The sequence below is a fragment of the Rhodococcus sp. F64268 genome (genome assembly GCF_023015605.1).
Classification (GTDB): domain Bacteria; phylum Actinomycetota; class Actinomycetes; order Mycobacteriales; family Mycobacteriaceae; genus Rhodococcus.
Genome location: NZ_JALKAI010000006.1, coordinates 115,343 through 172,381 on the forward strand (window position 1 = coordinate 115,343; position 57,039 = coordinate 172,381).

The 57,039-nt window shown below is 65.5% G+C and carries 55 protein-coding genes, 2 tRNA genes and 1 pseudogene (2 of these 58 only partly in view); 31 read left to right on the forward strand and 27 right to left on the reverse strand.

What is annotated here, in order from left to right; all coding sequences use genetic code 11:
• From MWU77_RS16530 to MWU77_RS16540, 3 genes are all read right to left on the reverse strand, one after another.
• Positions 1–779, reverse strand: partial view of a DUF1542 domain-containing protein gene (locus MWU77_RS16530; RefSeq protein WP_247274264.1) — the 5' portion only. Its footprint begins 1 nt before the window's first position; the window shows 779 of its 780 coding nt (coding positions 1–779); the start codon lies at positions 777–779; its stop codon straddles the left edge of the window (only 2 of its three bases are visible, at positions 1–2).
• Between the two features lie 53 nt (positions 780–832).
• Entirely contained in the window at positions 833–1,999 is a 1,167-nt protein-coding gene (locus MWU77_RS24980) for a WS/DGAT domain-containing protein (protein ID WP_247274265.1), read from the reverse strand.
• A gap of 136 nt (positions 2,000–2,135) precedes the next feature.
• Positions 2,136–2,209, reverse strand: a tRNA-Gly gene (locus tag MWU77_RS16540).
• Between the two features lie 163 nt (positions 2,210–2,372).
• Between MWU77_RS16540 and MWU77_RS16545 the strand changes: the two genes are divergently transcribed.
• The 5 genes from MWU77_RS16545 (at position 2,373) to clpX (ending at position 6,860) form a co-directional block, all read left to right on the forward strand.
• Positions 2,373–2,449, forward strand: a tRNA-Pro gene (locus MWU77_RS16545).
• 68 nt (positions 2,450–2,517) lie between these two features.
• Positions 2,518–3,906: a trigger factor gene (gene tig, locus MWU77_RS16550; RefSeq protein ID WP_247274266.1), complete on the forward strand. Its 1,389-nt coding sequence runs from the start codon at positions 2,518–2,520 to the stop codon at positions 3,904–3,906.
• A 110-nt stretch (positions 3,907–4,016) separates the two neighbouring features.
• On the forward strand, positions 4,017–4,643 hold the full coding sequence (locus tag MWU77_RS16555; RefSeq protein ID WP_169688572.1) for an ATP-dependent Clp protease proteolytic subunit: 627 nt from the start codon (positions 4,017–4,019) through the stop codon (positions 4,641–4,643).
• A 49-nt stretch (positions 4,644–4,692) separates the two neighbouring features.
• Entirely contained in the window at positions 4,693–5,355 is a 663-nt protein-coding gene (locus MWU77_RS16560; protein WP_054716287.1) for an ATP-dependent Clp protease proteolytic subunit, read from the forward strand.
• A 227-nt stretch (positions 5,356–5,582) separates the two neighbouring features.
• Complete coding sequence (clpX, locus tag MWU77_RS16565; RefSeq protein WP_169688573.1) at positions 5,583–6,860, forward strand: ATP-dependent Clp protease ATP-binding subunit ClpX; 1,278 nt, start codon at positions 5,583–5,585, stop codon at positions 6,858–6,860.
• 69 nt (positions 6,861–6,929) lie between these two features.
• Here clpX and MWU77_RS16570 read toward each other — a convergent pair whose 3' ends face one another.
• Positions 6,930–7,673: an SDR family NAD(P)-dependent oxidoreductase gene (locus MWU77_RS16570; RefSeq protein WP_169688574.1), complete on the reverse strand. Its 744-nt coding sequence runs from the start codon at positions 7,671–7,673 to the stop codon at positions 6,930–6,932.
• Positions 7,674–7,697: 24 nt separating this feature from the next.
• Positions 7,698–8,621, reverse strand: coding sequence for a 3-oxoacyl-ACP reductase (locus MWU77_RS16575; RefSeq protein ID WP_169688575.1), 924 nt, complete (start codon positions 8,619–8,621; stop codon positions 7,698–7,700).
• 226 nt (positions 8,622–8,847) lie between these two features.
• On the opposite strand from MWU77_RS16575, the gene MWU77_RS16580 reads away from it, so the two are divergent.
• From MWU77_RS16580 to MWU77_RS16605, 6 genes are all read left to right on the forward strand, one after another.
• Positions 8,848–9,453: a TetR family transcriptional regulator gene (locus MWU77_RS16580; RefSeq protein ID WP_169688576.1), complete on the forward strand. Its 606-nt coding sequence runs from the start codon at positions 8,848–8,850 to the stop codon at positions 9,451–9,453.
• A gap of 146 nt (positions 9,454–9,599) precedes the next feature.
• Positions 9,600–10,763 carry a steroid 3-ketoacyl-CoA thiolase gene (locus MWU77_RS16585; protein WP_169688577.1) on the forward strand — a complete coding sequence of 388 codons (1,164 nt, stop codon included), beginning with the start codon at positions 9,600–9,602 and terminating at the stop codon, positions 10,761–10,763.
• A gap of 68 nt (positions 10,764–10,831) precedes the next feature.
• Positions 10,832–13,021, forward strand: a complete 2,190-nt coding sequence (locus MWU77_RS16590; protein ID WP_169688578.1) for an acyl-CoA dehydrogenase — start codon at positions 10,832–10,834, stop codon at positions 13,019–13,021.
• 10 nt (positions 13,022–13,031) lie between these two features.
• Positions 13,032–13,901, forward strand: a complete 870-nt coding sequence (locus tag MWU77_RS16595) for a MaoC/PaaZ C-terminal domain-containing protein (RefSeq protein WP_169688579.1) — start codon at positions 13,032–13,034, stop codon at positions 13,899–13,901.
• The gene (locus MWU77_RS16600) at positions 13,898–14,554 is read left to right on the forward strand and encodes a PaaI family thioesterase (protein ID WP_247274267.1); all 657 of its coding nucleotides are present in this window, start codon (positions 13,898–13,900) and stop codon (positions 14,552–14,554) included. Before MWU77_RS16595 ends, MWU77_RS16600 begins: the two co-directional genes overlap by 4 nt.
• 83 nt (positions 14,555–14,637) lie before the next feature.
• Entirely contained in the window at positions 14,638–15,426 is a 789-nt protein-coding gene (locus MWU77_RS16605) for an SDR family NAD(P)-dependent oxidoreductase (protein WP_247274268.1), read from the forward strand.
• A gap of 36 nt (positions 15,427–15,462) precedes the next feature.
• Here the strand turns inward: MWU77_RS16605 and MWU77_RS16610 are convergent, their stop codons facing one another.
• Positions 15,463–16,104, reverse strand: a complete 642-nt coding sequence (locus MWU77_RS16610; RefSeq protein ID WP_247274269.1) for a TetR/AcrR family transcriptional regulator — start codon at positions 16,102–16,104, stop codon at positions 15,463–15,465.
• Positions 16,105–16,165: 61 nt separating this feature from the next.
• Here MWU77_RS16610 and MWU77_RS16615 point away from each other — a divergent pair, with 61 nt between their 5' ends.
• Positions 16,166–17,350 (forward strand): S9 family peptidase, encoded by a 1,185-nt coding sequence (locus tag MWU77_RS16615; RefSeq protein ID WP_247274270.1) that lies wholly within the window; start codon positions 16,166–16,168, stop codon positions 17,348–17,350.
• A gap of 16 nt (positions 17,351–17,366) precedes the next feature.
• On the opposite strand, the gene fdhD is transcribed toward MWU77_RS16615, so the two are convergent.
• Complete coding sequence (gene fdhD, locus MWU77_RS16620) at positions 17,367–18,179, reverse strand: formate dehydrogenase accessory sulfurtransferase FdhD (protein ID WP_169688584.1); 813 nt, start codon at positions 18,177–18,179, stop codon at positions 17,367–17,369.
• Positions 18,167–18,379: pseudogene (locus tag MWU77_RS16625) on the reverse strand (hypothetical protein); the annotation flags it as partial. The gene fdhD and the pseudogene MWU77_RS16625, both read right to left, overlap by 13 nt.
• 617 nt (positions 18,380–18,996) lie before the next feature.
• Here MWU77_RS16625 and MWU77_RS16630 point away from each other — a divergent pair.
• Both MWU77_RS16630 and MWU77_RS16635 read left to right on the forward strand, forming a co-directional pair.
• On the forward strand, positions 18,997–19,602 hold the full coding sequence (locus MWU77_RS16630) for a GNAT family N-acetyltransferase (protein ID WP_169688585.1): 606 nt from the start codon (positions 18,997–18,999) through the stop codon (positions 19,600–19,602).
• A gap of 110 nt (positions 19,603–19,712) precedes the next feature.
• The gene (locus MWU77_RS16635) at positions 19,713–20,444 is read left to right on the forward strand and encodes a class I SAM-dependent methyltransferase (RefSeq protein WP_240959260.1); all 732 of its coding nucleotides are present in this window, start codon (positions 19,713–19,715) and stop codon (positions 20,442–20,444) included.
• Positions 20,445–20,485: 41 nt separating this feature from the next.
• On the opposite strand, the gene MWU77_RS16640 is transcribed toward MWU77_RS16635, so the two are convergent.
• The 3 genes from MWU77_RS16640 to MWU77_RS16650 all read right to left on the reverse strand — a co-directional run bounded on the left by MWU77_RS16640 (position 20,486) and on the right by MWU77_RS16650 (position 23,214).
• Positions 20,486–21,481, reverse strand: coding sequence for an iron-containing redox enzyme family protein (locus tag MWU77_RS16640; RefSeq protein ID WP_169688587.1), 996 nt, complete (start codon positions 21,479–21,481; stop codon positions 20,486–20,488).
• A 139-nt stretch (positions 21,482–21,620) separates the two neighbouring features.
• Positions 21,621–21,806 carry a hypothetical protein gene (locus MWU77_RS16645; RefSeq protein ID WP_169688588.1) on the reverse strand — a complete coding sequence of 62 codons (186 nt, stop codon included), beginning with the start codon at positions 21,804–21,806 and terminating at the stop codon, positions 21,621–21,623.
• Positions 21,807–21,834: 28 nt separating this feature from the next.
• Positions 21,835–23,214 (reverse strand): rhodanese-like domain-containing protein, encoded by a 1,380-nt coding sequence (locus tag MWU77_RS16650; RefSeq protein ID WP_169688894.1) that lies wholly within the window; start codon positions 23,212–23,214, stop codon positions 21,835–21,837.
• Positions 23,215–23,338: 124 nt separating this feature from the next.
• Here MWU77_RS16650 and MWU77_RS16655 point away from each other — a divergent pair, with 124 nt between their 5' ends.
• The 4 genes from MWU77_RS16655 to MWU77_RS16670 all read left to right on the forward strand — a co-directional run bounded on the left by MWU77_RS16655 (position 23,339) and on the right by MWU77_RS16670 (position 25,629).
• Positions 23,339–23,938 carry a rhodanese-like domain-containing protein gene (locus tag MWU77_RS16655; protein ID WP_169688589.1) on the forward strand — a complete coding sequence of 200 codons (600 nt, stop codon included), beginning with the start codon at positions 23,339–23,341 and terminating at the stop codon, positions 23,936–23,938.
• A gap of 2 nt (positions 23,939–23,940) precedes the next feature.
• Positions 23,941–24,819, forward strand: coding sequence for a sulfite exporter TauE/SafE family protein (locus MWU77_RS16660; protein ID WP_169688590.1), 879 nt, complete (start codon positions 23,941–23,943; stop codon positions 24,817–24,819).
• A 68-nt stretch (positions 24,820–24,887) separates the two neighbouring features.
• Positions 24,888–25,157 carry a metal-sensitive transcriptional regulator gene (locus tag MWU77_RS16665; protein ID WP_169688591.1) on the forward strand — a complete coding sequence of 90 codons (270 nt, stop codon included), beginning with the start codon at positions 24,888–24,890 and terminating at the stop codon, positions 25,155–25,157.
• Positions 25,158–25,218: 61 nt separating this feature from the next.
• A complete protein-coding gene (locus MWU77_RS16670) occupies positions 25,219–25,629 on the forward strand; it encodes a DUF302 domain-containing protein (protein ID WP_169688592.1) in 411 nt (136 codons plus the stop codon).
• A 236-nt stretch (positions 25,630–25,865) separates the two neighbouring features.
• On the opposite strand, the gene MWU77_RS16675 is transcribed toward MWU77_RS16670, so the two are convergent.
• The 8 genes from MWU77_RS16675 to MWU77_RS16710 form a co-directional block, all read right to left on the reverse strand.
• Positions 25,866–26,873, reverse strand: coding sequence for a hypothetical protein (locus tag MWU77_RS16675; protein WP_247274271.1), 1,008 nt, complete (start codon positions 26,871–26,873; stop codon positions 25,866–25,868).
• Complete coding sequence (locus tag MWU77_RS16680) at positions 26,863–27,333, reverse strand: hypothetical protein (RefSeq protein WP_247274272.1); 471 nt, start codon at positions 27,331–27,333, stop codon at positions 26,863–26,865. The genes MWU77_RS16675 and MWU77_RS16680 overlap by 11 nt, the downstream gene beginning before the upstream one ends.
• Positions 27,334–27,368: 35 nt before the next feature.
• Positions 27,369–28,322 carry a hypothetical protein gene (locus tag MWU77_RS16685; protein WP_247274273.1) on the reverse strand — a complete coding sequence of 318 codons (954 nt, stop codon included), beginning with the start codon at positions 28,320–28,322 and terminating at the stop codon, positions 27,369–27,371.
• A gap of 15 nt (positions 28,323–28,337) precedes the next feature.
• On the reverse strand, positions 28,338–29,408 hold the full coding sequence (locus MWU77_RS16690; protein WP_247274274.1) for a hypothetical protein: 1,071 nt from the start codon (positions 29,406–29,408) through the stop codon (positions 28,338–28,340).
• Positions 29,409–29,412: 4 nt separating this feature from the next.
• A complete protein-coding gene (locus tag MWU77_RS16695; protein WP_247274275.1) occupies positions 29,413–29,703 on the reverse strand; it encodes a hypothetical protein in 291 nt (96 codons plus the stop codon).
• Positions 29,700–30,020, reverse strand: coding sequence for an SAV_915 family protein (locus tag MWU77_RS16700; protein ID WP_247274276.1), 321 nt, complete (start codon positions 30,018–30,020; stop codon positions 29,700–29,702). The genes MWU77_RS16695 and MWU77_RS16700 overlap by 4 nt, the downstream gene beginning before the upstream one ends.
• A gap of 158 nt (positions 30,021–30,178) precedes the next feature.
• Complete coding sequence (thiD, locus tag MWU77_RS16705; RefSeq protein ID WP_247274277.1) at positions 30,179–30,970, reverse strand: bifunctional hydroxymethylpyrimidine kinase/phosphomethylpyrimidine kinase; 792 nt, start codon at positions 30,968–30,970, stop codon at positions 30,179–30,181.
• 124 nt (positions 30,971–31,094) lie between these two features.
• On the reverse strand, positions 31,095–31,394 hold the full coding sequence (locus tag MWU77_RS16710) for a hypothetical protein (RefSeq protein ID WP_247274278.1): 300 nt from the start codon (positions 31,392–31,394) through the stop codon (positions 31,095–31,097).
• Between the two features lie 142 nt (positions 31,395–31,536).
• Between MWU77_RS16710 and MWU77_RS16715 the strand changes: the two genes are divergently transcribed.
• The 11 genes from MWU77_RS16715 to proB all read left to right on the forward strand — a co-directional run bounded on the left by MWU77_RS16715 (position 31,537) and on the right by proB (position 46,408).
• On the forward strand, positions 31,537–33,528 hold the full coding sequence (locus MWU77_RS16715; RefSeq protein WP_247274279.1) for an alpha/beta fold hydrolase: 1,992 nt from the start codon (positions 31,537–31,539) through the stop codon (positions 33,526–33,528).
• Positions 33,525–34,115: a DUF2231 domain-containing protein gene (locus MWU77_RS16720; RefSeq protein ID WP_247274280.1), complete on the forward strand. Its 591-nt coding sequence runs from the start codon at positions 33,525–33,527 to the stop codon at positions 34,113–34,115. The genes MWU77_RS16715 and MWU77_RS16720 overlap by 4 nt, the downstream gene beginning before the upstream one ends.
• 44 nt (positions 34,116–34,159) lie before the next feature.
• Entirely contained in the window at positions 34,160–36,832 is a 2,673-nt protein-coding gene (locus MWU77_RS16725) for a valine--tRNA ligase (protein WP_247274321.1), read from the forward strand.
• A complete protein-coding gene (locus MWU77_RS16730) occupies positions 36,829–38,268 on the forward strand; it encodes a folylpolyglutamate synthase/dihydrofolate synthase family protein (protein ID WP_247274281.1) in 1,440 nt (479 codons plus the stop codon). Before MWU77_RS16725 ends, MWU77_RS16730 begins: the two co-directional genes overlap by 4 nt.
• Before the next feature lie 125 nt (positions 38,269–38,393).
• Complete coding sequence (locus MWU77_RS16735; RefSeq protein WP_169688895.1) at positions 38,394–38,723, forward strand: DUF4233 domain-containing protein; 330 nt, start codon at positions 38,394–38,396, stop codon at positions 38,721–38,723.
• Between the two features lie 17 nt (positions 38,724–38,740).
• Positions 38,741–39,160: a nucleoside-diphosphate kinase gene (ndk, locus tag MWU77_RS16740; protein WP_169688606.1), complete on the forward strand. Its 420-nt coding sequence runs from the start codon at positions 38,741–38,743 to the stop codon at positions 39,158–39,160.
• A 387-nt stretch (positions 39,161–39,547) separates the two neighbouring features.
• Positions 39,548–42,868 carry a translation initiation factor IF-2 N-terminal domain-containing protein gene (locus MWU77_RS16745; RefSeq protein WP_247274282.1) on the forward strand — a complete coding sequence of 1,107 codons (3,321 nt, stop codon included), beginning with the start codon at positions 39,548–39,550 and terminating at the stop codon, positions 42,866–42,868.
• A 224-nt stretch (positions 42,869–43,092) separates the two neighbouring features.
• Entirely contained in the window at positions 43,093–43,404 is a 312-nt protein-coding gene (gene rplU, locus MWU77_RS16750; RefSeq protein WP_169688608.1) for a 50S ribosomal protein L21, read from the forward strand.
• A gap of 36 nt (positions 43,405–43,440) precedes the next feature.
• Positions 43,441–43,704 (forward strand): 50S ribosomal protein L27, encoded by a 264-nt coding sequence (rpmA, locus tag MWU77_RS16755; protein WP_247274283.1) that lies wholly within the window; start codon positions 43,441–43,443, stop codon positions 43,702–43,704.
• Positions 43,705–43,839: 135 nt separating this feature from the next.
• Positions 43,840–45,294, forward strand: coding sequence for a GTPase ObgE (obgE, locus tag MWU77_RS16760; RefSeq protein ID WP_169688610.1), 1,455 nt, complete (start codon positions 43,840–43,842; stop codon positions 45,292–45,294).
• A gap of 13 nt (positions 45,295–45,307) precedes the next feature.
• The gene (gene proB / locus MWU77_RS16765; protein ID WP_169688611.1) at positions 45,308–46,408 is read left to right on the forward strand and encodes a glutamate 5-kinase; all 1,101 of its coding nucleotides are present in this window, start codon (positions 45,308–45,310) and stop codon (positions 46,406–46,408) included.
• Here the strand turns inward: proB and MWU77_RS16770 are convergent.
• Complete coding sequence (locus MWU77_RS16770; protein WP_247274284.1) at positions 46,405–47,316, reverse strand: LysR family transcriptional regulator; 912 nt, start codon at positions 47,314–47,316, stop codon at positions 46,405–46,407. The genes proB and MWU77_RS16770 overlap by 4 nt on opposite strands.
• A 70-nt stretch (positions 47,317–47,386) precedes the next feature.
• Between MWU77_RS16770 and dapA the strand changes: the two genes are divergently transcribed.
• Positions 47,387–48,301 carry a 4-hydroxy-tetrahydrodipicolinate synthase gene (gene dapA, locus MWU77_RS16775; protein ID WP_169688613.1) on the forward strand — a complete coding sequence of 305 codons (915 nt, stop codon included), beginning with the start codon at positions 47,387–47,389 and terminating at the stop codon, positions 48,299–48,301.
• Between the two features lie 115 nt (positions 48,302–48,416).
• Here the strand turns inward: dapA and MWU77_RS16780 are convergent, their stop codons facing one another.
• The gene (locus MWU77_RS16780; protein ID WP_247274285.1) at positions 48,417–49,259 is read right to left on the reverse strand and encodes a Sir2 family NAD-dependent protein deacetylase; all 843 of its coding nucleotides are present in this window, start codon (positions 49,257–49,259) and stop codon (positions 48,417–48,419) included.
• Between the two features lie 24 nt (positions 49,260–49,283).
• Entirely contained in the window at positions 49,284–50,822 is a 1,539-nt protein-coding gene (locus MWU77_RS16785; protein ID WP_169688615.1) for an ATP-dependent DNA ligase, read from the reverse strand.
• A gap of 107 nt (positions 50,823–50,929) precedes the next feature.
• Here MWU77_RS16785 and ligD point away from each other — a divergent pair, with 107 nt between their 5' ends.
• Complete coding sequence (gene ligD, locus MWU77_RS16790) at positions 50,930–51,895, forward strand: non-homologous end-joining DNA ligase (protein WP_169688616.1); 966 nt, start codon at positions 50,930–50,932, stop codon at positions 51,893–51,895.
• On the opposite strand, the gene MWU77_RS16795 is transcribed toward ligD, so the two are convergent.
• The 5 genes from MWU77_RS16795 to MWU77_RS16815 form a co-directional block, all read right to left on the reverse strand.
• Entirely contained in the window at positions 51,889–52,827 is a 939-nt protein-coding gene (locus MWU77_RS16795; RefSeq protein WP_169688617.1) for a D-isomer specific 2-hydroxyacid dehydrogenase family protein, read from the reverse strand. The two genes, ligD and MWU77_RS16795, sit on opposite strands and share 7 nt — an antisense overlap.
• A gap of 63 nt (positions 52,828–52,890) precedes the next feature.
• Positions 52,891–53,292 carry an ectoine synthase gene (locus MWU77_RS16800; protein WP_169688618.1) on the reverse strand — a complete coding sequence of 134 codons (402 nt, stop codon included), beginning with the start codon at positions 53,290–53,292 and terminating at the stop codon, positions 52,891–52,893.
• A 43-nt stretch (positions 53,293–53,335) separates the two neighbouring features.
• A complete protein-coding gene (ectB, locus tag MWU77_RS16805; RefSeq protein WP_169688619.1) occupies positions 53,336–54,619 on the reverse strand; it encodes a diaminobutyrate--2-oxoglutarate transaminase in 1,284 nt (427 codons plus the stop codon).
• Positions 54,620–54,685: 66 nt separating this feature from the next.
• A complete protein-coding gene (gene ectA, locus MWU77_RS16810) occupies positions 54,686–55,204 on the reverse strand; it encodes a diaminobutyrate acetyltransferase (RefSeq protein WP_169688620.1) in 519 nt (172 codons plus the stop codon).
• A gap of 142 nt (positions 55,205–55,346) precedes the next feature.
• A protein-coding gene (locus tag MWU77_RS16815) for a RecQ family ATP-dependent DNA helicase (protein WP_247274286.1) crosses the window boundary here: on the reverse strand, positions 55,347–57,039 show its 3' portion. Its footprint extends 410 nt past the window's final position; the window shows 1,693 of its 2,103 coding nt (coding positions 411–2,103); its start codon lies beyond the right edge, outside the window; it ends in the stop codon at positions 55,347–55,349.

Here is a 57,039-nt window from a genome sequence, read left to right on the forward strand (position 1 = left end):
CAGAACCCGTCGAACCCGAAGTCGCCGAATCCGCCGTCGCCGCCACCGACATCACCGATCCCGCCGTCGGAACCGCCTCCGTCGAAACCGCTGCCGTCGTCGCCGACGTGATCGCCCGCGACGCCGTCCGAACCGTCCGCCGCTCCACTCTCGAACTCCTGCGCACCGTACGGCACTCCCGCCATGCCCGTGAACAACGACGAGAACAGCAGCATCGACCCGACGCCCCACGCACCCGCGACGAGCGCAGGCTTCCACCACGGCTCGGAGTACCATCCCGCCGGAACCGGACGGCCCGCGACACGGCCACCCGGGTAGTAGTTCGGAGTGCGCGCTGACGGCGATGGTGACGCTGCCACCTGGCGGCCCTCGAACTCGACCTGCCGGTCCTCCGTCACGGCACCAGCAGACTTCTGGCCGTCCAGCGTGGGGATCTCGGGCCCGGGGTCCATGTCCATCGCGATGCGTGCGGCGCGAATGTAGTACAGACCCTCGAGCGCGGTCTGTTTCGCCAGGCGCGCTTGGACGGGGGACCGGGCCTGGTCGATCTGCGAACCGGCCGCTGTGTAGCGCTCGGCGGCGTCGGCGAGTGCCTGACGGGACGCGTCGTCGGTGCCGGTGAGGTTGTAGACCTGGCCTCCGAGCCGTTCGATGGCCTGTCGGGCCTCGGCTTTGGCGTCGTCGAGGTTGCCGGCGGCCTGGCGAGTGGTGGATTTCTGTGAGCGTGCCACGAAGTACACGACTACTGCCACAACGGCGAGGATCAGCAGGAGTTCCACGGTGAGTCCCTACGACGAGGTCTTCCGGTCTGCGCTCCAGCGTACCGATTCGGTCAGCTGTCGAGGACGGTCCGCAGACCCGTGCGCAGGCATTCGTCGAACACGGTGCGGTCGGGCACCGCGGCGGGGTCGACAGTGAGGCCGACACAACACATGTCCAGGTACGACATCAGGGTTGCGTTGATCGCAGACCCCAGGGTGCGGCCGAAACCGTAGTACCGCGCGATGCCGGCGCCCGCCACGAACAGGGGGGTCGCCGAACCGGGGACCGTGCAGGTCAGCACATCGTCGTGACCGAACATCCGCGTACTGGGAAGTGCGTTCGGGTCGTCGGGCATGCCCGCGGTCACACGGTCGATGCGCTGCATCAAGGCGACTGGTCCGTCCTCGATCTCGGTGCCGCCGAGGCTGACCTGAGCGGGTTCCTCGGATCCGGCGCCAGGGGTCGCGGCGAACGGATCGTCCGCGGGGGAGCCGTGCACGTGCCGATACGACGCGTATCCGAGCAACACAGCGGCTGCGACACCACTTTCGAGTCCGCAACCGGCGCGCTTCGCTGCGGCGTGCATCTCGCCGCGGGGGATGTCGAGGGTATGAAGTCGGTGCGGGCCGCTCGTCGGATAGGCATGGTGCGGGAGTGGTTGCGAAGCCGGTGCGACGATTGCTTTCACCAGGTCGGTGGTGCTGCCCACGAGAAGTTCGGTCGACGAGCGAATCGCTTCCGCAGTGTGTTCCGACATGCTGCGCAGCCACGTCCATACCGAGCCGTGGTGTTCGCGGCCGTTCTGCCCGGGTGCACCGTGTCCGCCCCGTTCGGGACGAACGATGCTGATCACGAGTGCAGCCTGGCCACCGGTCAGACCGTCCACGAGCGTGAGGCCCCAGCTCGCACGATGGCTCTCCATGGTCTCGGGGACGGTGGGCGTCAGCGCCAGCACGTCCGGAAAGCCGGCGGTGCCGGTCAGCGATATCCGGTCGAGGTGCCACGGTGTGTCGTCGTGATCAGCGCTGCGGCGGGTGACCTCGAGTCCGATGGGAACCTCGACCACCCGGTGCCGGAACGCCGCTGCTTCCAGATTCCCGGGCGCGAGCATCGCGGTGACACGATCCCATTCCGGCACGGCGTCGAGGAGCACTGCTGCGACGACGGACGACCGCGAGGCGGCGGCGGCCTCCGCCGCGCCGGACCTCATCGACGTGCGGTCGGGTGTCGCGCTCACACTGGCGACGCTCTCACAGCGGACGGGTGTTCGGTCTCGGATTCGAGTCGGCTTCGAGGGATCGAGTCGAAACGGTGATCCGGGCGGTGCAGAAACGAGAACCGCCCGAGATCTCGACGAGATCCGGGCGGTTCGCTGGAGGGGATGACGGGAATCGAACCCGCGTAGCCAGTTTGGAAGACTGGGGCTCTACCATTGAGCTACATCCCCGTGCCTGTGGCTTCGTCGGTGCTCACCGGGTAGTTTTCCGGTGTTCTCCGGCGTTTGCCGCTTGCAGGATGAGACTGTACCGAACCCGGCTTTGGAATTCATAATCGGGGGGCCGTAGGATTCAGTCCGGCCCCCGGCGCCATGGCGGGAGCACTAGGTACGACGGGATGTGGCGCAGCTTGGTAGCGCATCCGCTTTGGGAGCGGAGGGTCGCAGGTTCGAATCCTGTCATCCCGACCAGATCGAACAGCGTCAGGGCGCTCAGTAGTGAGAACGAACGACCGACAAGAGCACGACAAGAAGGAGTCATGTCCGTGAAGAGCACCGTCGAGCAGCTGAGCCCGACGCGAGTCCGTATCAACGTTGAGGTGCCCTTCGAGGAGCTCCAGCCTGATTTCGACCGCGCCTTCAAGTCCCTCGCAGGTCAGGTGCGGATCCCCGGGTTCCGTCCCGGCAAGGCCCCGCGCAAGATTCTCGAGGCTCGCGTCGGTCGCGGTGCGGTGCTCGAGCAGGTCGTCAACGACGCGATCCAGTCGCGCTACTCCGAGGCAGTGACCACGAACGAGGTCAAGGCGATCGGTCAGCCGGAGATCGACATCACGAAGCTCGAGGACAACGTCGAACTCGTCTTCGCTGCGGAGGTCGACGTACGCCCCGAGGTCACCCTCCCCGACTTCTCCGAGATCGCGGTCACCGTCGATCCCGTCGAGATCTCCGACGAGGACATCGAAGAGCAGTTGCTGTCGCTGCGGCAGCGTTTCGGCACTCTGACCGGTGTCGAGCGCGCTGTGCAGGACGGCGACTTCGTCTCGATCGACCTGTCTGCCACTGTCGACGGCGAAGAGGTCACTGAGGCTGCCACCGAGGGGCTGTCCCACGAGGTCGGCTCCGGCCAGCTCATCGAGGGCCTCGACGAGGCCATCGTCGGTCTCGAGGCCGGCGGGTCGAAGGAGTTCACCTCCACGCTCGTCGCAGGTGAGTACGCGGGCAAGGAAGCCGTCGTCACCGTCAAGGTGAACACGGTCAAGGAGCGCGAACTTCCGGCTGAGGACGACGAGTTCGCCCAGCTCGCGAGCGAGTTCGACACCCTCGACGAACTGAAGGCAGACCTGCGTGAGCGTGTCGGCCGCGTCAAGCAGGTCGAGCAGGCAGGTCAGATCCGCGACAAGGTGCTCGAAGAACTCCTCGAGAAGGTCGAGGTGCCGCTGCCCGAGGCCGTCGTCCAGGCCGAGATCGACAGTGCACTGCACGACGCGATCCACGAGCTCGACCACGACGAGGCCGAGCTCGACAAGCTGCTCGAGGCCCAGGGTTCGAGCCGCGAAGAGTTCGACAAGGAAGCTCGCGAGTCCGCAGAGCGGTCCGTCAAGACCCAGCTGCTTCTCGATGCGATCGCCGAGTCGGAGAACACGACGGTCGAGCAGGAAGAGCTCACCGAGCGGATCTTCTTCCAGGCACAGCGCTACGGCATTCCGCCGGAGCAGTTCATCCAGCAGATCAGCCAGGCCAACCAGCTCGGCGCGATCTTCGCGGACGTTCGTCGCGGCAAGGCTCTCGGCACCGTCGTCGACCGTGTCGCGGTCACCGACACCACCGGCGCGACCGTCGACACCTCCGAGCTCTTCGGTGGCCCGAAGGCCGACTCGGATGAAGCTGCCGAGGACGCCGAGGCGGCCGAGGAGAAGGCATCCGAGTAATCGGATCTTTTCCGCTTTGAGCGAAGAAGGGCGGCACCGGGCATCCGGTGCCGCCCTGTTTCGTTACTGTCAATGACAGCAATCCACGATTGACGAGAAGGCAGGTACCCGTGACTCCTCAGAATCCGGCGACATCCATCGGCCCGACGATGACCTCGGCCACCGCTGGGCTGAACCTCAGCGACTCGGTGTACGAACGCCTGCTCCGCGAGCGCATCATCTTCCTCGGCACCCAGGTCGACGACGACATCGCCAACAAGCTCTGTGCACAGATCCTGTTGCTGTCGGCGGAAGACCCTACCCGCGACATCTCGCTGTACATCAACTCCCCGGGTGGTTCGGTCACCTCGGGTATGGCGATCTACGACACGATGAAGTTCGTGGAGTGCGATGTGGCGACCTTTGCGATGGGGCTGGCTGCGTCGATGGGGCAGTTCCTCCTCTCGGCAGGCACCAAGGGCAAGCGTTACGCTCTGCCGCACGCGCGGATCATGATGCACCAGCCGTCCGCCGGTATCGGTGGTACTGCCAGCGATATCGCCATCATGGCCGAGCAGTTCGCACACACCAAGCGTGAGATGGCCGAGCTGATCGCCGAGCACACCGGGCAGACCGTCGAGCAGATCACCCTCGACTCGGACCGCGACCGCTGGTTCACGGCACAGCAGGCACTCGAATACGGCTTCGTCGACCACGTCGTCGCGCGGGCCCAGCAGGCCGGCGGCACGTCGAGCTAGTCCCCGAGGCCCCGACCCGCTCCACGTCCCACACTTTCTTGGAGAAGCGATGACCAACATGTTCGATCCGCGCCAACTCGGCGGCCAGGCCCCGAATTCACCGGCGAGCCGTTACATCCTCCCGTCGTTCATCGAGCACTCGAGCTACGGCGTCAAGGAATCCAACCCGTACAACAAGCTCTTCGAAGAGCGCATCATCTTCCTGGGCGTTCAGGTCGACGACGCGTCCGCGAACGATGTCATGGCTCAGCTGCTCGTGCTCGAGTCGCTCGATCCCGACCGCGACATCACCATGTACATCAATTCACCCGGTGGTTCGTTCACGTCGCTGATGGCGATCTACGACACCATGCAGTACGTCCGCGCCGACATCACCACCGTGTGCCTCGGCCAGGCGGCCTCGGCGGCAGCTGTGCTGCTCGCGGCAGGTACCCCGGGTAAGCGCCTTGCGCTGCCGAACGCCCGCGTGCTCATCCACCAGCCGGCCACCGGCGGCATCCAGGGTCAGGTCTCGGACCTGGAGATCCAGGCCGCTGAGATCGAGCGTATGCGCCGCTTGATGGAGACGACGCTGGCCAAGCACACCGGTAAGGATCCCGAACAGATTCGCAAGGACACCGATCGGGACAAGATCCTCACCGCTGCCGAGGCGGTCGAGTACGGTCTGATCGACAACGTGCTCGAGTACCGCAAGTTGTCTGCTCAGGCATAGTCACGCCCGGCCCGGTCGAACCTCCGAGTGTGTTCGACCGGGCCGTTGTGCAGGGTGTGAGCTGCGCCGCTGTCGGCGCGCACAAATCTGACCGGAAACGCGGAGAACCTGTCGACCCGCGTACCGAAGTCCGGGTACGGTCGATCAAAGGGCCCGCTCCCCGGGCCGGCGTTCGTCGACGGACACGGGATCGGTTGCACGCACACGAGGAAGTAGGGACCTGACAGATGGCACGTATCGGTGACGGCGGGGATCTGCTCAAGTGCTCGTTCTGCGGAAAGAGCCAGAAGCAGGTCAAGAAGCTCATTGCGGGCCCCGGGGTCTACATCTGCGACGAGTGCATCGACCTCTGCAACGAGATCATCGAAGAGGAACTCGCCGAAACGAGCGAGGTCAAGCTCGACGAACTGCCCAAGCCGGCCGAAATCCGGGAATTCCTCGACAATTATGTGATCGGCCAGGATTCTGCAAAGAGGTCGCTTGCGGTGGCCGTCTACAACCATTACAAGCGCATCCAGGCCGGCGACAAGACGCGCGACTCACGCGGTGAGTCGGTCGAACTCGCCAAGTCGAATATTCTTCTGCTCGGACCCACGGGCTGTGGCAAGACCTACCTCGCCCAAACTCTCGCGAAGATGCTCAACGTGCCGTTCGCGATCGCCGATGCCACCGCTCTCACGGAGGCCGGATATGTCGGTGAGGACGTCGAGAACATCCTCCTCAAACTGATTCAGGCCGCCGACTACGACGTCAAGCGCGCCGAGACCGGCATCATCTACATCGACGAGGTCGACAAGATTGCGCGCAAGAGCGAGAATCCGTCGATCACTCGCGATGTGTCGGGCGAGGGTGTCCAGCAGGCGCTGCTGAAGATCCTCGAGGGTACGCAGGCGTCGGTGCCACCGCAGGGCGGCCGGAAGCATCCGCACCAGGAGTTCATCCAGATCGACACCACGAATGTGCTGTTCATCGTGGCCGGTGCTTTTGCGGGTCTCGAGCGCATTGTTTCCGATCGCGTCGGCAAGCGGGGCATCGGTTTCGGCGCCGAGGTGCGGTCGAAGGCCGAGATCGACACCACCGATCACTTCGCCGATGTCATGCCGGAAGATCTGATCAAGTTCGGGCTCATTCCCGAGTTCATCGGTCGCCTGCCGATTGTCGCGTCGGTGACCAATCTCGACAAGGACTCGCTCGTCGAGATTCTGTCGGAGCCGAAGAACGCACTCGTCAAGCAGTACGTGCGTCTGTTCGAGATGGACGGGGTGGAACTCGATTTCACCAGGGACGGGCTCGAGGCCGTCGCCGACCAGGCGATTCTGCGCGGTACCGGTGCCCGCGGGCTCCGTGCGATCATCGAAGAAGTCCTGCTGCCGGTGATGTACGACATCCCGAGCCGCGATGACGTCGAGAAGGTTGTCATCACCGCAGAAACCGTGACCGACAACGTGCTCCCGACGATCGTGCCACGCAAGCCCGACCGCGAACGCCGCGACAAGAGCGCCTGAGTCCGACCACACGACTCGGCCCCGGCAGGAAATCCTGCCGGGGCCGAGTCGTGTGAGCTGCCGAACCGATCAGCGCAGTTTGATGCTGCCGCCGTCGACCATCAGTGTTTGGCCGGTCATGTACGAAGCGTCGTCGCTGGCAAGGAACACTGCGACACGCCCGATATCGGATTCCGGATCTCCGAACCGGTGCAGCGGCGTCTTGGCGAGCAGGACGTCCTCGACGCCCGGATTCGCCTCGATGTACGCCTGCACACCTTCGGTCAAGGCCAGCGGCGAGATGAGATTGACGTTGATGTTGTCGGAGGCCCACTCGTTGGCAGCAACCCGGCTGATCCCGCGGATCGCTTCCTTCGCCGCGGCGTACGAGGCCTGCGTGACGTTACCGTCGATGCCGGCTCCGGACGCAAAGTTGATCACCGAACCCTGATTCGCAGCGAGTTCTGCGTGTGCGGCCTGCATGAGCCAGAGGGTCGGATAGAAGCCCGTGCCGAAGGACAGGTCGAACATTTCCTGCGTGGTCTCGAGCAGCGGTGCCTGGCGCGACACGTGCGCGTTGTTGACGAGGACGTCGACCTTCCCGAATGCTTGAATCGCGGCATCGACAATCGTTGCGGCGCTGTTTTTCTGGGAAATGTCTGCGTTGATGAACTTTCCCGCGCCGTCGAGTTCGGCCTCGAGGTCGGTGCCCTTGACTTCGTCGATGTCGACGAAGAGGACGTGAGCACCCTCCTTGGTGAATGCTCGGACGATACCGCGACCGATACCGCCGGCTCCGCCGGTGACGATCGCGACTTTCCCTGCAAGTCTCATGCCGTGCTCCTTCGAGTGACGTGATCAGTCGACTGCGAGTGCGGCCTTCTCCAGTTCCGCAATGCTGTAGGCAGCGTACGTCTCGTACTGGCCGCGACCGGTGAAGTACGACGACAGCTGCTCGTCGAGTTCTTCGACAGTGAAAGCGGAACCTGCGGCGTCGAAACGATTTTCGAGCTTCGGGGAGGCCATGAGTGCGACCATCTTGCCGTACACCACGAACACCTGGCCGTTGATCTCGTGCGAGGCGGGTGAGGCCAGGTATGACACGAGCGTGCCGACGCGCTCGGGTGCGAGTGGGTCGAGACCGGTGTTCGCAGCGTCTGCCTCGCCGAATGCCTCGGCGGTCATGGCCGTCCGGGCGCGCGGGCAGATCGCGTTCGCGGTGACGCCGTAGCGGGAGAGTCCCTGTGCGGTGGACAGCGTCAGGGCGGTGATGCCCGCCTTGGCGGCCGAGTAGTTGGGCTGTCCGGCGGAGCCGAACAGGAACGCTTCCGATGAGGTGTTGATGATGCGGCCGTACACGGGGTCACCGGTCTCCTTGCTGGCTGCGCGCCAGTGGACCGCGGCAGCGTGGGAGGTCGCGGCGTGGCCCTTGAGGTGCACGCGAATTACGTCGTCCCAATCGGATTCGGTGAGGTTGAAGATCATTTTGTCGCGAATGATGCCGGCATTGTTGACGAGGATGTCGAACGAGCCGAACGCCTTGACGGACTCCTCGATGAGGCGGCCACCGAGCGACCAGTCGGAGACGTCACCGGTCACGGCGATCGCCTGTCCGCCTGCCGCAATGATCTCTTCCGCGACTGCGTGTGCTGCGTCGCCCATGTCGTTGACGACGACCGCGGCACCGGCTGTGGCCAGTGCGAGCGCCTCGGAGCGGCCGAGGCCGGCTCCGGCGCCCGTGACCACTGCCGCGCGTCCGGCCAGGCTGACAGATTCACCCATGGAGAGTCTCCCGTGTTCGGTCGGTTCGGCTCCTCGGAATCGGCTCCGAACCAAAATTAGTATTCATTCTAGTTTGAGTGCGGTGGGTTCGGCGCGTGGATGTTGTCCCGCTGTGCGGGAGTGGGTTGACCGGGCGAGGCGGATCCTGCTGACCAGGACGGAAGCGCTCGAGCGGTGTTGCCCGATCTACTGTCGGCCGTCGACCGGGCAAAGGAAGAGGTGAGGAATGCCCAGGCTCTCAGAGGCTCGTGATGCGGCCGAGCCGAGTTCGATGGAACAGCGTGCGCGGCACGGGCGGATCCTGAAGGCGGCTGCCCAGCTCGGTGCGGAGAAAGAACTCGAACGTGTCCAGATGCAGGAGGTTGCGAGGCTGGCCGGCGTCGCGATAGGCACGCTCTACCGCTACTTCCCGTCGAAGACCCACCTGTTCGTTGCGGTCATGGTCGACCAGATCGACCGGATGGGCGCCCAGCTCTCGAGGCGTGCGCACGCCGCGATGGCGCCTTCGGAGGCGGTGTGCGATGCGCTGCTGCAGGCGACGCGCGCACTGTTGCGTACGCCGCGGCTCGCGACGGCCATGATTCAGTCGGCCGCGATGTCGAACGCGGCCACGATCCCCGATGTAGCGAGAATCGACCAGCAGTTCGACCGGTTGCTTCTCGGCGCTGTGCGGATCGAGGAGCCGACAGTCCTGGACGCGACCGTGCTCCGGCTCGTCGTCGCGTTGTGGTTCGGGCTGGTGCAGTCTGCGCTCAATGGGCGTACGTCGATCCCCGAGATTGAATCGGATCTGCGGGTCGCGTGCGATCGATTGCTCGGTGACCTCGTCTGACGAATCCGGCTGCACCGAGTCGTGTTCGTGACCAGGGTGGTCCCGCTCGGTGGGACAGCGCAGGTCCTCGCTCCACCTCAGAAATAGAATAAATTTCAGTAAGGTAGAAACGCAGTTTTCAGTAGCTCGGTAATGCAGGGAGTGGCATGAACAACGTCGTCATCGTCGAAGCCGCACGGACGCCGATCGGGCGTCGCCGCGGCCAGCTGGCCGGGGTGCACCCCGCAGTGCTGCTGGGTGCGGCCCAGAAGGCAGTCCTGGACCGGACCGGGCTTCCCGCGGAGCAGGTCGGCCAACTCGTCGGTGGCGCCGTGACCCAGGCGGGGGAGCAGTCGAACAACGTGACGCGGCAGGCGTGGCTTCACGCCGGCCTCCCGTACACGACCGCAGCGACCACCATCGACTGCGCCTGCAGCTCGTCGCAGCAGGCTGTGCACATGGTTGCCGGCCTGATCGCCTCCGGCCAGGCCGACGCCGGGATCGGTTGCGGTGTAGAGGTGATGAGCCGGGTATTCCTCGGTCAGGCCAACGCTCCCGGTACGGGAAACCCGTACCCTGCCGACTGGTCCATCGACATGGGCGACCAGTTCACCTCCGCCGAGCGCATCGCCGACCTGCGTGGCATCAAGCGCGACGACGTCGACGCATTCGGACTCGAATCGCAGCGGCGGGCAGCCCAGGCGTGGGCCGAGGGCCGGTTCGACCGCGAGATCGTTCCGGTGGAGGCGCCCGTCGTCACGAAGGAAGGCGAGCCCACCGGTGAGACCGCGACGGTCACCCGCGACGGCGGGCTCCGTGAGACCACTGCGGAGGGCCTGGCGGGTCTGAAGCCCGTCATCGAGGGCGGCATCCACACTGCCGGTAACTCGTCGCAGGTCAGCGACGGCGCCGCGGCAGTGCTTCTCATGAGCGAAGACAAGGCCCGTGAGTCGGGTCTGCGTCCGCGGGCACGTATCCTCGCCTCCACCCTGGTCGGCTCCGACCCGTACTACCACCTCGACGGTCCGATCGACTCCACCCGAGCAGTCCTCGAGCGCACCGGAATGTCGTTGTCGGACATCGACATCATCGAGATCAACGAGGCTTTCGCGTCTGTCGTGCTGTCGTGGGCCCAGGTCCACGGAGCCGACATGGACAAGGTCAACGTCAACGGCGGTGCGATCGCCCTCGGGCACCCGGTCGGCTCCACCGGGTCCCGCCTGATCACCACTGCGCTGCACGAACTCGAACGCTCGAATCGCTCGACCGCGCTGATCACGATGTGCGCGGGTGGCGCACTCTCCACCGCGACCATCATCGAACGTATCTAGCCGTCCCGCTGCCGCACCTGCCGGGTAACGCTCACGCACATTTCCTGCTTCCATCGAAGGACCGGTTCATGACCATTGGATTGAGTGACGACGATCGCGACCTTCGCGATTCCGTCCGCGGCTGGGCCGCACGACACGCCACGCCCGAAGCGATCCGCGATGCGGTCGAGGCCAAGACCGAGGCCCGACCTTCGTACTGGGCTTCGCTCGCCGAACTCGGCATGCTGGGGCTGCACCTGCCCGAAGAGGTCGGCGGTGCAGGGTGCGGTCTGCTCGAAACCGCTATCGTCGCGGAGGAACTCGGCCGTGCGATGGTTCCCGGACCATTCTTGCCGACCGTTGTGGTCTCCGCAGTTCTGCACGAGGCCGGGCGTCCCGACCGGCTCGCCGCGCTGTCCGACGGTTCACTGTTCGGTGGTCTCACCCTGCAGCCCGGCGGACTGAAGATCGTCCGAGACGGCGCCACCGTCGTACTGTCCGGCACGTCGAGCTATGTGCTCGGTGGGCAGGTCGCCGACGTCTTCCTGCTCGCAGCCGACGATGACGGCACCCTCGCGTTCGTCGTCGTCGACCGTGACCGCCTCGACGTGACCGACCTGCCGAGTTATGACGTCGTACGGCGCAATGCCGAGGTCACGGTGGACGGTCTTGTCCTCTCCGACTGCGACATCCTGACACTGGATTCGCAGCGTGTCGTAGACATCGCCGTCACGCTGTTCGCGGCAGAGACGGCCGGCCTCGCCGACTGGGCCACCACCACAGCTGCCGACTACGCCCGCGTCCGTCGGCAGTTCGGCCGTGTCATCGGTCAATTCCAGGGTGTCAAGCACACCGTCGCACGGATGCTCGGCCTCGCAGAGCAGGCCCGCGTCACCGCGTGGGACGCGGCCCGTGCGCTGGGAGAGGACATCTCGGCCGACGAGGCCTCGCTCGCGGTCGCTGTGGCTGCGGCGACCGCCCTCGAAGCGGGCTTCCAGGTCACGAGGACCTGCATCCAGGTCCTGGGCGGCATCGGCTACACGTGGGAGCACGATGCTCACTTGTACCTGCGGCGCGCGCAGTCCCTGCGGATCCTGTCGGGCTCCACGGCATCATGGAAGCGCCGGGTCGCGGGACTCACCCTCGAGGGCACCCGCCGGGTCCTGAGCATCGATCTGCCGACGGAGGCCGAGCAGATCCGCGCCGACATCCGCGCAGAACTCGAGCCCGCCAAATCAATCGAAGGTGCCGCGCAGAAGGCCTACCTGGCCGAGAAGGGCTACACCACACCGCATCTGCCTGCGCCGTGGGGCAAGACGGCCGATGCCGTCACCCAGCTCGTCATCGCCGAGGAACTGCGCAGCGCCGAGCTTCGACCGCACGACATGATCATCGGCAACTGGGTAGTACCGACCCTGATCGCGCACGGCAACGAGGAGCAGCTCGCACGGTTCCTTCCGGGATCGCTGCGTGGTGACATCGTCTGGTGCCAGCTGTTCTCCGAACCCGGTGCCGGGTCCGATCTCGCCGGCCTGTCCACCAAGGCCGTCAAGGTCGATGGCGGATGGAAGCTCCAGGGCCAGAAGGTGTGGACGTCGATGGCCCGCGTTGCGGACTGGGGCATCTGCCTGGCACGCACCGACGCCGACGCACCCAAGCACAAGGGCCTGTCCTACTTCCTCATAGACATCAGGAATTCCCCGGGCCTCGACATTCGTCCGCTGCGGGAGATCACCGGCGAGGCACTGTTCAACGAGGTGTTCTTCGACGACGTGTTCGTACCCGACGAGTGCCTGGTCGGCGAGCCCGGTGACGGCTGGAAACTCGCCCGCACCACCCTCGCCAACGAGCGCGTGTCGCTGTCGAACGACTCCTCACTCGGCTCCGGCGGCGAGGCGCTCCTGACACTCGCATCGACGATCCCGGGTGGAGTGGACGACGAACAACTCACAGTGCTGGGCAAGGTGCTGTGTGATGCGCAGTCCGGTGGGCTCATGGCTCTGCGCACCACGCTGCGGTCGCTGACCGGCGCGCAGCCGGGTGCCGAGTCGTCGATCGCGAAGCTCCTCGGCGTCGAACATCTCCAGCAGGTGTGGGAGGTCGCGATGGAGTGGGCCGGCCCGACTTCTCTACTCGGGGAGCAGGACCGGCTGTCCGCAACACAGATGTTCCTCAACGCGCAGTGCATGTCCATCGCCGGTGGCACGACGAACGTCCAGCTGAACATCATCGGCGAGCGGATACTCGGTCTGCCCCGCGACCCCGAACCCGGAATGTGAGACAACCGACATGCCGATAGATGTGAATGCCGCACTGACGGCAGTACCGACCGTCCGTGAGGCCGCCTGGACCGAGCGCGACGTGATGCTCTACCACCTCGGCCTCGGAGCCGGTGCCGACTCGCTGGACCCGGCCGAGCTGGGATGGGTGTACGAGAAGAACCTGAAGGTCGTGCCCACCTTCGCGATGGTGGCGGGGCAGGGGATCTCGGCCGGGAACGTCACCCCGGTGGGGATGAACCTGCCGGGTATCGACATCGACCTGCGCAAGATTCTCCACGGTGGGCAGTCACTCACGGTGCACGCTCCGATACCGGCCTCCGGCGCCGCAACGATTTCGTCGCGCGTGGCGGACGTATGGGACAAGGGCAAGGCTGCAGTGATCGTGCTCGAGCAGTCCGCCCACACCGCAGACGGAAGCCCGTTATGGACCTCCGCGATGCAGATCTGGGCGCGTGGCGAAGGTGGGTTCGGTGGCGAGGCAGGTCCGGAGGCGAGCGGTTCCGCGCCCGAGCGGGATGCCGACAAGGTCCTCGTGTCGCACACCGGCCCCGCACAGGCCTTGGTCTACCGGCTCAGCGCCGACATGAACCCACTGCACGCCGACCCCGAGTTCGCGAAGATGGCCGGTTTCGATCGGCCCATCCTGCACGGCCTCGCGTCGTACGGCGTCGTGTGCAAGGCAGTCGTCGATGGTGTCCTCGACGGTGACCCGACCCGGGTGAAGTCGTTCTCGGTGCGCTTCGCCGGGTCGCTGTACCCGGGGGAGACCATCGAGACCTCGGTGTGGCGCGACGGTGATGTCCTCACTCTGCTGGCGACGTGCCCGGAGCGAGACGGACAGCCGGTACTCACCCACGCGACGATGGAGGTCCGATGAGAGTCGATCCCGCTACGCACCCCACCGTCGGAAACGCTCCCGATGGCACGGTGCTCACGTCGGCGCCACAGGACTCCGCTGTCGACCGTGCTACCGCAGCCGCGCGCCGCGTGGTCGATGCTCTGCTGCGTACCGATCGCTCCAACGCGAATCTCGAGCGTGTCGCCGAGGAGCTCGACAGCATCGCCGAGCACCTCGAGGAGCACGCACCAGAGGTGCAGGAACGCCTGATCGACATGTGGCACGGCGAAGGGGTCACACGGCACGATCCCGTCACGGGCCCCGAGAACGCACTCGCTCCGCCGCTCGTGCTAGCGGGCCGTGACAACGGGTGGGTCGAAGGTGTCGTCGAGCTGACATTCCCGTACCAGGGTCCCCCCGGGCACGTCCACGGAGGCGTCGCTGCGCTGTTGATCGACCACACCCTGGGTGTCGCGAACGCGTGGGCCGGACGAAGCGGTGCCACTGCGCAGCTCAATGTCCGCTACCACCGCCCGACCCCACTTTTCGAGCCGTTGACCGTTCGTGGCCGTCTGGTCGAAGAGAACGGCCGCAAGATCAACACCGTGGGTGAGATCGCGACTGCTGATGGCACGGTGTGCGTGTCCGTCGAGGCGCTCTTCATCGACAAGACCGTTCCCCGCCCCCGCTGACGCAGCGGCGCGACCCCCGTGCGTGTTTCTGGTAGCGGGAGCTACCGGAAACACGCACGGGCATCGACGAAGGAGGTGCCTGGATGGGCAAGTTGGACGGGCGGGTGGCGATCGTCACCGGCGCCGCAATGGGTATCGGCCGCGGTGTTGCGGGTGCACTGGCGCGTGAAGGTGCGAACGTCATCGTTGCCGACATCGATGAGACGGCGGGAGCCGGCACCGCGAAATGGCTCATCGACGAGTGGGGCGTGCAGGCGAAGGTCGTGCGCACCGATGTCACCGATCGTGATCAGGTGCACGCGATGGTCGACGCTGCCACAGCAGAGTTCGGACGGCTCGACATCCTGGTCAACAACGCCTGGCGCCCGCTGGGCTACGCACGGCTCGAGAAGACCGCCGAAGAGAACATGCGGGCCGGTTTCGACATGGGTGTGATGGCGGCGTTCTGGGCGATGCAGCGCGCATATCCGGCACTTGCCGAACACGGGACCGGTCGAGTGATAAACATGTGCAGCCTCAACGGCGTCAATGCCCACATGTACTCGGTGTACTACAACACCGCCAAGGAAGCGCTACGCAGTATGACGCGCACAGCGGCGCGCGAGTGGGCGCCGAAGCACGTGTGCTGCAACGTGATCTGCCCGGGGGCGAAGAGTGCGGCCTACGAGCGCGTCGCCGCGGCGAATCCGCAGATGGCCGCGGCACAGGAAGCCGCCAATCCGATGGGGCGGATCGGTGATCCGCTCGATGACATCGGTACCGTCGCCGCGTTCCTGGCGAGTGATGATGCTCGCTACCTGACGGGCAATTCCCTGTTCGTCGATGGCGGAAGCCATATCAACGGAGTGCAGTGGGCCCCGGAGGTCGACTGACCACCCGTAGACGAATCGAATGCTCGATCTGCCCGGCTACGGCTGCGGCAGGTCGAGCATTCTGTTTGCGAGCTGCAGGATCTCTGCCTCGAACGATGCGGAATCGGGTGCGGCGCCGGTCTCCTGAGCGCGCTCGAACGCAGCGAAGGCGCCGATGACGAAGCGCACCATCAAGCTCACTCGACGGCGAGCATCTGGCTCGGGAAGGTCGAGTCGGTCCGCGATCCGGATCAACAGGTGCGACAGCACATCGAGTGAGGCGTCCGAAGGGTAGTAGTCGGCCTGAACGCCGGTGGACACGGGCGTCGAGAGGACGTCGAGTGGCGCTGTGGACAGCCATTGTTCGTTGAATCGCGCCCAGTAGCTCGGTTGATTCCGCGCGATCTGCGTTGCGAGCGGGTGTATGTAGGCGTGGACGAGTCGGTCCAGGGTGGGGGAGTCCTCGAGGTCGGCCGCAGCCAGTAGCGCGGCGCGTTCGGTATTCATCCGTGGTGCGTGCCTGCTCCAGATCTCGTCGAGGAGCCCGTGCCACGAGCCGAAGTGGTAGGCGATGGCCGAATTGTTCCGTTGCCCGGCTTCTTTGACCACTTCGCGCGCGGCGACTCCGTGAATGCCGCGGTGCGCGATGAGTCGCTCTGCGGCATCGAGTAGTGCGAGACGTCCCGTTGACATCGTCATGCGGCCACTGTACTAAGAACATTGACTTCAAAATTAATACATTCTTCTTAACGGAGGCTTGATGACGACCTTCCAGTCCAGGCACGCTGTCGTGGCACTTGCGTTCGCCTCGGCACTCGGCCTCGGAGCGTGTTCGAGTCCGGCGCCGGAGCCGGCCGATTCCGCTGCAATGGCTCCGGGAACATTGGTCACCGATCGCCCGATCACCAGTGCGGCGGCGCTCCCCAGCGCAGAGCGCACCGACCTGGTCACCTATATCTCCGAGGGTGCCGATGGAGACCCCACGTTGGTCTCCGGCACCGTTGCGATTCCGAAGGGCCAGGCGCCAGAAGGCGGATGGCCCGTGATCAGTTGGGCTCATGGCACCACCGGGGTAGGGGACGCCTGTGCACCGTCCGCAGACACGGTCGGCGGACCCGCGCATTCCTACGTCGGACGGACCTCGGCCATGCTCGACCGGTGGGTCGCCGACGGATACGCCGTGGTCCAGACCGACTACGAAGGTCTCGGCACCCCCGGCGGGCACCCTTACATGAACGGCACGAGCGCCGCGAACTCCGTCGTCGACATCGTTCGGGCCGCCCGCGACCTCGAGCCCGCCATCGGAGAGAAGTGGATCGCGATGGGGCACAGCCAGGGCGGGCATGCCGCGCTTTACACCGGCGCGCTCGGGGCCGAGCGCGCACCCGAGCTCGACCTGCAATCGGTGGTGTCGTTCGCGCCGGGCAGTCGCACCAGCGACACCGCGGCCTACTTCGCGGCAGGCGGCCCGGGTATCGCACAGGCGCTCGGCTTCCTGCCGGTTCTGCTTCTCGGCGCGGAAGCGGCGCAACCCGAACTTTCCGCCGACGCGATGCTCACCGACGAATCCCGTCCGCTGCTCGCAGCGGCGCGTACCGGCTGCATGGACGACGTGTGGGCGGCTGCCGCATCCGTTCCCGCGGACCGGATCTTTGCACCTGGAGCAGATCTCGACGGGTTGCGCGAGTACTACGCCACACAAGAAATCGAACACCTCGATCTCTCGGTGCCGACGCTCGTCGTGCAAGGCAGTGCGGACGCTCTGGTGTCGCGTGCCATCACCGACCAGGTAACCGAGGCGCTGTGCGGCAACGACGCAGACCTGACCTACCGGGTGTACGACGGCGCGGACCATCGCGCGGTACTCGAAGCATCGTTCGACGACGTACACGCGTTCGTCGGGACCGTCCGCGCGGGGGAGACAGCCGGGAACACCTGCAACTGAGGCCGGTGCGGCGGCGTCAGAGCACCGTTCCCGTGTAGACGTTCATCGAGTCGTCGCGCAGGAAGCCGACCAATGTCAGACCCGACTCCTCGGCCAGGTCGACGGCAAGCGACGACGGCGCCGATACCGCCCCGAGCACCGGCACACCGGCCATCACGGCCTTCTGCACGAGCTCGAACGACGCGCGACCACTGACGGCGAGGACGCTGTCGGTGAGAGGCACCCTGCCTTCCGACAGCGCCCATCCGAGCACCTTGTCGACGGCGTTGTGCCTGCCCACGTCCTCCCGCAGCTGCACGAGCGAACCGTCGATCGTGAACAGTGCGGCGGCGTGCAGTCCGCCGGTGGAGTGGAACACCTTCTGCTGTCGATGCATCAGCTGGGGCAACTCGGCCAGTGTGCGCGCGGAGATCTCGACATCGCCGCGCAGCGGAAAACGGGTGCGCGTGCGTACCTGTTCGAGGGATTCCTTGCCGCACACCCCGCACGCGGACGTGGTGAGGAAGTTCCGCGCACGGGCGCTGTCGGGCACCGTGACACCGGGGGCGAGCTGGATGTCGAGCACGTTGTAGGTGTTTGCCCCGGTGTCGTCGACGCCGTCGCAGTAGCGTGCGATCGCAATGTCGTCGCGACTGCCGATGATTCCCTCCGTGAGCAGGAAACCGTGAGCGAGCTCCACATCGTTTCCGGGGGTGCGCATCGTGACTGTCAACGCCTGTCCGTCGAGCCGGAGCTCGAGAGGTTCCTCGACGGCGAGCGTGTCGGGACGTCGAGTCGTGCGGTCGGCAGTGACCCGCAGGACGGTACGACGGGTCGTCACACGGCCCATGCCGAATCCTTCGTTGCTGCAGGTTCGAGTCGCACGGTGATCGCCTTCGATGCCGGAGTGTCGGATTTCTTCGCCACGTGGCCGAGAGGTACAAGCGGGTTGCTCTCGGGACAGTAGGCCGCGGCGTTGCCCTTCGGCGTGCTGTAGGCGACGACACGGAAGCCGTGGACGCGACGCTCCTCGGGTGTGCCGTCCGGTCCCAGCCATCCTCCTGGCAGATGCACCATTGGAATCGAATCGTCCACGGACACAGAGTGTTTCCCGCCTGCCTGGACGTCGAGATCGGTGCGGCCGAGGGTGGGCAGCGTCCTTGCTGTGCGGATCGCGCCCATCTGCTCGTAGGCACGCTCCAATGAGATCAGGACTGCGGGGATGCCTGCGGCGTAGTCCTTGGGGTGCGAAATCCAGAGTTCGGACTCGTCGATGTCCGCATCGGGACCTTGGCGCATCATTCCTCCATAGTGGCCCGCCGTTGCGAGAAATTCACGCCGGGCTGCCGTGGACCTCGAGATACTCGGTCCACCCCCCAGGGAACAGCGATCAACAACAGTTTGCGACGGAGGGTGGGTCTTCGGACCTATCCCACGGCTGTACAAGGTGGACACGTATGGAACAGGCATCGGTGGCCGCCGACTATGAACAGTTCGTGCGCTCTCTGTCCTGTGACCCTCACGGTTCAGCGCGTGGTCCATTGATGATCGACAGTGGTGCACGTCAGGAACTGCGATGGGGCGGCGGGTGACAACCCTGTAAATTTGCCGACCGCGTTCAAGAGCGTCCGGCCGACACCTGCGCACTTTCGTCGTAGGCTGAGAGCATGACCGTCACGGTGCGGGCCGCCGCACGTAGCGACCTCCATGACCTCGCGGCCGTTTTCGCCGACGCCTTCTTCGACGATCCGATTTTCACCTGGATGTTCCCCGACGAGCAGAGCCGTGCTCGCCGAACGGCACGATTCTTCGCGACGGACGCCCGCCACCACATGCTCGCGCTCGGTGGAACGGAGATTGCCGAACTCGACGGTCGGGTCGGTGGTGCCGCGATGTGGGCTCCGCCTGATCGATGGCACCCACCGATGGGTGCAAGGATGCGGATGATGCCGGGGCTACTGCGGGCCCTCGGTCGGCACGTTGGCCGGGGTCAAGCGGTGGAGGATGCAGTCGAAGCCGCACACCCCGAGGAGCCGCACTGGTACCTGTCGACGATCGGAACGGCCTCCCATGCACGAGGCGCGGGAGGTGGTACGGCGCTGCTGAAGTCTCGCCTCGACCGGATCGATTCCGAGCACGCTCCCGCATACCTCGAATCGAGCAAGGAATCGAACGTTCCGTACTACGAGCGGTTCGGATTCACCGTCACCGGTGAGATCCACGTCCCGGGCGGTGGCCCGACCCTGTGGGCGATGTGGCGAGACCCGCGATGATGCAAGGGTGAAAGTGTCGAAATCCGCGCGGATGCTTGACCTCGCCACTTTCACCCGCGCCTAATGGGTACATGTCGTTCGCCGGTCCGGCCGAGCACTACGATCGTTTCATGGGGCGCTACACGCCGTCGCTGGCGGTGGCGCTTGCCGACGCTGCCGGCGTTGCACCTGGTCAGCGCGTGTGTGATGTGGGATGCGGGCCCGGTGGCCTCACGCGTGAACTCGTCGTGCGGGTCGGTGCCGGGAATGTCGCGGCGATAGATCCGGCACACCGGTTTGCGGTGGCGTGCAGCGAACGCAACCCGGGGGTAGACGTACGCGAGGGCGTGGCCGAGGAGTTGCCCTGGCCCGACGACACATTCGACGCGACTCTGTCGTCCCTCGTGATCGGCTTCATGAACGACCCCGACGGTGGTGTTCGGGAGATGGCGCGCGTGACCCGCCCGGGAGGTGCTGTGGCGTCGTGTATGTGGGACGTCGTAGGTGGCCGCATGACGATGCTCCGCGTGTTCTGGACGGCTGTGCGTCAGGTCGACCCCGAAATCATCGGCGAGACCGGGATGGCGGGCACCTCTGAGGGAGATATCGCCACCCGGTTCCGTCGAGCAGGCATGCTTGACGTAGTGGATGGAACGATCACAGCCGAGGCGTCCTATGCTGACTTCGACGACTTCTGGGAGCCGTTTGCCTACGGCGTGGGTCCGGCCGGCCAGTCGTTCGTGGCACTTCCCGAGCAGGCCAAGGCCCGAGTGCGTGAGTTCTGCCGCGAGGCGCTGCCGCAGGGAGCCTTCACTCTCGACGCACATGCGTGGTACGCGCGGGGGACCGTCCCGCCGACGTAGAACGCTCCGTTGGTGAGCGACTTCCGGCCCCGGTCGTGCTCCTAGCGCAGTAGCGAGGTGCGCCCGCTCGACCACGCAGACATCACATGCTCGGCGAACCTGTCCTCGACGAACCCGAACGCGCGGATCCCGAAGACCACGTCTGCGGCGAGCGAGGGCTCGCGGGCCAGCAGATCACCTACGACGTCGGTGCGGAGTACCAACTCGTGTACCGCGTCCGCGTGAACGTGCTCTTGGTAGAACTGCAGGCACGGCGCCGGCGCTCCGAGGCGAACCAGTGCCTGGACCAAACGTTTCGAGCCGGGCGATGACGTGATCTCCGTGGCGGCGAGGTGTCCCACGGCCGCTCCTCGGAGAGCTCTGTGGAGTCCGAACATCGACATGAGGTTGACGAGCATCAGGGTTTCGGCCGGGACCTGGTCGATATAGCCGAGGTAGGTCGAATCGAGGTCTGCGGCATCGAGGAGGTCGGCGAACAACTGCGCATGTATCCGATCTCCGCGACCGCCCCCGTACTCATCGAACTCGACAGCAACGAAAGACGCTTTCGATTGCCCGGTCAATCGTGGGATCGCCCACGCATGTGGGTCGGCCTCCTTGAGGTGGTAGAGCGATCGATGCATGAAATACTCCTGCATCTGCGCCCATGTGCCCTGTTCGAACAGGTGCCACGAAGGGCCCGTTCCGGTTTTCGGCTCGATTGCGAGCGCATCCATCTCGCCGACGGCGTCGTCGCCGGGGGCGATTCGTACGCGCAGTTCCGCGAGAAAGAGTCGCTCGAGCTGCGCACGCAGTCGCAGGAGATCCGGCTGCCATTCCCAGGAGTCGTCCACCGTGGAGAAACCCTGGTAGTGAAGTTCGTAGCAGATGTAGAGCGTGAGTTGCAGGTCGTGCCCGAAAGGATCGACGGTCGTGTCGGGCTCGGGTAGTTCCACGCGATCTTCGGGGTCGGATGAGAGCGCGATGATCACAGCATCCGACAGGGGGCCGCGCGCCGCGGGTAGCAAGTGCGCGTGGAGTTCACTGGTGGACCGCATGTATTCACGCTATCGCGGTGGAGGCACATCTTCGACCGAATGCTCACGATCCCGCTGATCGGCCGGCCCCCGCGACCGTGAGGGTCTCGTCACCCGGCGCGCTGCGGTCTCGCGCGCACCGAGCGTCGACCCCTCGCGGTCAGCGGCCGGACCGAAAGAGCGAGCGCAGACCCGGCCGCGGGCGCCGCGTCGACACTGCGGTGGTGCTCTGATCGCAGGTGCAGCGGTCGGTGGCGGGCACGGACCGCATGACGGCGTCGACATGCTGTCCGCAACCTCCCCATCCGGTCTTGTTGCAACGGGAACAGGCGACGGGATAGCACATGAGGAACCTCCAGGAATGATTCGTATGGTCAGGCAGCGGAGTGGGATTCGGCCCAGGCGTTGTATCCGCCCAGCAGGTCCGAGACGTTGGTGAAGCCCTGCGCACGCAACAGCGATGCCGCGACACTCGAGCGCCACCCGCCCGCGCAGTGCACCACGATGGGCTTGTCGTCCGGAACCTGATCGAGCCGGCCTCGCAACTGCGCCAAAGGAATCGGAACCGAACCTGCAATCGATCCGGAAGCGCGCTCGCCGGGATTCCGGATGTCGACGAGGGTCACCGAGTCGGCTGCGAGCAATCGATCGAGATCCTGGACGCTCGTGCGGGGGGCGGTCTCGATCAGCGCGGCGAGTTCTTCGGGGAAGATCCCGTCGTGATCGACGTTCAGATAGCCTGCGGCGCCGTCGGATCCGATCCGGGCCAGACGCATCGCCGCGTCCTGCTCCTCGCCGGGATAGGTGATGAGCACGATCTTCTCGCCGACCTCGGCGACCATTCCTCCCGTTTCGGCGAAGCGTCCGTCGAACCCGACGTTGACCGAGCCGTGTAGGTGGCCGGCGGCGAAGTCGTCGACACCGCGGGCATCGAGGACTCTCGTGCCGGCGATGAGTTCGGTCTTCACCTGCGCAGGTGTGAGTTCGGGGATGGCGTGGTCCTGGGCGAGCAGGGGATGGACACGCTTGTTCATGGCGGCATCGACCGAGAAGTACGCCGGAGCCGCGGGCTGGCCGTCGGTGATCATGGTGACGAACACATCCTCGCTCATCGGCTGCACCGAAGGGTTGGACGCACGCTGCTCGCCGATGGTGGAGGTCAGCTCGGTCGACAGGTTCTTCCCGCACGATGATCCTGCGCCGTGGGCGGGCATGACGACAACCTCGTCAGGCAGGGACAGCAGCTTGTCGTGCACGGTGTGATACATCGCGCGCGCCAGGTCGGTGCTCGATCCCTCGCCGAGGTTGACCAGGTCGGGGCGACCGACATCGCCGATGAACAGTGAATCGCCGGTCAGTACCGCGCTGGGTGTGGCTCCGGGCCGTTCGCGCAGCAGTACCGAGATCGATTCCCAGGTGTGTCCGGGTGTGGCGATGATCTCGAGTTCGACCTCACCGAGAGACAGCTTCTCGCCGTCGCTCAGACGACGGATCGGGTAGTCGGTTTCCGCGGCCTCGCCGAATCCGATCCAGGCGCCGGTGGCGTCGACCAGTTCGAGATGGCCGGAGACGAAGTCGGCGTGGAAGTGCGTATTGATGACGCCTTCGATGATCAGTCCGTATTTCGTTGCGTCGCCTAGGTATTCGGTGATGTCACGGCGTGGGTCGACAACGACCGCGCGGCCGGTGGTTTCATCGCCGATCAGGTACGACGCGTGGGACAGGCACTCGATGTAGTACTGCTCGAGAATCATCGCTTCCTCCGAGGTGTGGTTGCCGGGTGGACTCCCGGGGGTGTGTAGACAGATTGGCATATACCCCCTAGGGTATGTCAAGTACCCCCTGGGGTATCCAGAAATTCCTCTAGAAAGGCCCCCCATGACCGCCTTCTCTGCTGCCACCCTCTATCCGGCCGAACTGCTCGAGCTGATGGAGTCCGGCAAGAACATCCGAGTCATCGATGTGCGCACCCCCGGTGAATTCGACACCGTTCACATCCCCGGCGCGTACAACGTTCCACTGGATCTACTGCGTGAGCATCGTGACGAGTTCTGTGCACATCTCGACGAAGATGTCGTGCTGGTGTGTCGCTCGGGTCAGCGTGCCGTGCAGGCCGAAGAAGACCTGCGGGCTGCGGGCCTGATCAACGTTCATCTCCTCGACGGCGGCATGCTCGGCTGGGAAGGGGAGGGGCTGCCCGTCAATCGCGGTGCGAGCCGGTGGGATCTCGAACGGCAGGTACGCCTGGTGGCAGGCTCGATCGTGTTCGGCTCGGTACTCGCCAGTGTCGCGGTGCCCAAGCTGAAGTGGTTGGCGGCCGGGATCGGCGGGGGTCTCACCTTCGCTGCTCTGTCGAATACCTGCGCAATGGGCATGGTGTTGTCGAAGCTGCCGTACAACCGCGCGGCCTCGTGTGACGCACAATCCGTCGTCGCTCGGCTCACCGCGGCGAAGACCGTCTCCGCCGAAAGGAACTGATCGTGATCGCGCTGACCGTTGCGCTGGCAGTTCTCGTCGGCGTCACACTCGGATTGCTCGGCGGTGGGGGATCGATCCTCACCGTTCCGTTGCTTGCCTACGTTGCGGGCATGGATGCGAAGGAAGCCATCGCCACATCGCTGCTCGTTGTCGGTGTGACCAGTGCGGTCGGCGCGATCTCCCACGCACGTGCGGGTCGCGTGCAGTGGCGCACCGGTATCTTCTTCGGTTTGGCCGGGATGGTCGGTGCGTACGCGGGCGGTCTGCTCTCGCAGTTCATTCCCGGTACCGTGCTGCTCCTCGCGTTCGCTGTGATGATGGTTGCCACTGCGGTGGCAATGTTGCGTGGTCGCAAGAACAAGTCGGCCGGAGAGGGGGGAGCGCATACGATGCCGATCGGCAAGGTGCTTGTCGACGGGGTGGTCGTCGGTCTGGTCACCGGGCTCGTCGGTGCCGGAGGTGGCTTCCTCGTGGTCCCGGCGCTTGCCCTTCTCGGCGGACTGTCCATGCCTCTCGCGATCGGAACCTCGCTGATCGTCATCGCGATGAAGTCGTTCGCGGGCCTGGGGGGATACCTGTCGGCCGTGCAGATCGACTGGCGTCTGGCCTCGATGGTTACCGCTGCGGCGGTTCTCGGCAGCCTGATAGGCGGCAGATTGACCTCGATGGTCGATCCTGATGCCCTGCGCAAGGGCTTCGGCTGGTTCGTCCTGCTCATGTCATCGGTGATCTTGGCCCAGGAGATTCATCCGGCTGTCGGCGTCGCGGTCGCGGTACTTACTGGCACTGCCGCCGCCACTATGTACGCGTGCGCCCGTCGTGAGTTCTGTCCGCTCCGGCGGCTGCTGACCCGGCGCGGTGCTCACGCAGTGGTGGGATGAGCGATGAACATGCCCCCGCAATACCCTGGGGGGTACAATGGTCAGAAACTGGAGACAGGAGCATTGCCATGGTTGGAGACGAAGAAAGCATCGCGCTTGTACTCAACCGGTTGCGTCGAGCCCAAGGGCAACTTGCCGGCGTGATCTCGATGATCGAACAGGGTCGTGACTGCAAGGACGTCGTTACTCAGCTCGCGGCAGTGTCCAAGGCCCTGGATCGCGCGGGATTCAAAATAGTCGCAACCGGCCTACAAGAATGCCTGACCAACGAGAATGAGAACGGCAAAGAGCCGATGAACGTGGCCGAACTCGAGAAGTTGTTCCTGGCCCTGGCGTAGGACGCCGGTCGGTCACTGGCGTGGGACGCCGGTCGGTCACTGGAGAGGAAGGATGACGAACATGGATCTTGCACTGTCGACGACACTTCGCGCGCCGTTTGCCGAAGCTGTAGAGCGCACTCGTAAAGCACTGTCCGAACAAGGTTTCGGCGTTCTCACCGAGATCGATATGCAAGCGACCTTGAAGTCGAAACTCGACGCGGATCTGGAGGACTACACAATCCTCGGCGCCTGTAATCCGCCGCTTGCGCACCGGGCAGTCACCGCGGATCCGCAGATCGGGTTGCTGTTGCCCTGTAACGTCGTGGTCCGCCGCGACCGCACCGACCCCGCGACCGTCGTGATCGATGCGATGAATCCGCAGCTGATGGTTCAGTTCGCCGATGAGGACGGACTTCGCGAGGTGGCGAAGGCTGCCACCGTCGCGTTGCAGTCGGCGATCGATTCGTTGTCGGCCGACGAGGCGAGCTGACAACTCTTGCTGCTGGCGATCGAGCTGGACCTGTGGTCTTCCCGACCGCGGGTTCGGCTTTCGCGATTCCGATTCGGAAGGTGTAGCGCGCCTTGCCGCACCGTGTCGAACGGGTGTGCGCCGTACCCGAGCCTTGATGTCGGCGGTCGCGAACTCTTCGGCAACCCGGAATCATTCGATGTTCGGGTTCGATGAGGGCGCTGGCGAGTCTGTGGCACTGGGGAGTAATGGCCTGGTCATGACAGTTGGTAGGGATCCACCGTGAGAATGGGGAGGGTCACGGGACGTGTCTGGGATCGCCACCACGCGGTCGTGGCCTGCGCGCGCAGGGCGTAGACGGTGCGAGAGATGGCTGCCGGGTCGCGTAGTTCTTCGCGCGCAGCAGGATTCTCGTAGAAGTGTTCGACCGCTGCGTCGATGATTTCGGGGGCGATCCGGAACGGTCGTCGGTCGATGGCCACGCTGGTCCGACGCTCGCGCGGTCGCGATGGGTGGGCGTGACCATCTATTCGTTTGTCGATGTGCGTCCACAGACGCGGTACTCGGGAGGAGATGATCGCGTGGTGGTCCTCTGCGAGTTGGATGATGAGATTCTGGTGATGGGTCTTGCGCAGGTAGGAGCAGATGCTGTCCCAGGGAACCCATGCATCGTTGGCGTAGCCGCGTAGGTGGATGCCGTCGTGGCGTATGGCGATGTAGCCGGGGCGGACGCGACCGGAAAGCATCCCGACAGCGACGCCGGCTTGCCATCCGCATGTGACAGTAAGCAGGAGTATCCAGGTCGCGATCTCGTGCTGTATCGAGTTGAATACACGGTCCGCGCGGACCTCGCTGAGTCTCAGGAGAAAAACGATCCCGGCGGTGAGGGCCGGCAGCGCAACGATCATGGCGAGGTTGTAGATCAGTCGAGACTGACGCAGTACGAGGGCCGGTACGCCTTGGTCGGTGCCGACGCTGATTTCTCTCAGTCGGGTTCGGGGACTGTGCATGAGAAGACACATGATCGGGGTGAGTCCGAAAAACACCGCGAATGCCAGCGCTGCGACCAGGTCGTCGGGGAATGGAATCTCGGGCGGTGGATGCAAACCGGTCTGGAACCTCGTACCGAGGGTGACGACCACACCGGTCGCAGCGCCGAACGTCAGCAGCCAGGCGGTTACGAAGTGGAAGTAGATCGTGAGGGTTCCGTACACTCTCGTTCGGACAGGGGGATCCGGGTGCATCGACAGGTCCTCAATTTTCATTGAATAGGCCTCCTATTGTGGCGGTGCCGAGATCGCCCAACGCGGCGAATGCTTCGCTCCGCTCGCTGCCACCGGCCGCGAATGTGCTGAAGACATTCGCCGAAGCGTCTTCGTAGAGATGGTCGACGCCTCCTGAGGCGATGATTCCGGCGATAGTTCCGGCCACCGCTCCGCCGAGGGTGCCGAGCCCGGGAACCGCTGATCCGAGTATTGCTCCTGCGGCAATCGAAGCCGCGAGGCCGGCGGAGTTGGAAACGACGGCTTGTTCGAGTGATTCGCCACCGCCGTAGTAATCGACACCGACACCGGCGACGAGGCCCAGCGCTCCCACGCCGACGGCCATCCGCCCTGGAACGTCCGCGAGCTGTGCGTGGCGTGTAGTGGTTGCGGCGAGGTCGTCGGCGGTGCCCTGAGCTGCCCCGTAGAGCCGCCGAACTCGGAATTCAGATGCTGTGGGCACCAGCGAGTCTGTGGCATTGGGGAGTAATGGCCTGGTCATGACAGTTGGTGGGGATCCACGGTGAGAATGGGGAGTGGTACGGGTCGTGTCTGGGATCGCCACCATGTCTTGGGTGCGTGGGAGCGAAGGGCGTCGACGATGCGTGCGATGGCCGCGGCGTCGCGCAGTTCGTCGCGGGCGGTGGGGTTTTCGGTGTACCGGTTGAGGGCTGCGTCGATGATTTCAGGAGCAATACGGTAGCGGCGACGATCGGTGCTGACGGTGATGATGGGCTTGCGTGGCCGTGACGGGTGAGCATGAAAGGTGTGGCGCTTGTCGATGTTCATCCACATGCGCGGCACGCGGGAGGAGATGACCACTCGGTGCTCGGGTCCGATGTGGACCCTGGCGAACAGGCTGTCGCTGTTGAACAAGTATGGACTGACGCTGTCCCAGGGCACCCACGCATCGTTGACGTACCCTCGTATCCGAATCCCGTCATGCCGAATGGCGATGTAGCCGGGACAGATACGACGAAGCGCCATCAGGGCAACGACTCCCACCTGCCAGCCCGAGACGATGGCGATCATCAGTGTCCAACCTGAGGCAAACGGGTGGGGTCCAGGGCCGAATCCGAGATTCACCGTCATGATCAGTACTGCGGTGGCTGCGGCGAGTTGCACGACGGACAGGATGTAGATCAGCCCGGACTGGCGCAGCATGAGGGCGGGAACATCCTGGTCGGTGCCGACGGTGATGTCGGCGAGCCGGGTTCGGGGACTGTACATGAGGAAGCCGGAGATCGGATAGATGACAGAGAAGATCCCCATGGTCAGCACAAGTAGTGTCATTTCAGGCAGGACCGGGTGTCGGCCCCGGAGAGTGTTCTCGATGACCGCCCCGATCAGGAGTCCGAGGGTCATGAGTGTCCAGTAGCCGGTGATCAGGAACGCGCCGTAGACCAGTCGGCTTCCGTATGCTGCGAATCGGGTGTGTTCGTCAGAATGCATTCGTGTGTCCTTCTCTTACCTCACCAGCCCACGGACCGCGACCCCGAGATCTTTGAGAGAGAGTGCGGCTTCGACCAATTCGCTGCCGCCGGCGTCGAGTGTGCTCATGATGCCGGCCGAGGAGTCTTCGTAGAGATGGTCGACCCCGCCTGAGGCGAAGATGCCGACCACTGTCCCGGCCAGCGCGCCGCCGAGGGTGCCGAGCCCGGGAACCGCTGATCCGAGTATTGCTCCAGCGGTAATCGAAGCCGCGAGGCCGGCGGAGTTTGAAACGACGGCTTGCTCGAGTGATTCGCCACCGCCGTAGTAGTCGACACCGACACCGGCGACGAGGCCCAGCGCTCCCACGCCGACGGCCATCCGCCCTGGAATGTCCGCCAGCTGTGCGTGGCGTGTAGTGGTTGCGGCGAGGTCGTCGGCGGTGCCCTGAGCTGCCCCGTAGAGTCGGCGCACCTCGTCGTACGGCGTCCCGTCAGGTAGGTCGAGCACATACTGCATCGACTGCAGAGATTGCCGCGTGAGACCGGCGGCCCTTTCTGTGAGACCTTGCACCGTCTTCTTCAATTCTGCGGTCAGGTAGTCGAGCCCGGTACTGGTGGTGAACGACGCGGCCCACACTTCACCCGCCCATCGGTTGGCGACTGCCGCCACCTCACGCGCCCAGCGTGCGTGAATGTCCTGCGCCGCGGCTGCGGCGTCGTTGTACGCGCGGAGGACGGTCTCGTCGGAATCGGGAGCGGGATCGGCAATGGTGTTGCACACCACGGACAATCCAGCAGCCGCGGCTCGATCACAGAGCTCCGCCATATCGGCGAGCACCGAAGTCAAGGCGGCGGCGATCTGATCGAACCGACCTGCAACGTCGAGGACCTTGTTCTGGAAGCCGTCGATGGAGTGGACGAGATCAGTGGCCATTCGAAGGAACTCCTCGGACGCATCACCGTCCCACGCATCGCCGGCGATCCGACGGGCGGCGGTTGCGTCGTCCCCTGTGCTCTCGACAGCGGCCGCAAGACTTCGGCGGGCCCAATCTCCGATCCGGGCGATGTCTGCGGGATCGCCGTCGATGAATGTGTTGATCGGCATCGGATCACTCGCCTATGTCGGACAGGCGGGCCACGAGGTACGTAGCAGTGTCGTCGTCGGTTCGGCGGTATGCGGCCGCGCATCCGCCGAGAACCATCCCACTCGAACCGAGCGTCGCGACGAGACCGGTGAGGTCGGCGGCTACCTGCGCGAGCATTCCGGTGAGTGCGCCCGTCGCGGCACCTGCGCGCACCGAATCGGGGAGATGTCGACCGATGTCGGCTGCAGCATATGCCGATACTTCGTATCGTTCTGCGGCACGGTCGAGTTCGTCGGGATCGACGTACAATGTCATCGCGTGGGCTGCGGCGTCGGTGTGTTCCCGTTATGGTTCGCGCCCCGGCGTTCGTGCTCGGGGATCTCTATGTCGAGCACGAGTACGTCCCACGAGTACACCTCGCGCAGTCGTGGGAGTACCTGCGCGGGAACGACAAGCCAGGGCTGCATGTCGCCGCAGCAGGACGCCAGACGATCGAGGGCCGTGTAGGCGAGCAAGGCCATGCGACCGTCGCTGAGGTATCTCAGATCGACGACGGCATCAGCCGGGTCGGAAACCGCCTGGGCGCACGGAAGATACAGATACGGCGGTAGCACCGATGGTGCGTCGGTCACGACGATCCCCCCCATGATCGTGTCAGCAAATGCTCGACCCCCCAGGCCGAACACGTCGACGCCGACAATAGCAAGCGCTATTCCCGACCCGGCAACGTGACGCGGTACGTCGGTGTGCGCTCGAGGTGGCAAGGGCTACCGAAAACGCACGTGTGTGGCTACGCGCCCTGCCAGACCGTGTCGAACGGGGTGTGCGCAGACACGCGACCCTTGATGCCGTTCGTGACGAAATCCTTTGCGGCCTTCACTGCCTCGGCTACCTCGGTGCCCTTCGCGAGCTCCGCGGTGATGGCAGCCGCGAGCGTGCATCCGGCACCGGACACACGCTCGTTTCCGACCTTCGGCGCGGTCAGGAGGGTGACATGCTCGCCGTCGAACAGGACATCGACCGCTTCGTCGCCGGGCAGCTCCACGCCGCCCTTCGCCACCACGTACTTCGGGCCGAGATCGTGGATACGGCGCGCCGCTTCCGTCAGGTCTTCGACGGACTCGATGGACTCCATCCCCGACAGTGTCTGGGCTTCGAACAGGTTCGGGGTGATCACCGTTGCGTGCGGCAGGATCTGCCGGCGCAATGCGTTGTCGGTGTCGAGTGCAGCACCGGGTTCCTGACCCTTGCAGATCAGGACTGGATCGAGCACCACGTGACGCCAAGAGGATTTGCCCAGCCCATCCGCGACGACGTCGATGGTTGCGGGTGTGCCGAGCATTCCGATCTTGACGACATCCAGGTCGTGCGCGGACGTGGCGGCCTCGATCTGATCGGCGATGACCTCGGCGGGAACCGGGAAGAAGCGGTGTCCCCAATTGTTCTTCGGATCGAACGAAACGATGCACGTCGCTGTGCCGACGCCATACACCCCGAGCTGCTGGAACGTCTTGAGGTCGACCTGCAGGCCTGCGCCGCCGGTTGCTTCCGACCCGGCGATGACATATGCGAGATCGACCACTGTACGTTCTCCGTTCGAAATCGGGGAGACGAAACCCGAACTGTCTCGTCGAACGACCAGATTACAACCGACGACCGGACGCCCGTCGATCACGTCTCTCCGAGCGTCCACACGGTCCCGCGTGTCACCTGCTGACGAGCTGCGATGCCACGGCAGTGCCCGCGGCGACGACGCCGACTGCCGGCCAGGCCCCGAGTTGCTTCGCCAAGGGATGGGACGCGCCGAACGCGCCCACGTAGGTGGCGACGAGCGCGGCGGTGCGGGCAGGACCGCTCGTGCGTGCCCACTGTGTCCCACACACGGCGCCGACGACGCCCAGCACAGCGCCCCCGAGCGGACGATTGCCTGTGCGGCGTGCGACGGCGTAGCCGCCGACGAGTCCGCCTGCGGCGAGGGCGGACACGGCGGTCTTGTTCAGGGCCATAGGATCTCCTTACGGGGCATTCGTCCAGTTTTCCCTTCACGGTAACCCCAGCGCGAACTCGGCCATCGTCACCGTCTCGGTCTAGGTGATCGAGCGGCGTCACTCGTGCCGGAGTTCTCGGACGCGCTCTAAGGTTCTGGATATGACGGCCTTCGACGACCTCGACGACTACCTTGCGCTGCCTCGTGTCACGAGGCTCGTGATGTCGCCCGACGGCACCCGGCTGATACTCGCACAATCGACCCTCGACGACACGGGCACCTCGTTCGTCGGTGCGCTGTGGGAGATCGACCCGGTGGGCGGTGAACCCGCTCGCCGGCTGACACAGGGAGAGAAGGGGGAGTCGAACCCGACTTTCACCGCGCGCGGCGATCTGCTGTTCACCGCGACCCGGGGCGGGGAGGACGAGCCGCCCTCACTGTGGCGTCTCCCCGCGGCCGGTGGTGAGGCCGAGAAAGCGGTCGCTCGCAGCGGCGGGGTTGCGGGAGTGCATGCTGCCACGCGCGGAGACCGGATCGTGCTCACCGCGAACGTGCTCGGCCACAGCGACACCGACGACGAACGCGTCCGCGCCGCCCGCAAGGACCGCAAGGTCTCGGCCGTGATGCACACCGGCTACCCGGTGCGGTACTGGGACCACGATCTCGGCCCCGACCGTCCGCACCTGCTCACCGTCGGCGCCGACGGCGAGCTCACCGACCTGACACCCGGTGTCCGGAGTTCACTGCGCGACGCACAACTCGACGTCGCCGCCGACGGCTCGTTCGCGGCGTCCACCTGGATCGTGGCGGGGCCCCTCGCCTCCCGACGCACGACGCTCGTGCGGGTCGACCTGACCACCGGACTGCGCACACCGCTCGTCGACGACGACACTGGTGACGCAACGCACCCGGTGCTGTCGCCGGACGGGACGAAGCTCGCATATCTACACGAATCGCTGAGTGATCCGGACACACCGCCACAGATCACACTGCGCATCCTCGATATCGCCGACGGCGTCACCACCGTCGAAGCACGTGACTGGGACCGCCGACCCACCTCGATCGCGTGGTTGCCCGATGGTGCGGGTCTCGTACTGACCGCCGACGAGAAGGGGCGAGGCCCTGTCTTCGTGCTGCGGTCCGGAGCTGATCGTCCGGAACAACTCACCCTCGACGACGCCGCGTACACCGATCTGTCCGTCGCGCCGGATGGCGCGACGCTGTTTGCGTTACGTGCCTCCTGCGAGGCGCCGCCGCACCCCGTGCGTGTAGCGCTGACCGGGCCCGACGCCGGAACGGTGACGCCGCTGCGGGCACCCGCGGAACTACCGGACCTACCGGGGCGACTCACCGGCGTCGTCGCGACGGCCGACGACGGCACACCCGTGCGCGGCTGGCTGGCCCTCCCGGACACCGCGACGGCGGATGCGCCGGCACCGCTGCTGCTGTGGATCCACGGCGGGCCGCTGAGCAGCTGGAACACGTGGTCGTGGCGATGGAATCCGTGGCTGTTGGTCGCGCGCGGCTACGCGGTGCTGCTGCCGGACCCGGCGCTGTCGACCGGATACGGCGACAACTTCATTCGCCGCGGATGGGGTCGTTGGGGCAAGGAGCCCTACACCGACCTCATGGCGATCACCGACACCGTCGAGGCCCGCCCTGACATCGACGCCGCGCGTACCGCCGCGATGGGCGGCTCCTTCGGCGGCTATATGGCCAATTGGGTTGCCGGACATACAGACCGCTTCCGCGCGATCGTGACGCACGCGAGCCTGTGGGCGCTCGACCAGTTCGTACCGACCACCGACGTCGCGTGGTACTGGCAGCGTGAGATGACCCCGGAGATGGCCGTCGAGAACTCGCCACACCTGTACGTCGCCGACATCGTCACCCCGATGCTCGTCATCCACGGCGACAAGGACTATCGCGTCCCGATCGGAGAAGCGCTCCGCCTCTGGTACGAGTTGCTCAACGAATCCGGTCTGCCCGCTGAGGACGACGGCTCCACAGCCCACCGTTTCCTGTATTTCCCGAACGAGAACCATTGGGTGCTCAGCCCTCAGCACACCAAGATCTGGTACCAGGCAGTCGAGGCGTTCCTGTCCGAACACGTCCTCGGCACTCCGATCGAACTGCCGGAGATCCTCGGGTGAGTCCGGAGAACCGGACAGGAACGTCGCGCGAATGCACGCCGACGCCGCGTTGGTGGCGGATCGGAGTGTGTGCGGTGCTTCCGGTTCTCGTCGGCGCTGCGTGTGTGGTGTTGCTGGGTGCGCAGCTTCAGCCGGTCATGCCGTTCATAGTTGTGATCCTCGTGGGTTGGGTATTCGTCGTGCTGGGGTCCGTGTGGCTCGCGCTGGCACTGATCCGGCTGTGGCGGTATCGGCCGGATCGTCGCCTGTGGATCACGCCTGTGATTGTTGTTGCGACAGCCCTCGTGAGTGCGCTCGGCATCCCGTCGTGGATCGGGTGGCAATTGTCGAAAGGGGAGCTCGAACAGCGCGCGGGCACCTGCGAGCCAACCCTCGAGGACATGCGCGTCGGTGTATACGACGTGCACAGGGTCACGTCCGGGCCGCGTGGTTGCCACTTCTATACCCGGGGCGGGCTGTTCAATTCGGTCGGAGTCGCGCACCTACCGCACGGAACCGACAAGATCGGGAATCCGGAAGCAGAAGGCGACATCGGCTACCGGCACTTCCACGACGATTGGTACACCTTCACCGCGATCGACTTCTGACTCGGGTCGTGTCCTGGTGATTTGTGCCATCCGCTTACGATTGTCTGGTGACCAGTGCGCCAGAGAACTCGCAGAACCCCGCCGACGCCCTCCCGAAGAGCTGGGACCCCAGTGCAGTCGAGGAGGCCCTGTATCAGGGCTGGGTAGATGCCGGGTACTTCGAGGCCGACCCGGCGAGCGACAAGCCCGGGTACTCGATCGTGCTGCCGCCCCCGAACGTCACCGGCAGCCTGCACATGGGCCACGCGCTCGACCACACACTGATGGATGCCCTCACACGCCGAAAGCGTATGCAGGGCTACGAGGTGCTGTGGTTGCCCGGTATGGACCACGCCGGCATCGCGACGCAGACCGTGGTCGAGAAGCAACTCGCCGCCGACGGCAAGACCAAGGAAGACCTCGGTCGGGAACAGTTCATCGAGAAGGTGTGGGACTGGAAGCGCGAATCCGGCGGCACCATCCAGGGCCAGATGCGCCGTATCGGCGACGGCGTCGACTGGTCCCGCGACCGTTTCACTATGGACGACGGCCTGTCCCGTGCCGTGCAGACGATCTTCAAGCGGATGTACGACGACGGCCTCATCTACCGCGCCGAACGACTCGTGAACTGGTCGCCCGTGCTGCAGACGGCGATCTCCGACATCGAGGTCAAGTTCGAAGAGGTCGAGGGTGAACTCGTCTCCCTGCGCTACGGCTCGCTGAACGACGATGAGCCTCACGTGATCGTTGCGACGACCCGTGTCGAGACGATGCTCGGCGACACCGCGGTGGCGGTTCACCCCGACGACGAGCGCTACAAGCACCTCCTCGGTACGACCCTCGAACATCCGATCACCGGACGGCAGATTCCGGTCATTGCGGACGAATACGTCGACCCCGAGTTCGGCACCGGTGCCGTGAAGATCACTCCGGCTCACGACCCCAACGACTTCGAGATGGGACTGCGGCACAACCTGCCCATGCCCACCATCATGGACAAGACCGGCAAGATCGCCGACTCGGGAACCCGATTCGACGGCATGGACCGGTTCGAGGCCCGGGTCGCGATCCGCAAGGAGCTTGCCGAGCAGGGCCGCGTTGTCGCAGAGAAACGTCCTTACCTGCACAGCGTCGGACATTCGGAACGCTCCGGCGAGACCATCGAGCCGCGCCTGTCGATGCAGTGGTGGGTCAAGGTCGAATCCCTGGCCAAGGCCGCAGGTGATGCCGTGCGCGGCGGCGACATGGTGATCCACCCCCAAAGCCAGGAACCGCGTTGGTTCGACTGGATCGACAACATGCACGACTGGTGCATCTCGCGCCAGTTGTGGTGGGGTCATCGCATTCCGATCTGGTACGGCCCCGATGGGGAGGTCGCCTGCTTCGGCCCCGACGAGACTGCCCCCGAAGGGTGGGAACAGGACCCGGACGTGCTCGACACGTGGTTCTCCTCGGGTCTGTGGCCGTTCTCCACGATGGGCTGGCCGGCCAAGACACCCGAACTGGACAAGTTCTATCCCACCAGCGTTCTCGTCACCGGATACGACATCCTGTTCTTCTGGGTCGCCCGCATGATGATGTTCGGCACCTATGTGTCCGGCGACGAAGCGCTCGACGGGGGCGAGGGCGGCAAGGTTCCGTTCAAGGACCTGTTCCTGCACGGCCTCGTCCGCGACCAGTTCGGCAAGAAGATGTCGAAGTCGCGCGGCAACGGCATCGACCCCCTCGACTGGGTCGACCGTTTCGGCGCCGACGCTCTGCGCTTCACTCTCGCGCGCGGCGCGAACCCCGGTAGCGATCTCGCTGTCGGTGAGGATCACGCTCAGTCGTCGAGGAACTTCGCGAACAAGCTTTTCAACGCCACCAAGTTCGCCCTCATGAACGGGGCGGTCATCGGGGAGCTTCCCGCCCGCGACGCCCTGACCGATGCCGACCGGTGGATTCTCGACCGGCTCGAGCAGGTGCGCGCCGACGTCGATGCAGCTTTCGACCGCTACGAGTTCTCCAAGGCGTGCGAGACGCTCTATCACTTCGCGTGGGACGAGGTGTGCGACTGGTACCTCGAGCTCGCCAAGGTTCAGCTGGCCGAGGGCAGCGTCCACGCCGACGGCACCAAGACCGTTCTCGGAACCGTCCTCGATGCGCTGCTTCGGCTGCTGCATCCGGTGATCCCGTTCGTCACCGAAACCCTGTGGAAGGTGCTCACGGGTGGGGAATCGGTCGTGATCGCCGACTGGCCCGCTGCTGCAGGTGTCGCGGCAGACGCGGACTCGTCCCGCCGAATCGGGGATCTGCAGAAGCTCGTCACCGAGATCCGTCGTTTCCGTAGTGACCAGGGTCTCAAGCCGTCGCAGAAAGTCGCGGCCCGTCTCGCGAATATCGACGCCGCGCAACTCGACGCCCAGGTACCTGCTGTGCAGTCGCTCGCGCGTCTGACGTCGCCCGAGGAAGGCTTCAGCGCGTCCGCATCCATCGAGGTGCGCCTGAGCCGCGCGACGGTCACCGTCGAACTCGACACCTCGGGGACGATCGACATCGGTGCGGAGATCGCGCGACTGCGCAAGGACCTCGCGGCAGCGGAGAAGGAACTTGCCGGCACCACAGCGAAGCTCGGCAACGAGGCGTTTCTGTCCAAGGCACCTGCCCCCGTCGTGGAGAAGATCACGGGACGAAAGCAGATCGCCGAAGAAGAGATCGACCGCATCACCGCGAGGCTGAAGGAGCTGGGACAGGCGTGAGCGCCGACAACGCGGGAGTTCCCGAGCGTCCGGGAACACCGTCCCCGGTCGATCTTGCGGAACTCGCACTGGTCGAGGCCGAGCTCGACAAACGGTGGCCCGAGACGAAGATCGAGCCGTCCCTGACACGGATCTCGGCGTTGATGGACATCCTCGGTTCGCCGCAGCTCAACTATCCGTCGATCCATGTCGCAGGGACGAACGGCAAGACGTCGGTGACGCGGATGATCGATGCCCTCCTGACCCGGATGCAGCATCGGACCGGTCGCACCACGAGCCCGCACCTGCAGATCGCCACCGAACGGATCAGCGTCGACGGTGCGCCCATTTCGCCGCGCACCTACGTCGACACCTTCCGCGACATCGAGCCGTACGTGCGGATGGTCGACGAACAGTCGGAGGCTGCAGGCGGTCCGAAGATGAGCAAGTTCGAGGTCACGACTGCGATGGCGTTCGCGGCGTTCGCCGACGCTCCTGTCGACGTCGCGATCGTCGAGGTGGGCCTCGGTGGACGCTGGGATGCGACCAACGTCGTCACCGGTCAAGTAGCCGTGATCACCCCGATCGGTATCGACCACACCGGGTATCTCGGGGAGACACTCACCGAGATCGCGGGGGAGAAAGCCGGAATCATCAAGAAGGCTCCCGAGGACGGCCTCGTCCCCCGCGACACCGTCGCGATAATCGCGCAGCAGGAACCCGAAGCGATGGACGTGTTGCTGCGGCAGGCCGTCGAGGCGGACGCCGCGGTTGCCCGGCAGGGTTCGGAATTCTCGGTAGTGCGCCGCGCTGTGGCGATCGGTGGCCAGCAGATCGACCTGCAGGGACTCGGGGGGCTCTACACCGACATCTTCCTGCCGCTTCACGGCGAGCATCAGGCGTTCAATGCGTCGCTCGCTCTTGCCGCCGTCGAAGCGTTCTTCGGTGCCGGCCCCGACAAGCAGCTCGACGTCGATACGGTGCGTGACGCTTTCGCGTCGGTCGTCAATCCGGGCCGGCTGGAGCGGGTGCGAAACGCCCCGACGGTCTTCCTCGACGCTGCGCACAACCCGCACGGAGCTAAAGCTCTCGCCGCGGCCCTCTCCGACGAGTTCGATTTTCGTAAGCTCGTCGGCGTCGTCAGCGTGATGGCGGACAAGGACGTCGCGGGACTCATCGAGGCACTCGAGCCGGTGTTCGACGAGATCGTCGTGACGCACAACGGTTCGCCGCGCGCCATGGATGTCGATGATCTCGCGAACGTCGCAGTCGCGCGTTTCGGTGACGAACGCGTCGTCACCGCAGCAAACCTGGCCGACGCGATCGAGACCGCCATCGCGATCGCAGAGGAAGTCGGCGAGCCGGGCGAAGCGGTGTCGGGCGCCGGTGTCGTCGTGACCGGTTCGGTCGTGACTGCCGGAGCTGCGCGCACACTCTTCGGAAAGGACCCTGCGTGAGTAACGACAATGCCCGGCACAACGAGAGTTCGGGTTCGAGCGAGGACGCCGTGCGCGAGGGGAACGCTGCGAACGCGGAGTTCCTCCCGCCGACAACCGATCCGTGGAAGGGATTCCGCGGTGTGATGGCAGGCACGCTCGTGCTCGAAGCGATCGTCGTGCTGCTGGTGCTCCCGGTGATCGCGACGCTCGGTGGCGGACTGACGGCCGTGTCGACCGGATACGTCGTGGGGCTCGCAGTGTTGATGTTGCTCGGCGCGGGTGTCCAGGGACGGTCGTGGGCAATCCCATTCAACATCGTGCTGCAGGTCCTGACGGTCCTCGGTTTCTTCATCGACCTTGCGTTCGGCGCGATCGGTGTTCTGTTCTGTGTGGTGTGGGCATACATCCTCTACCTGCGTAAAGACATCAAGGACCGTGAGCGGCGGGGTCTGCTTCCCGGCCAGCGTGGCTGAACCACTACGCTGTCTTCGTGACTGAGCGGACCCTGGTACTCATCAAGCCCGACGGCGTTGCCCGCCGTCATGTCGGAGAGATCCTGTCGCGCATCGAGCGCAAGGGACTGAACATCGTGGCTCTCGAGCTGCGCACCGCCCCCGCGGACATCGCGGCGGCCCACTACGCGGAGCATGAGGGCAAGCCCTTCTACCCGGGTCTGCTCGACTTCATCACCGGTGGCCCCCTGGTTGCGGCAGTGCTGGAAGGACCGCGTGCGATCGCCGCGTTCCGGCAGCTCGCCGGAGGCACCGATCCTGTCGAGAAGGCAGTCCCGGGCTCGATCCGCGGCGACCTCGGGCTGGAGGCGGGGGAGAACCTGGTGCACGGCTCCGACTCTGTGGAGTCGGCCGAGCGCGAGATCGCGCTGTGGTTCCCCGCACTCGTGTCCGCGTAGATCCGGCCCTTTCGAATGTGCTCGGCGGCGCCCTTCGGGGCGCCGTTGGCGTATCTGTACATGTCTGTGTGGGATACTGGGGGAGGTTGTACCGCACGAGCCCGCGCGGCACGACCGAAGACATCACGGATCGATGCCCGACATCGCTGTGGCCGAGGAACGCAGGAGATACCTCGCTCGGCCGCACGCTGGATGCACCGGCGCTCGATCCGCGATCTAATCAGGCATCGCTCGGCCGTGCAGTGAAAACGGGCACAGGACGACCGAGTGATGCGCGACCGGAAGAACTCGCGCTTACTGCGCGAGTACACAAGCAGCGCCCCCGTGTGGCCGCTCACATCGCCATTCCGCGGTGATGGACGCGCCCGGGGGTCTTAGGAGACTTACGTGGCCGATCAAGAGCCGCAGGAAAACAACTCGACCGAGGCGAATGCCCTGAACTTGCCCGCGAAGATCCGCGTGCATGCTCTCGCCAAACTCCTCGGGTTGACCAGCAAACAGGTGATGGCGAAGGCCGCCGAGCTCGGTACCGAACTGCGCAGCGCCCACTCGACCCTTCCCCGCGAGGCTGCGGAGGAATTGCACAGCGCGTTGAGCGGCCCGGCCGAACAGGCCCCTCCGGCGCCGACGCCGAGTGACGTCTCGGCGCCCGATGACATACCGGTGCCCACCGAAGCGCCGGTGCCCACCGAAGCGCCGGAAGCCGCAGAGACACCGGTAGCCGACGAATCGACCACTGGCCACACCCTCGAACTCGACGATACGAAGGACGCCGCGGCGACCGAGCCCGTTGCCGCGCCGTCCGTGGGCGGCCCGACCGGATTGTTCACCTCTCTCGAGCAGGACACACCACTGTTCGAGATCCCCGAACCCGTGCCCGCCGACCCGACCGAGCAGGTCGCAGCCCCGCTGTTCCTTCAGCCCGAGGTTCCCTCGGCGGAGGAGGGCGAGAATCGTCCGCGTCGCCGTCGGGCGCGTCGTGGAACTGCGGCGCCGGTTGCCGACGAGGCGGCCGCGTCCACCGAAACCACCGCCGAAGCTGCGCCGGAGACCGGAGCGACTGCCGAGCCGACGGAGTCCGCTCCGGCCGAAGGACACGACGAGCAGGACGACCATCCGCGCCGCCGCCGCCGTGGTCGGCGCGGACGTGGGCGTGGACGTGGTGACAGCGCCGAGAACGAGCAGCAGGACGGCTCCGCGGAGCAGTCCGAGCGCGAGCATTCCGAACCGGCGAAGTCCGGCGACTCCGAGAGCGACAGCAGCGAGGAGAAGGCTGCGCCCGCCGTGGAGCCCGCTGCGGATGAGACCGCTGCAGACGGTGCGGCGGACAGCAAGCCGGAGGAGTCCGAGGACACCTCGGGAGACGACGACTCGGGAGACGAGGCCCAGGGAGACGGCACCTCGCGCCGCCGCCGTCGTCGGCGACGCAGGCGCGGCACCGGTGACGGCGCCGAAACCGTCTCGGAGGACGATCCGCCCAACACTGTCGTCCACGAGCGCGAACCGCGCACCAAGGCGAGGGCTGCGAAGGACGAGGTTCAGGGGATCAGCGGGTCGACCCGCCTCGAAGCCAAGCGCCAGCGCCGTCGCGACGGTCGCGAGGCCGGGCGGAGGCGCCCACCGATCCTCACCGAGTCGGAGTTCCTCGCCCGTCGCGAATCGGTCGAGCGCGTGATGGTCGTCCGAGAGAAGGTCGACGGACCTCACATCGGCATGACCCAGGTTGCCGTGCTCGAAGACGGCATCCTCGTCGAGCACTTCGTGACGAGCGCGGGGTCGGCGTCGATGGTCGGCAACATCTACATCGGCCGGGTCCAGAACGTGCTTCCCTCGATGGAAGCCGCCTTCATCGACATCGGTCGCGGCCGCAACGGTGTGCTGTACGCCGGCGAGGTCAACTGGGAAGCGGCAGGCCTCGGTGGTCAGTCCCGCAAGATCGAGCAGGCTCTCAAGCCGGGCGACCAGGTGGTCGTGCAGGTGAGCAAGGACCCGGTCGGTCACAAGGGTGCACGTCTGACAACCCAGATCAGTCTCGCCGGACGATTCCTCGTGTACGTGCCGGGTGGGTCGTCGACAGGTATCAGCCGCAAGCTGCCCGACACCGAACGGAAGCGTCTCAAGGACATCCTCCGTGAGATCGTCCCGGCCGATGCCGGCGTGATCATCCGCACCGCCGCCGAAGGCGTCAGTGAGGACGAACTCGCACGCGACGTTGCTCGTCTGCAATCGCAGTGGGAAGCGGTCCGAGAACAGGCCGACAAGGTGCAGTCCGACGGGTCGGGCCAGCCGAAGGCTCTGTACGAGGAGCCGGACCTGCTCGTGAAGGTTGTTCGCGACCTGTTCAACGAAGACTTCTCCAAGCTGGTCATCGAAGGTGAGAAGTCGTGGAACACCGTCGAGAGCTACATCCGTACCGTGGCGTCCGACCTGCTGCCGCGAGTGGAGCGTTACCGGTCGGAGTCGACGGTGGATGTCTTCGGTGCGCATCGGATCGATGAGCAGCTCGCGAAGGCACTGGACCGTAAGGTGTGGTTGCCGTCCGGTGGCACCCTCGTCATCGACCGCACCGAAGCGATGACCGTGGTCGATGTGAACACCGGCAAGTTCACCGGCGCGGGCGGCAATCTCGAAGAGACCGTAACCCGCAACAATCTCGAAGCTGCCGAAGAGGTCGTGCGGCAGATGCGCCTGCGCGACATCGGCGGCATGATCGTCGTCGACTTCATCGACATGGTGCTCGAGTCGAACCGCGACCTGGTGTTGCGTCGCCTCACCGAGGCACTCGGTCGCGACCGCACCCGGCATCAGGTGTCCGAGGTGACGTCGCTCGGTCTCGTCCAGATGACGCGGAAGCGTCTCGGGACCGGACTGGTGGAGGCGTTTTCCACGACCTGTGACCACTGCCAGGGACGCGGCATCATCGTGCATTCCGAACCGGTCGAGGCGAAGCCTGCCGAGGAGTCCGGACGGTCGTCGCAGGGCGGAGGGTCGCGCCGCAAACGTGGACGAGACAAGAGCAACCAGCAGCAGGACGTCGTCGCCGAACCCGCCGCCGCGTCCCCGGCGCACGTCCCCGACCCGGAGGAGGCCGCGAAGCGCGCGGCCCATCCGGTGGCGTTGGCGATGGCTGCCCACCAAGCGCACGACAAGCCTGCCGACGACACCAAGCCTGCCGACGACACCGAAACGACCGCCGTGTCGACACCGCAGGTCGACACGGCTGCCGGCGAGCTGCTCGCCGATGCCGTGGTCTCACAGAACCAGGAGGCCGAGACGGTCGAGACGAAGGAGCACGCCTCCGGGGTTCGCGGCGAGTCCGTGTCCGATCTCACAGAGGAACGAGAGCTTCCCGCGAAGTCGGTGGAGCCGGAACCCAGCGAGGAGTCCGAGCCGGTGACGAGCGCCCCTGAGACGACAGAGCAGGAGGCGGTTGCGGAACCCGAGATCGGACAGTCCGCGTCGACTCCGCGCCGTCGGCGTGCCCGCAGGGTTTCGCGGCCGGCAGCGGCACCGGTCGAAGATCGTGCAGGTGAACCCCGGGTGTTCGTGATGTCGGTGCCCACGCCTGAAACCACAGCGGAGGCCCCGTCGCCCGAGCACGCCGCGCCGACGAACGACGGAACGCCCGACGTGGAGATCGTTCGTCGTCCCCGTCGTCGTCGTGCGGCGGGGCGTCCTGCGGGACCGCCGGTCGACGCCGAGGTGTGACATGCTGGGGCCGGGTCGACCCGCGTCGACCCGGTCCCGCCCGCACCTGGTTTGACCCTGGTAGTCACCTTCCCGTAATCTTGCACAGTCGCTACTCGGCGATACAGCCCAGCTGCGCCTGGATGCAGGAAGTCGGCGGGACCCGAGTCAGCAGCCACACCAGACCAGTCGCGTCGCAACACTGTGACGCGAGCACGTTCGAAGAAGCAAGGGGTAGCCGTCCGATGGCAACGTACGCGATCGTCAAGACCGGCGGTAAGCAGTACAAGGTCGCTGAGGGCGATCTCGTCAAGGTCGAGAAGATCGAGGGTGAGCCCGGCACGGCTGTCTCGCTTGCTCCGGTCCTCGTCGTCGACGGGTCCGCGCTGACCACCGACGCAGACGCTCTGGCCAAGGTCTCGGTCTCTGCCGAGATCGTCGAGCACACCAAGGGCCCGAAGATCCGCATCCACAAGTTCAAGAACAAGACCGGGTACCACAAGCGCCAGGGCCACCGTCAGAAGCTGACGGTTGTCAAGGTCACCGGTATCAAGTAACTCGAACTTCGGCTTCACAACCCAGGAGGGTTCGTCATGGCACACAAGAAGGGCGCATCCAGCTCCCGTAACGGTCGCGATTCGAACGCACAGCGACTCGGCGTGAAGCGTTTCGGCGGCCAGTCCGTCAACGCCGGCGAGATCATCGTGCGTCAGCGTGGCACCCACTTCCACCCGGGCGTGAACGTGGGACGCGGCGGCGACGACACGCTGTTCGCTCTCGCGGCGGGTGCTGTCGAGTTCGGCAGCAAGCGTGGTCGCAAGACCGTCAGCATCGTCCCGGCCACGGCAGACGCCTGAGTCAGCCGTCCGATAAGGACACCGCGAGAGCATTCTCGCGACATACTCCCAATAGGGGCGGGCCAGGGTCGCACACCCTGACCCGCCCCTATTGCTCGTTTCATCGGTAGTTTTCGTTCGGAGAGAGGTCCACCCATGTCCCGTTTCATCGACCGGGTTGTGCTGCACGTCAGCGCCGGCAAGGGTGGCAACGGCTGCGCCTCTGTCCACCGCGAGAAATTCAAGCCGCTCGGTGGCCCTGACGGTGGCAACGGAGGCAATGGCGGTGACGTCATCCTCGAGGTCGACGAGGGCGTGCACACGCTGCTCGACTTCCATTTCCACCAGCACGCGAAGGCGACGAACGGCGCACAGGGCGCCGGTGGCAACCGCGAGGGAGCGAACGGAAACCATCTCGTGCTGAAGGTGCCCGACGGCACAGTGGTCCTCGACAAGCACGGCCATGTGCTCGTCGACATGATCGGCGCAGGCACCCGCTACGTGGCGGCGCAGGGCGGCCGTGGTGGTCTCGGCAACGCCGCACTCGCGTCCCGTGCCCGCAAGGCACCGGGCTTCGCGCTCCTCGGCGAGGACGGTCAGGAACTCGACCTCGTCCTCGAATTGAAGTCCGTAGCCGATGTCGGTCTCGTCGGATTCCCATCGGCGGGAAAGTCCTCGCTCGTGTCGGTGCTGTCTGCCGCGAAGCCGAAGATTGCCGATTATCCGTTCACGACTTTGGTGCCGAACCTCGGCGTGGTGCAGTCGGGCGATACCACCTTCACCGTCGCCGACGTGCCCGGGCTCATCCCCGGTGCCAGCGAGGGCCGCGGTCTCGGGCTCGACTTCTTGCGTCACCTCGAGCGCTGCGCGGTCCTGGCGCACGTCGTGGACTGCGCAACGCTGGAACCGGGTCGTGACCCGATCTCCGATGTCGACGCTCTCGAAGCGGAGCTTGCCGCATACCAGCCGGCGTTGTCGGGCGACAGCAGCCTCGGCGAGCTCTCCGAGCGCCCCCGCATCGTCATTCTCAACAAGGCCGACGTTCCCGATGCCGCCGAACTCGCCGAGTTCGTCACGCCCGAGTTCGAAGCCCGCGGATGGCCTGTCTTCACAATCTCTGCGGTCAGTCGGGAAGGGCTGCGTCCCTTGACATTCGCGTTGGCGAAGATGGTCGAAGAGTACCGTGAGGCTCACCCACCCGCGGCTCCTGCGCGCCCCATCATCCGTCCCGTCGCTCGCGACGAGACCGGGTTCAGTGTGGTGGCGGACCCGAACGAGCCCGGCGGCTTCATCGTGCGCGGCACCAGGCCTGAACGCTGGATCCGTCAGACCGCATTCGACAACGACGAAGCCGTCGGCTACCTCGCCGACCGCCTTGCGCGCCTCGGCGTCGAGGACGAGCTGGTCAAACAGGGCGCCGAACCCGGCTGCTCCGTCACGATCGGTGACGTCAGCTTCGAATGGGAACCGCAGACTCACGCGGGTGTCGACGTGGTGCCGACGGGCCGCGGCACCGATTCGCGTCTGGATCAGACCGATCGGGTGGGCGCCGCCGAACGCCGTCACGCCAAGAAGGTCCGCCGCGGTCTCGCCACCGACGACGACTTCTGAACCGAGGAGAACAGTGAGCGACACCCGCGGGGTCATCGCTTCCGCACGCAGCATCGTCGTCAAGATCGGATCGTCGGCCATCACGAGCCTGGCCGGGGGGCTCGACCGTGAGCGCCTCGATCGACTCGTCGACGCCATCGAAGGACGTATGCAGGCCGGTTCGAACGTCACCGTCGTGTCCTCGGGCGCGGTCGGTGCCGGGCTGGCGCCCCTCGGACTGACCGCGCGACCACGCGATCTCGCGACCAAACAGGCTGCCGCGAGCGTGGGACAACTCGCACTGGCGCACGCGTGGGGGACCTCGTTCGCCCGGTACGACCGCACAGTCGGGCAGGTGCTCCTCACCGCCGACGACATCGCCCGTCGTACCCAGCATCGCAACGCGCAGCGCACCCTCGACCGACTTCGTTCACTCGGCGCGGTGCCCGTCGTCAACGAGAACGACACCGTCGCGACCGTCGAGCTACGATTCGGCGACAACGACCGTCTCGCCGCTCTCGTATCGCACCTGACCAGCGCGGACGCACTCGTTCTCCTCTCGGACGTCGACGGGCTGTACGACGGCGATCCCCGCAACGGGGGGGCGACCTTGATCCCGGAGGTCACCAGCCCGGAAGATCTCGACGGTGTCGTGGCGGGCTCGGGCGGTGCACTCGGAACCGGTGGGATGGCGACCAAGCTTTCCGCGGCGCGGCTCGCCGCAGACTCCGGGGTCCCGGTGTTGCTGGCTGCCGCGTCGGATGCGGCACGGGCATTGGGCGCTGCCGACGTGGGCACCGCCTTCGCTGCGCGGCCCGAGCGAATGTCGGCCCGCCACTTCTGGGTTCGGCACGCGGCCGATACGGTCGGTACCTTGCACCTCGATGCGGGGGCAGTGCGTGCCATCGTCGAACGACGCAGGTCGCTGCTCGCAGCGGGCGTGACGGGTATGAGCGGCAGCTTCCATGCCGGCGACGTGGTCGCGCTCGTGGGCCCCGACGACCGCACTGTCGCGCGTGGTGTTGTGGCCTACGACCCGAGCGAACTCGACTTCATGATCGGCTTCTCCACGAGGCAGTTGCCTCAGGATCTGCAGCGACCGGTCGTGCACGCCGACGACCTGGTACGCATTTAGTCCGAAGATTCTCGGCGGGCCCTGAAAGGTGTAGCCGCGCGATGTAGTGCGGCGCTCACTGCGGCAAAGGCCGGCCGGTGCTTGCTGCCCGAGCGGTACGCGATGCGGGTTCGTCTCCCGGCAGGGAGGGCTGTGAGCGACACTCCCGGAGGGACATCGATCGCGCCGAGTTGCGGTACCAATGCGACACCGGCTCCTGCTGCAACCAGTCGCAGGACCGTCGCGAAATCGTCGATCCGGTGGGTTACCTGCGGCTCGAAGCCCTGCGATTGGCAGGTGCGCACGGCCATGGTGTGGCACAGGGTTCCGCAGTTTCCGAGAATCCAGCGACTCTCGGCGTGGTCACGCACCACTGCAAGACCGGTCGCGTTCGGGCGGATGGAGGAGGCCAGGTACACGACCTCGTCGAGGAGCGGCTCGAGCTCGATGCCGGATCCCATCGTGGAGGGAACATTGTCGTACTCGTGCACAAGTGCCATCTCCAAGTGCCCTCCGCGCAGGAGATCCGGCACATCGGCTGGGTCGACTTCGACGATCGTCACCTCCAATTCCCTTTCTGAACGGCCGATTTCCAGCATCGCGGGGAGAGCAATCGACTGTAGGGCGGTGGGGAACGTCCCCAAACGGACCGACCCCGACAGCCCCCGCGCGCTCGCGGCGAGCGCAGCCTCGGCCCGTTCCAATTCGGCAAGAAGGGTCTCGGCGTGCTCGACGAGAGTGACCCCCGCCGCAGTAAGGCTCACTCGACGCCCCGTGCGAACCAGGAGAGGCCTCTTCACCTCGCGTTCGAGTGCGGAAAGCTGTTGCGACACCGCTGACGGCGTATACGAGAGAGCGTCAGCCACGGCCGCAATGGTGCCTCGATGGGCGAGCTCGCGGAGCAGTCGGAGTTTGCGGACGTCGAGCATCAGAACAGCTTATGCTAAAAAGCCTGAATGCTAACTGGATCTGTAGTGCATGAGCATCGAAACTAGGTGCATGACTTTTCGACCATCCGGAATTCTCGTCCCGCTCGTCACCCCGTTCGCAGAGAATGGTGGCATCGCATATGCCGATCTGGAACGCCTCGCACACGACATCGTCGTCGACGGCGCCACCGGGATCGTCGCGTTGGGGACGACTGCAGAGGTCAGTGCATTGAGCACACGGGAACGTCAGGACGTCGTACGAATCTGTGGGAGGGTGTGCCGAGAGCACGACGTTCCGCTCATCGTCGGTGCAGGTTCCAACGACACGGCCGGCACGGTGCGGGCCATCGACGAACTGAGCTCGGAGGCCGACGTCGCGGCAGCACTGGTGGTGGTCCCGTATTACACACGTCCATCCGAGCCGGGAGTCGTGGCGCACTTCGAGTACGTGGCCGAGCGCAGCCCGGTGCCCTCGGTCCTGTACAACGTGCCGTACCGAACAGCGCAGCGACTGGGCTGGGAGTCGATCGTCCGGCTGTCGGAGCATCCCCGAATTGTCGGGATCAAGCAGGCGGCCGGCTCGGTGGATACCGACACTGCGCGACTCCTTGCGGAGTCCTCGGACTCGTTCTCGATTCTCGCCGGTGAGGACACGCTGGTCTCGCCTCTGCTGGCAATGGGTGCCGAGGGGGCGATCCTGGCAACTGCGAACGTCTACGCACGCGAGTTCGCGGAGCTCTTCCAGCTGTGGACCGGTGGCGATCCCGCCCGGGCGCGGGCAGCGGGCAACCGACTCGTCGGACCGGCCAGTGCATTGATGTCCCAGCCCAACCCGACCCTCATCAAGGCGGTTCTTCATGCAGAGGGACGGATCTCCACACCGAATGTGCGGTTGCCGTTACTCCCCGCACGTGAGCTTCCTGCTCCTCGCGACCTACTCCGATCCCTCGCAGAGATCGCGCCGATCGACGAACGCTGCGGCTGATGCAGATCTAGCGACACTTTCCCCACGTAGTGCGGCTTTCCTTTGCCTCACGACCCACGGCAACCCGAGCAACGCGAGGAAAGTTGGTGTGGGATTTGGGGTCGCGCGCGCAATGTCATGATCCGGAGAGCGCGCCAAGCACCTCAGAGGTGCCCGCCTCGACCTTGACCGTCGCGTGGGTGTCTCCGCGGGTAGGTCCCCGGTTCACGATCGCCACCGGGATATCGCGCTCGACGGCGCGACGGACGAAACGCAGCCCCGACTGCACCGTGAGCGAACTCCCCGCGACGAGAAGCACATCGGCCTGATCGACCAACGCGTAAGCGGCGTCGACGCGGGGCCGGGGCACGATCTCACCGAAGTACACGATGTCGGGTTTGAGCATGCCGCCGCAACGGTCGCAGTCGACGACGGTGAAATCACCGGTGTCCGCGACGACGGCGTCGGCGTCGGGCGCAACCTCGAGCCCGGTGACAGCGTGTGTCCGTTCCGTGAATCCGGGGTTCGCTGCGGACAACCGTTCGTGCAGCGTGAATCGTGAGATGCGGTTGGTGCACGCGAGACACCGAACCTGAGCGTACGAGCCATGCAGGTCGATCACCCGGCGGCTGCCCGCCTTCGTATGCAGCAGGTCGACATTCTGGGTGATGACACCGAGGACCGTTCCACTTCGCTCCAGCGCGGCGACCGCGCGGTGACCGGCGTTCGGTCGTGCCGCATCCATGTGTCGCCACCCGACGTGGTTGCGCGCCCAGTATCGCTGGCGGAACGCCGGGTCGCCGACGAACTGCTGGAACGTCATGGGGTTGCGTGGCGGGGAATCGGGCCCCCGGTAGTCGGGAATCCCGGAATCCGTCGACACCCCGGCCCCGGTGAGGACAGCAATGCGTCGCCCGTCCACGAGCGAACGCAATGTCTCGGACGGGATCGTCACCGTCGACTCTCGGGTACCGAACACGGGGCCCTCCTTCGCGGCACCATCCTATTCCCGGACTGTTGTGTTCGGTCCGCGGGCGGGCAGGAGGTCTCGGACAACGTCGATACTGTCGGCGTCGGCAGGAGACTTGTCGGGGCGGTAGCGCAGGACCCTGGCGAAACGCAGCGTGACACCACCCGGATATCGGATGCTGGACTGCACACCGTCGAGCTCGATCTCCACGACCAACGCGGGCCGCAGGTACACGGTGTGCTCATCGCGGTGGGATTCGAACGCGGGAAACTCGCTGGTCTGCCACCGCAACAGTTCGTCGGTCAATCCCTTGAAGGTCTTACCGACCATGATCGGTGAACCTCCGTCGGGGTCGCGCGCACCGAGGTGCAGATTGGACAGGAACCCGGTGCGGCGCCCGTATCCCCATTCGGCACCGAGAACGATCAGGTCGAGTGTGTGCTCGGGCTTGACCTTCTGCCACGAGTGGCCGCGGCGACCGGCCAGATAGCGAGCCGACAAGGACTTGATCATGATCCCCTCGTGACCGTGTTCGAGGGCGGCGTCCAGGTGAGCATGCGCAGCAGCCGGATCCGGTGCCACGACCGACGGAATCCTGTGCGCGCCTGCGGCGCGATCCAGGAACGTAAGGCGTTCGGACAGTGGAAGATCGAGTAGATCCACGCCGTCCAGGTGGAGGCAGTCGAAGAAGAACGGGTGGAGGAGGAGCTCGCGTGTGGTGCTCGCCCCGAAGCGGCTCATGGTCTCCTGGAACGGCCGGGGACGCCCGGAATCGGTGAGGGCGAGTGTCTCCCCGTCCAGCACAACACTGCGGCACGGTAGTGCGGCCACGAGTTCGACGAGTTCGGGCACCGACGAGGTGATCTCGCGCAGGGTCCGGGTGAAGACCCACACCGAATCGCCGGCGCGATGCACCTGGATGCGCGCACCGTCGAGCTTGTACTCGACACTGCATTCCCCGGCGAACTCGTCGAGCGCTGACTCGAGGGATTCAGCGGGCACGGCAAGCATCGGCCGGACAGGTCGCCCGAGTTCGAGTCGGAACGCGGCAAGGGCGCTTTGCCCACCGGCAAGCGCAGCGGCTGCCGCGCGGGAAAGCTGCCCCGAGAGCATCACCGCTCGTCGTACGGTGTCGGCAGGCAGCTCCGCGGTGACCGCTACGGCGTCGATCATCACGCCTTCGAGTGCACCTTGTCGGAGTTCCCCTCCGAGTAGCTGTGCCAGGAATGCCTGTTCCTGCGCCGTGGCACGGGTGAACAGCTCGGAGAGCAGAGTCTGCCTCGACCCGGTCGATCCGGGACCGGACAGGCCGGCGATGCGGTCGACGAGAGAGTCGACATCCGTTACCACCAGCGTCGGATGTGTAGCGGGGGTTGCCTGCAACACCATGAGGGTGCGGAATCCGATGCCGATGCGCCCTTGTGGCAGCGCTCCGGACAGCCACGACACCACCGGCTCGACCTCCCCGGCGGTCGCCTGTTCGAGGAGCGCACGCAGGGCGGCGATCTTGACCTTCCTCGACCGCGTCGCGGCAACTGCGGCGGAGGTCTCGACCACCTGTGTGAAGAACACGGTTCGACGCTATCGCCGGATTGTTCTCGATGTCGACGAATGCGGGATGTGGCGCGCAGCGACCGGCGACCATGGAGTGTAGGGCGACGCGACGAGGGGAGACGGGGATGGGAGCAGCAAAGGATTCGTCGAAGGCTGTGGAAATCGACGTCGACGGCAGGGCGGTACGGATCTCGCATCCCGAACGCATCTACTTTCCGGCGCTCGGCATCACCAAGCTCGACCTGGCCCGGTACTACATCGCCGTCGGAGACGGTATTGTCCGCGCATTGCGGGACCGGCCGTGCATGCTGCACCGATTTCCCGACGGTCTCGACGGCGACAAGGTGCACCAGAAGCGACTGCCGCGCGGTGCACCGGACTGGGTGCAGACCGTCCGTGTGCACTTTCCCCGGTACAACCGAGACGCCGACGAACTGTGCGTCACCCATCTCGCGGATGTCGTGTGGGCGGTACAGATGTCGACGGTGGAGTTCCACCCGTGGAACTCACGCCGCGCCGACGTGGAGAAGCCGGACGAGTGGCGGATCGATCTCGATCCGATGCCCGGATGCGACTTCGGGAAGGTGCAGCTCGTCGCGTCGATTGTGCACGAGGCGCTCGACGAACTGGGAATAGTGGGGTGGCCGAAGACCTCGGGTGGGCGCGGACTCCACGTGTACGTCCGAATCGAACCGAACTGGGAGTTCGGCGATGTGCGCAGGGCTGCACTGGCTTTCGCGCGAGAAATAGAGCGCCGTGCGCCGGATCGGGTGACCACCGCGTGGTGGCGTAAGGACAGAGATCCGACCGCAGTGTTCGTCGACTACAACCAGAACGCCCGCGACCACACGATTGCGAGCGCGTACTCGGTCCGGGGTGTTCCGGAGGCGACCGTGTCGGCACCGGTGCGGTGGAACGAGATCGATGACCTCGATCCCCGCGACTTCACGATCGAGACCGTTCCCGAGCGATTCGCGAAACTCGGTGACCTGCAGGCCGGAATCGACGAGCGTGCGTTCTCGCTCGGGACGCTGCTGGAATGGGCTGATCGGGACGAGCGAGAATCTCCGGAGGGCACGGAACCTCAGTAGCCGGCGCTGACATCGAGCACTGCGACCGGCTCGACGCCCGACGCGAACCGCGTGACATTCTCGATCACCCGTTCCACATAGGCGGGCATCCGCAGGGCCGGTGGATTCGAATCATGCGGGGTGACCATCGCATTGGGCAGCGACCACAAGGGGTGCCCCTCGGGAAGAGGCTCGGGATCGGTGACGTCGAGTCCGGCGCCCGCAATCGTGCCGGTCGCCAGAGCGTGGACGAGTGCCTCGGTGTCGATGAGGCTGCCGCGGGCAATGTTGACCAGCCAGGCGGTCGACTTCATCGCGGCCAACTCGGCCGCGCCGATCAGCTGCTCGGTCTCGGGCGTGGCTGCAGCTGATACGACGAAATGATCTGCAAGAGGCCAGATCTCGTCGATCCTTTCGGCCGAGAAGGTCTCGACCGCGCCGGGGACGGGACGTCCGCTGCGGTTGACGGCCAGAGCCTGCGCGCCGAGCGACGAAAGCATTGGGATGAGGGCACGTCCGATCCCGCCCGCGCCGATGATCCCGACCGTCGCTCCGCGCAATGTGCCCAGACGTGGATAGAACTCCTCGGGTTGCCACGATGTCGTCGCGAGATGCTGGGGGAGTGCTCGCACACCGGCGAGTAGCAACATCAGGGCGTGTTCGGCGACCGTTGCGGAGTAGGCGCCGGCCGCAGACGACCAGAGTATCTGCGGGTGACGCTTGATGATGCCCCACTCGAGCCATTGCTCGACTCCCGCGGAGGGCAATTGAACCCAGCGGACCGACTCGGGCAGAGCCGGAGGGAACGAGTCCGGCCCGCTGGTCCAGATCAGTGCGTCGGGCCTCTCCTCGAGTGGCACCGGGATGCCACCTCCGCTGCTGACCGCCCGTACGAACATGGCGTCGGACCTGGGACCGACAGCAATGCGGGGCGAACGCTGAGTGGAGGCCATGGCCTCGACTCTATGCGTCCACCCCGCATCGGTCACGCTGTGTGACCCCGATGTTCGGAACGATCAGGCGGTTTCTTCGACGATGAGCGGGTAGACCCCGTTCTCGTCGTGCACCTCACGGCCGGTGACCGGGGGATTGAACACGCACAGCATCCGCATGCGGGTCTCCGGCTCGACGCGGTGCCGCTCGTGCCCGTTGAGTAGGTACATGGATCCGGGTCCGAGGTCGTACACGACATCGTTGTCCAGGTCGCGCAGCTTGCCGGTGCCCTCCACCAGCCAGACGGCCTCGATGTGGTTGGCATAGTGGAACTCGTTGATCGTCCCGGCCTCGATAGTCGTCTCATGGAACGAGAAGCCGACCTTGTCACCGGCGAGGACGATGCGCTTGCTGCGCCACTGTCCGTCATCGGAGGTGATGTCGCGCTCGGTATCGGTGATTTCCTCGGTGGTGCGCACGATCATGTGAAGCGATGCTCTTTCTATTGGTGAACTGGGAAGGGAGTGGTCAGGAACGGACCTTGGCGGTGGCCTCCGCGAGGATGTTCAGACCGTACTCGAGTTCGTCATCGGTGATGGTCAGCGGCGGCAGCAGCTTGACCACCTCGTCGGACGGACCCGACGTCTCGGCCAGCAGGCCCTTCTCGAATGCGAGGGCACACACCTTCTGGGCATCCGACGGATCATCGAACACGAGACCCTGGACCAGGCCGCGGCCGCGAGTGGACACACCCTCGAACATGTCCGACAGGTTCATGAAGGTCTGGTGGATGCGCTCACCCTTACGGAGTGTGCCGCGCTCGAGCTCGTCGTTGGTCCAGTAGTGGTTCAGCGCTGCAGTTGCCGTGATGAACGACGGGCTGTTCCCGCGGAAGGTGCCGTTGTGCTCACCCGGGCCCCAGACGTCGAGTTCGCGCTTGAACAGCGTCAGCGCCATCGGCATGCCGTACCCACCGATGGACTTCGACAGCGTCACGATGTCCGGGGTGATGCCGGCTTCCTCGAACGAGAAGAACGCACCCGTACGGCCACAGCCCATCTGGACGTCGTCGACGATGAGCAGGATCTCGCGCTCGGCGCACAGATCTGCCAGGGCGCGGAGCCATTCTGCGCGTGCGACATTGACACCGCCCTCACCCTGAACGGTTTCGACGATGACAGCGGCGGGCCGGTTCAGGCCACTGCCGGAATCGTCGAGGACGCGTGAGAACCACTGGAAGTCCTCGGTGACGCCGTTGAAGTAGTTGTCGAACGGCATGGGGGTGGCGTGGACGAGTGGCACACCGGCACCGGCGCGCTTCATGGAGTTGCCGGTGACCGACAGTGCACCGAGCGTCATGCCGTGGAACGCGTTGGTGAAGTTGATGATCGATTCGCGTCCGGTGACCTTGCGGGCCAGCTTGAGCGCGGCCTCGACGGTGTTGGTACCCGTGGGGCCGGGGAACTGGACCTTGTAGTCGAGTCCGCGCGGCTTCAGGATCACGTTCTCGAAAGTCTCGAGCAGGTCGCGCTTGGCGGTGGTCATCATATCGAGGCCGTGGGTGACCCCGTCCTTCATGATGTAGTCCACCAGCGCGGACTTCAGGACCGGGTTGTTGTGGCCGTAATTGAGTGCTCCGGCGCCGGCGAAGAAATCCAGGTAGTCCTTGCCGTCCTCGCTCCGCAACCAGGAGCCGGACGCTGTTTCGAATACTGCGGGCCACCCACGGCTGTAACTGCGAACCTCGGATTCGAGGTGCTCGAAGATATCGTTACCAGCGTGGGTGCCAGGCTTGTCTTCCAGGATGGTCATTTTCTCTGGTCCTCCTGTTATGAATTTCGATGACGAACTCGGCGCGGAAATTCCCGTAATGCCTGATCAATCGCCGATCGTGTAAAGATCTTCTGCCAGATGTGAATCGGGAAAATCGTCGGGAGCGAACAAGTCGGTTCGCGTGATATGGGTGCCACGGCGTCGTGCCAGGGCGGTGAACATGGCGATCGAAGCAGCGTTGTCGGGGCTCACGGTGGTTTCCAACCGGGTCACGCCGGACGGGCGGAGTCGGTCGAGGAGGGCGTCGAGCATGCGCCCGGCCACTCCGCGGCCACGCTGATCAGCATCGACAGCGACCTGCCATACGAACAGTGTCTGGGGGGAATCCTGCCTGCGGTAGCCGGTGATGAATCCGACCGGGCGGTCGGTCTCGTCCACGGCCACAACAGACGTGTCGGCGAAATCGCGACACCACAGCACATACGCATAACCGGAATTGACGTCGAGTACTTCGGAATCACGGGCAATCTGCCACAAGCGCTTTCCGTCGGAGATCTCTGGGCTCCGAAAACTCAATTCAGCCGGTTCGGTGGTTGGGGTACTACTTTCCATAACGGGCTTCATAAGTAGTTCGAACCTAACAAGAGTGCCGATCGAAATCACCCCTTTGGTCCGAATTCGCGGGGGGATTGCCGGGTTCTGCGCAGGTGAGGCGGCTGTTGTGAGGCCGGTCACAATTGTGTATCGTCCGTCGCTGTCCGAGCGATTACTTCGGGCTCGCCAGCGCGAACGGCAGGACCCCGCCGGCTCCCGCCGCGATGAGGTGCCGCGCTGCCATGGTCAAGGTCCACCCGGTATCGGTGACGGCGTCGACGAGGAGCACCGGTCCGTGATGTCCGTCGAGTTCCACCGGTTCCCACGCGTCGAGCAAGGAAGCGATCCGGTACGCCGAGTTCGCGGCGGTCACTGCCGGCGCGCCGGGTCGCCGCCGCAGGACACCCAGGTTCGTCAGGCGGCCCAGTCGAGCGAGGTGCCCGGCAAGTGACTCCACCAGGACCGGGTGGTCGGGCGACTCGAGTGCCATGACCGCGGTCGGCCGCTCGGCCCAGTCCCATGCCGCCAGCACGGCGACGGCGGCCTTCACGACGGATTCGGGCGCGTCCGCGTCGGGACCGTCCAGCAGTGTTCGCAAACGCGGACCCCATCCGAGATCGGACAGCCGGCCGAGTACGCGACCAGGCTCCGGGCCGTCCGTGATCTTCCCGGACAGCTTGACTCCGAGTGTGGCCATGCCGGTGGGCCACTGTTTGCGTGGCGGGAGATCCACACCCGGGCGTTCGAGCCGGGCTCGGGTGCGCCGCACCTGTTCATCATCGACATCGACGCTCCACCGCACTCCTGTGCAGTTGTCGCACCGACCGCACCCGGGCATGTCACGGCTCGACTCCGGGTCGTCCAGTTGGCGGCGCAGGTAGACCATGCGGCACCCCTCGGTCCGCTCGTATTCGAGCATCGCCTCCTGCTCGGCGGAGCGGGCTGCCTCGAGGCGGGCGTAGCGCTCCGCGTCGTAGTCCCACGATCGTCCGGTAGCGATCCAGCCTCCCTTGACGCGGCGAACGGCACCGTCGACATCGAGAACCTTCAGAACCATCTCGAGCCGGGACCGAGTCAGGTCGACTCGGGGCTCCAGTGCCTGCGTGGACAATGGGCGCTCGCTGTCCAGCGCGCCGATCACGCGGCGCACCAGCGACTCCTCGGGGAATGCGACGGACGCGAACCATTTCCATATCTGTCGGTCTTCACTGCCGGGTAGGAGTATCACGTCGGCGCGATCTGTGGAGCGGCCCGCGCGCCCGACCTGCTGGTAGTACGAGATCGGCGACGAGGGAGCACCGAGGTGCACTACGAACCCGAGGTCGGGTTTGTCGAAGCCCATGCCGAGTGCTGAAGTCGCGACCAGTGCTTTGACACGGTTCGCGAGGAGATCGGCCTCGAGCTGTTCACGCTCGGCGGTGTCGGTCTGCCCGGTGTAAGCGGCCACCGCGTGACCGTGTTCGGCGAGCAGCGATGCCAGGTCGCGTGCTGCGGACACGGTCAGTGCGTAGACGATGCCCGAGCCGGGGAGCTCGTGGAGATGTTGCGCAAGCCATGCGGCGCGCTGGGCCGGCTCCTCTATCCGCACCACCGACAAGTGCAGCGACGGCCGGTCGAGTCCGCCCCGCAGGACCAGCGTGTCGTCGCTTCCCGCACCCACACCCAATTGGGCGGCGACATCCGCAACTACCCGGTCGTTCGCGGTCGCGGTGGTCGCCAGGACCGGGATGCCGTCCCCGAGTTCGGCCACGAGTGTGCGGATACGCCGATAGTCGGGCCGGAAATCGTGACCCCAGTCCGACACGCAGTGCGCTTCGTCGACTACGACGAGCCCTGCGTCGCGTGCCAGCGCAGGCAGCACCTCG

Coding starts and splice junctions, on each gene's coding strand:
- tig (WP_247274266.1), top strand. CDS start 2,518: ATGTCCGTGAAGAGCACCGTCGAGCAGCTGAGCCCGACGCGAGTCCGT.
- MWU77_RS16560 (WP_054716287.1), top strand. CDS start 4,693: ATGACCAACATGTTCGATCCGCGCCAACTCGGCGGCCAGGCCCCGAAT.
- clpX (WP_169688573.1), top strand. CDS start 5,583: ATGGCACGTATCGGTGACGGCGGGGATCTGCTCAAGTGCTCGTTCTGC.
- MWU77_RS16570 (WP_169688574.1), bottom strand. CDS start 7,673: ATGAGACTTGCAGGGAAAGTCGCGATCGTCACCGGCGGAGCCGGCGGT.
- MWU77_RS16575 (WP_169688575.1), bottom strand. CDS start 8,621: ATGGGTGAATCTGTCAGCCTGGCCGGACGCGCGGCAGTGGTCACGGGC.
- MWU77_RS16580 (WP_169688576.1), top strand. CDS start 8,848: ATGCCCAGGCTCTCAGAGGCTCGTGATGCGGCCGAGCCGAGTTCGATG.
- MWU77_RS16585 (WP_169688577.1), top strand. CDS start 9,600: ATGAACAACGTCGTCATCGTCGAAGCCGCACGGACGCCGATCGGGCGT.
- MWU77_RS16590 (WP_169688578.1), top strand. CDS start 10,832: ATGACCATTGGATTGAGTGACGACGATCGCGACCTTCGCGATTCCGTC.
- MWU77_RS16595 (WP_169688579.1), top strand. CDS start 13,032: ATGCCGATAGATGTGAATGCCGCACTGACGGCAGTACCGACCGTCCGT.
- MWU77_RS16600 (WP_247274267.1), top strand. CDS start 13,898: ATGAGAGTCGATCCCGCTACGCACCCCACCGTCGGAAACGCTCCCGAT.
- MWU77_RS16605 (WP_247274268.1), top strand. CDS start 14,638: ATGGGCAAGTTGGACGGGCGGGTGGCGATCGTCACCGGCGCCGCAATG.
- MWU77_RS16610 (WP_247274269.1), bottom strand. CDS start 16,104: ATGACGATGTCAACGGGACGTCTCGCACTACTCGATGCCGCAGAGCGA.
- MWU77_RS16615 (WP_247274270.1), top strand. CDS start 16,166: ATGACGACCTTCCAGTCCAGGCACGCTGTCGTGGCACTTGCGTTCGCC.
- fdhD (WP_169688584.1), bottom strand. CDS start 18,179: ATGGGCCGTGTGACGACCCGTCGTACCGTCCTGCGGGTCACTGCCGAC.
- MWU77_RS16630 (WP_169688585.1), top strand. CDS start 18,997: ATGACCGTCACGGTGCGGGCCGCCGCACGTAGCGACCTCCATGACCTC.
- MWU77_RS16635 (WP_240959260.1), top strand. CDS start 19,713: ATGGGGCGCTACACGCCGTCGCTGGCGGTGGCGCTTGCCGACGCTGCC.
- MWU77_RS16640 (WP_169688587.1), bottom strand. CDS start 21,481: ATGCGGTCCACCAGTGAACTCCACGCGCACTTGCTACCCGCGGCGCGC.
- MWU77_RS16645 (WP_169688588.1), bottom strand. CDS start 21,806: ATGTGCTATCCCGTCGCCTGTTCCCGTTGCAACAAGACCGGATGGGGA.
- MWU77_RS16650 (WP_169688894.1), bottom strand. CDS start 23,214: ATGATTCTCGAGCAGTACTACATCGAGTGCCTGTCCCACGCGTCGTAC.
- MWU77_RS16655 (WP_169688589.1), top strand. CDS start 23,339: ATGACCGCCTTCTCTGCTGCCACCCTCTATCCGGCCGAACTGCTCGAG.
- MWU77_RS16665 (WP_169688591.1), top strand. CDS start 24,888: ATGGTTGGAGACGAAGAAAGCATCGCGCTTGTACTCAACCGGTTGCGT.
- MWU77_RS16670 (WP_169688592.1), top strand. CDS start 25,219: ATGGATCTTGCACTGTCGACGACACTTCGCGCGCCGTTTGCCGAAGCT.
- MWU77_RS16675 (WP_247274271.1), bottom strand. CDS start 26,873: ATGAAAATTGAGGACCTGTCGATGCACCCGGATCCCCCTGTCCGAACG.
- MWU77_RS16685 (WP_247274273.1), bottom strand. CDS start 28,322: ATGCATTCTGACGAACACACCCGATTCGCAGCATACGGAAGCCGACTG.
- MWU77_RS16690 (WP_247274274.1), bottom strand. CDS start 29,408: ATGCCGATCAACACATTCATCGACGGCGATCCCGCAGACATCGCCCGG.
- MWU77_RS16695 (WP_247274275.1), bottom strand. CDS start 29,703: ATGACATTGTACGTCGATCCCGACGAACTCGACCGTGCCGCAGAACGA.
- MWU77_RS16710 (WP_247274278.1), bottom strand. CDS start 31,394: ATGGCCCTGAACAAGACCGCCGTGTCCGCCCTCGCCGCAGGCGGACTC.
- MWU77_RS16715 (WP_247274279.1), top strand. CDS start 31,537: ATGACGGCCTTCGACGACCTCGACGACTACCTTGCGCTGCCTCGTGTC.
- MWU77_RS16735 (WP_169688895.1), top strand. CDS start 38,394: ATGGCAGGCACGCTCGTGCTCGAAGCGATCGTCGTGCTGCTGGTGCTC.
- rplU (WP_169688608.1), top strand. CDS start 43,093: ATGGCAACGTACGCGATCGTCAAGACCGGCGGTAAGCAGTACAAGGTC.
- rpmA (WP_247274283.1), top strand. CDS start 43,441: ATGGCACACAAGAAGGGCGCATCCAGCTCCCGTAACGGTCGCGATTCG.
- obgE (WP_169688610.1), top strand. CDS start 43,840: ATGTCCCGTTTCATCGACCGGGTTGTGCTGCACGTCAGCGCCGGCAAG.
- MWU77_RS16770 (WP_247274284.1), bottom strand. CDS start 47,316: ATGCTCGACGTCCGCAAACTCCGACTGCTCCGCGAGCTCGCCCATCGA.
- dapA (WP_169688613.1), top strand. CDS start 47,387: ATGACTTTTCGACCATCCGGAATTCTCGTCCCGCTCGTCACCCCGTTC.
- ligD (WP_169688616.1), top strand. CDS start 50,930: ATGGGAGCAGCAAAGGATTCGTCGAAGGCTGTGGAAATCGACGTCGAC.
- MWU77_RS16795 (WP_169688617.1), bottom strand. CDS start 52,827: ATGGCCTCCACTCAGCGTTCGCCCCGCATTGCTGTCGGTCCCAGGTCC.
- MWU77_RS16800 (WP_169688618.1), bottom strand. CDS start 53,292: ATGATCGTGCGCACCACCGAGGAAATCACCGATACCGAGCGCGACATC.
- ectB (WP_169688619.1), bottom strand. CDS start 54,619: ATGACCATCCTGGAAGACAAGCCTGGCACCCACGCTGGTAACGATATC.
- ectA (WP_169688620.1), bottom strand. CDS start 55,204: ATGAAGCCCGTTATGGAAAGTAGTACCCCAACCACCGAACCGGCTGAA.